Here is a 52,799-nt window from a genome sequence, read left to right on the forward strand (position 1 = left end):
CCTGGACAAGGTCGGCCTGGACGCCCAGGACACTGCCGAACTGTCGTTCACCGACGTGCACGTGCCGGTCGAGAACCTGCTGGGCCAAGAGGGCATGGGCTTCATCTACCTGATGCAGAACCTGCCGCAGGAACGGATCTCGATCGCGATCATGGCCGCCGCGGCGATGGAGGCCACCCTTGAGCAGACCATCACCTACACCCGGGAGCGCAAGGCGTTCGGCAAGCCGATCGGCAGTTTCCAGAACAGCCGGTTCCTGCTGGCGGAGCTGGCGACCGAGGCCACCGTGGTGCGGATGATGGTCGACGAGTTCGTCCGGCTGCACCTGGACAAGCAGCTGACGGTGGAGCAGGCAGCGATGGCCAAGTGGTACTCCACCGAGAAGCAGGTCCATCTGATCGACCGCTGCCTGCAGTTGCACGGCGGCTACGGTTACATGCGCGAATACCCGATCGCCCGGGCCTACCTGGATTCCCGGGTGCAGACCATCTACGGCGGCACCACGGAGATCATGAAGGAGATCATCGGTCGCAGCCTGGGCGTCTAGTTCCCGGCGACCGAGGCGCTGAGCTGCGTGTTCAGCGCCATCCGGCGCGGCGTTGCGGCACGTCGCTTCCGCATCGATTCGGCATCGGCTGGGTATCTGTTTCCGCAATATCGATGACTTCGCTTCGCAATACGGGCCGATTGCGGGAAAGTTTATGCCGGAAACGTTTGGGTCGATTGCGGTGCCTGGGAGGGCTTGGTGACTAGTCGGAAAGATCGGTTCGGCAAGACGGCGGTGCGCATGGCGCTCGGCCTCGCGGCGACGGTCACCGTGCTGTTGTCGGTACAGACCGCGGCGGCCACGCCCGACAGTGACGCCCACGACGCCATCACCGCGGCATGGCAGGCGGCCGGCGGCGACGGTTCACCCCTGGGACCGCCCAAGGGCGACGTACACCCGGCCGGAGTGGGATTCGCCCAGGATTTCGCCGGCGGGACGATGTTCTTCACCCCCGAAACCGGCGCCAAGGCGCTCTACGGCGCGATCCTCGACAAGTACGAGTCGATGGGCGGGGCAGCCACCGGCGACCTCGGGTTTCCCAACATCGACGAGGTGCCGGGGCTGGTCCCGGGTAGCCGGGTGGCGATCTTCTCCGGCCCCGACAACCCGGTGATCTTCTGGACGCCCGAACACGGCGCCCACGTGGTGCGCGGCCCGATCAACGCCGGCTGGGACAAACTGGGCAGCTCCACCGGCCCGCTGGGGGTGCCGGTCGAGGACGAGAACTACGACGGTGCGGTCGTGAGCCAGAAGTTCAGCGCCGGCGCGCTGTCGTTCGACGGTGCGACCAAGACGTTCACCACCGTGCCGCCGGAGCTGGCGGCGCAGCTGGCCGATCTGCAGGTTCAGCTCGACCCGACCGCGGCCATCGACCAGGCCTGGCGCACCGCCGGCGGCCCCTCGGGTGCACTCGGGGCCAAGCAGGGTGACCAGTATCCGATCGGCAGCGACGGCGTAGGCCAGGATTTCGCCCGCGGCAAGGTCTACTTCTCCCCGGCTACCGGCGCGAACGCGCTGGAAGGCGACGTGCTGGCCAAGTACGAGTCGCTCGGTGGGCCGGCCGGCAGCGATCTGGGCTTCCCGATCACCAGCACGGCTGACGGCTCCATCGCCGGCAGCAAGTTCAACGCTTTTGCCGCCGACGACGACCCGGTGATCTTCTTCAGCCCGGACAACGGCGCCTTCGTGGTGCGCAGCGCGATGAAGGTCGCGTGGGACAAGCTTGACGGAGCGTCGGGAAAGCTGGGTGCCCCGGTGGGCGACCAGACCGTCGACGGCGACCTGGTCTCGCAGAAGTTCACCGGCGGGACGGTCTCTTGGAACCAGGCCACCAACACCTTCAGCACCGAACCGGCCGAGCTGGCGCAGGCGCTGTCGGGCCTGCAGATTCCCGGGATGAACCTGCCCAACGCCAGCACGTCCACCGCGCCCGGTGTCAGCAAGGAGACGCACTGGAACTGGTTGTGGGTGCTCATCCCGGTGGCGGTGCTCGTGGTGCTCGGGGCGCTGGCCGGCGCGGCGATGTGGTGGCAGCGGCGCCGTCCGGCGCCGGAGCCCGGGCGCGCACCGGTCGCCGTACCCGCCCCGGTCAGCGACGACTACGACGACGATGACGAGCAGTGGGCCCACCACGAGCAGCAGGATCACGAAGGCACGGTGCGGCTGCCGAGCCGCTACGGCGGCTCGTCGTTCGGTGCGGCACCCGAGGCGGAGACGCCGGGGATGCCGGATGCACCCTGGCTGCATTACGGCGAATCCGACGCGGGGGAGGACGTCGACGACGAAGACGAGGCGGACACCGCGCCGACCCGGGTGGTCAGCGAGGAGGAGCTGGGCACCGGGCGACACGCGGTGGGCCACGCGGCTTCCGGCGCGGAATCGCGGGGGTTCGGGTCTGGGGCGCAGTCGCGCACGTTCGGCTCCGGCCAGCGCAGCTACGGCGTCGAGGAGTCGGCTCATCCGGTGATGCACCTGCCGCTGGACGACCCCTACCAGCAGCCGGAGGGCTATCCGATCAAGGCGAACATCGGTTCGGGGCTGTACTACACGCCGCAGAACGCCCTGTATGACGACACGCTCGCCGAGATCTGGTTCGCCACCGAGGATGCGGCCCGGCTGAACGGCTTCACCAAGGCCCGCTGATCAGCGCAGCGGCAACGTGTTTCGTTCGCCGGTCGGGCGCGGCCCGAAGATCCGTCGCTGATCTTCGGTGATCGCGACGTCGTCGATGCTGGACTCGCGGCGGCTCATCCGGCCGTCGTCGGCGAACTCCCACAGTTCGTTGCCGTAGCTGCGCCACCACTGACCGTCGGCGTCACGGCTCTCGTACTGGTAGCGCACCGCGATCCGGTTGCCGTGGTAGCACCACAGCTCCTTGCGCAGGGCGTAATCGCGTTCGCGTGCCCACTTGCGTCGCAGGAAGGCCACGATCTCGGCGCGCCCGGTGATGAACTCGTCACGGTTACGCCATACCGAGTCGTCGGTGTAGGCCAGCGCCACCCGGTCGGGATCCCGGGTGTTCCAGGCGTCCTCGGCGGCAGCGACCTTACGTCGCGCCGAATCCTCGTCGAAAGGCGGACAGGGGCCGAACATGGTGACCTCCTTGCTGATAGCTCACGGCGTCAACCGCGCGACAGCCTGCGCGGCCGGAATGATGTCGTGGATGCGATGGATCGTCTCTCCGGCGTAGAGCGCCGACCGTTCGACGACGGCCGGGTCCATGCCGGCCAGCGGCAGCGCCGGGGTGTACAGCGGTACCGCCACCCGCTGCAGGGCAAGCATCGCGTCCTGGGCGCCCACCGGCATCAGCCGGCTCAGCGGCGCACCGGCCCGATTGAATGCCCGCACCGCCGGCGGGCCGAGTTCGCTTCGGGCACACCAGCGTTCGGTGAGCGCGTTCGGCACCACCCGGTGCGCCAGTGGCCAGCCCATGCCGAACAACATGGTGCGGATGGTGCGTTGGGCGGCCAGCACCTTCTGCTTGTAGCCGGGGTGTGCACACGACTCCTCGGTGAGCAGAAAGCGCGTCCCGGCAACTGCGCCGGCGGCCCCGGCGGCCAGCAGCGCCCGGACATCGTCGGCGTCGGCGACCCCGCCGGCCGCTAGCACCGGTGCGCCGTCCGCGGCCTGAAGGACCTCCGGCAGCGTCACCTCCAGTGGCCGGTCGGCCACCAGGTGCCCGCCGGCCTCGACGCCCTGGGCCACCAGTCCGCTCGCGCCGGCGGCCAGCGCCCGGCGGGCCTGCGCGGCGTCACCCGCGGTGCACAGCACCGGGATTCGTGCGGTCCGCAGCGCTGCAATCCAGCGTGCGGGCGCGCCGTCGTGGAACACCACCAGGGCGGCACCGGCCGTGATGCAGGCGTCGATGTGGGCGCGGCGGGCGAACGGGACCAGCAGATTGGCCGCGACCGGCCGGCCGCCAGCCAGCGTCACGGCACGATGCAGCTCTGCGGCGAAGCGGCGCGGAGCGCTCAGCCCGACCGTGCCCAGCGCGCCGGCCGCCGAGACCGCGCCGGCCAACTCCGCTCCGGCCACACCGCCGCCCATCCCGGCCTGCATGACCGGGGCGCTCAATCCCAGCGACTCCAGCAGGTTCATCGGTGCCGGCCAACCGGAGCCCGGACGGTGACGCAGCACCGCCGCTCGCAGGGGGTCAGCGCCGCGCGCTGCGGCAGCTCGCCGGCGCCTTCCAGCATGCCCTGGATCAGCTGCAGATTGAGCCCGCACACTTCTTGGGTGTACTGGCGTGCCAGTTGCTCGAACGGGCAGTTGCGCAGCTCGATGTCCCCGTCGCCGTTGACCGCCGGCTCGTAACCGCACTCGCAGAGCGCTTCGAAGACGCCCTGGCCGGTTGCCCCGGCCCGCCCGGCGCGACGGGCCGCCGCCGAGATCTCCGCGCGTACGGTGCCGGCGTCATCCGCCACCAGGGCGGTGACCAGCAGCTCGGCCAGCAAGCGATAGTTGCGCGGCGGCACGCTTACCGACAGCTCGTCGCGGGTGCGTGCGTAGCGTTTGGCCGGGCGCCCGGCGCCGGGCCCGGATCGGCCGGCGGGCCGGGCGTAACTCACCGCCAAGATCCCCACCTCAGCCAGTTTGTCGAGGTGGTAGGCCGCCAGGGTGCGGCTGATGCCCGCCGCGGCCGCGGCGTCTTCGCGAGCCACCGGTTCATCCGACGAGGCGACGTACTGGTAGAGCCGCTGCCGCACCGGATCGTCCAGCGCGCTCAACCCGGCTAGCGGATCCAGGCCGCCGCGGGGAGGGGTGCTCATCGTCCCAATGTAACACCAAAAAATATTGACAAATAGGGTTGCGTGCCGCCACGCTAAGGCCCAACGCGGACAAATCGATGGGGGAGAGTGCGATGTCGGTAGCCGTCTACGCGGACCTGCGGCTGGTCGATCGGCCGGTGCCGGACCTCGATGCCGCCGAACAGGCCGCCGCGGCGTTTCTGCAGGCGCTGGGCGTCTCCACCACCGAGGCGGGGCTTGCGGACACCCCCCGCCGGATGGCGCGAGCCTATGCCGAGATGTTCACTCCGAAGCCGTTCGAGGCCACCACCTTTCCCAACGACGAGGATTACGACGAGCTGGTGCTGGTCCGTGACATCCCGTTCCGGTCGATCTGCGAACACCATCTGTTGCCGTTCACCGGAAGCGCCTGTGTCGGTTACCTGCCCGGTGACCGCATCCTCGGCCTGTCCAAGCTGGCCCGGGTGGTCGACTACTTCGCGTGCCGGCCGCAGGTGCAGGAACGTCTCACCAAACAGGTGGCCGACTGGCTCACCGACCACCTGCAGCCACGTGCCGTCGGGGTGGTGATCCGCGCCGAGCACACCTGCATGACGTTGCGTGGGGTACACGCCACCGGCTCGACCACGGTGACTTCGACGCTGCTGGGCACGCTGCGCACCGATGCCCGCTCCCGGCAGGAGTTCTTCTCGCTGGTCGGAATCGGCGGATAGCCGACGGGCCCGCGGTTCAGACCTTGCGGATGACGGTGACGACCTTGCCCAGCACGACCGCGTCGTTACCCGGAATGGGGTCGAAAACAGGATTGTGCGGCATCAGCCACACCTGACCGCCGGCCCGTTTGAAGGTCTTGACGGTGGCTTCCCCGTCGATCATCGCGGCGACGATGTCGCCGTTGTCGGCGACGTTCTGCTGACGCACCACCACCCAGTCGCCATCGCAGATCGCGGCGTCGACCATCGACTCGCCGACCACCTTGAGCAGGAACAGCTCTCCGTCTCCCACCAGTTCGCGGGGGAGGGGGAAGACATCTTCGACCGCTTCCTCGGCCAGGATCGGCCCGCCGGCGGCGATCCGGCCGAGCACCGGGACGAAGGTGGGTTCGGGCAGCGCGTCGGAACCGGCGAAGTCGGTCCGGGGCGCCGCGTCTGAGGGCCCGGCCGATTCCTCGGGGCCGCGGACGTCGACGGCGCGGGGCCGGTTGGGGTCGCGCCGCAGATAGCCCTTGCGCTCCAGTGTGCGTAGCTGGTGGGCGACCGAGGAAGTCGAGGTCAGCCCGACGGCGTCCCCGATCTCCCGGATGCTCGGGGGATAGCCCCGCTCGTTCACCGAGGCGCGGATGACGTCGAGGATGGTGCGCTGCCGGGCGGTCAGCGGTGAATCGGGCACAGCTGCAGGTCCCGGGGCCGCCGTCTTGCTGCTATCGCTCATGAAGGCGAATGTAGTCGCATCGCCGCAATTAATCAAACATGTGTTCGAGGTATGTCGCGCGAGCGTTCGAACGCGGCCGAGACTTGTCGGTGGGCACCGCTAGCCTATTCGACAACGAATCGATCACATGTTCGGACATCGAACATACAATCGATTATGATTCGAACAGTCGAGCGAATACCGGTCGCCGACGCCGAGTGAGGGAGAACCGCACATGATGCTCATCGACACGATCGCCCCGACGTTCGAACCGGCCCGGCCCGAGCGGGTCCGGGCGCATCGCGTTGCCGGGACGTCCGGCCGCGCCCACCCGGTCCAGACCCGTCCCGTGCGCCTCGCCCGGTCGCGCCCGGGCGGGGCGCCGCTGCGGCACCACGGCGCCGGGGTGCTGATGTCGCGCACGGCGCACCGCCCACGGCCGGTCAAGCCCATCACTCCGGTGACCACAGTGGTGCTGGCGCTGATCGCAGCGGGGATCACGGTCTGGCTGGGGCTCATCGCCCAGTTCGGTGCGGCGATGGCCGGCGGCGGCGCCCCCGCGGTGCCCGAACGGCTGGGCGTGGTGCGGGTGCAAAGCGGCGAGAGCCTGCAGCGCCTGGCGGCCCGGGTCGCGCCCGATGCGCCGACCGCGCAGGTCGTCGACCGGATCCGCGAACTCAACAGTCTGGAATCGGCGGCGGTGGACGCCGGCCAGCCGCTGATCGCGCCGATCGGCTGACCGTTGATGCCCGGCCGGCCGCGGCCTGCGGCTACTGCGGCGCGCCGCCCGGCACCCGCGCAGGTACGCTCACAGTTGTCCCAGTGGTCCGGATCGCCTCAGCGCGTGCGGGTGTCCGGCTCTCGGCACGGCGAAGGAGCGGCCATGCATTGCCCGTTTTGTCGCCATCCAGACTCCCGGGTGGTGGATTCCCGCGAAACCGACGAAGGTCAGGCCATTCGCCGCCGCCGGTCCTGCCCGGAATGCGGTCGTCGCTTCTCCACCGTGGAGACCGCGGTGCTGGCCGTGGTGAAACGCAGCGGCGTCACCGAGCCGTTCAGCCGGGAGAAGGTCATCAGCGGGGTGCGCCGGGCCTGCCAGGGCCGCCATGTCGACGATGACGCGCTCAACCTGTTGGCCCAGCAGGTCGAAGACGCGGTGCGCGCGGCGGGCTCACCGGAGATTCCCAGCCACGAGGTGGGTTTGGCGATTCTGGGCCCGCTGCGCGAACTCGACGAAGTGGCCTACCTGCGATTCGCCTCGGTCTACCGGTCCTTCTCGTCGGCGGCCGACTTCGAGCGGGAGATCGAGGCGCTGCGCGAACACCGGCAGGTGCCCAGCACCGGTTGAGGCTCGCGGCGCCATGCCGCACTACGCTGGCCCCATGGCACCCGACCTGCACCCGAATCTTGTGGAGCTGGCACCGCTGCTGGGCACTTGGTCTGGCCGGGGCTCGGGGGTGTATCCCACGATCACGTCGTTCGACTACCTCGAAGAGGTGGTGTTCTCCCACGTCGGCAAACCGTTTCTGGTCTACGGCCAGAAGACGAAGTCGGCCGCCGACGGTCTGCCACTGCACGCCGAGACCGGATACCTACGGGTGCCGCAGCCCGGCCGGATCGAATGGGTGCTGGCCCACCCCAGCGGTATCACCGAGATCGAGGTGGGCAGCTATGCGGTGACCGCCGACGGCATCGAACTCGAGATGTCGGCGCCGACGATCGGGCTGGCGCCGACCGCCAAAGAGGTGACAGCGCTGCGCCGCCACTACCGCCTCGCCGGCGACGAGCTGTCCTACACCTTGGACATGGGCGCGGTCGGCCAACCGGCGCAGAACCATCTCACCGCTGCGCTGCGACGAACGAGATAGGCCGGCCGTCACGGCGTGTCGTCGTCGCCCCGGTCCTTCTTCGCCTCCTGGGCTAAGAACCGTTCGAACTCGGCCCCGAGTTCATCGGCGCTGGGCAGATCCTCGTCGCGGGCCAGCAACGAGCGGTTCTCCTGCGCGGCGATGAACGCGTCGTACTGGCGTTCCAGTGCCGCCACCACCTGCGCCACTTCGGCGCTCGCCTCGACCTGTTCATCGATCTTGGCCCGGATATCGGCCGCGGCTGCACTGAGTTCGGCCAGCGGCAACTGCAGGGAGCCGGTCTGGGCCGCCTGCCGCAGCAGCGCCTCGGCCGCCTCGGGGTAGTCGGTTTGTGACACGTAGTGCGGCACGTGCACGGTGAACCCGACCACCTCGTGGCCGTGCTGGGCCATCCGGTACTCCAACAGGTTGGAGGCGCTGCCCGGCACCTGGACCTCGGCGATCCACGGGGTGAAATCGGTGATCAGCTCGCGGTTGTTGGAGTGCGCGGTCAGCGTCACCGGCCGGGTGTGCGGAACCGCCATCGGGATGGTGCCCAACCCGATGGTCCGCCGAACCCCGAGCCGCTCGGCCAACAGCCGCACAGCGGTGATGAAACGCTCCCACTTGAGATCCGGCTCCATGCCGGCCAACAGCAGAAACGGTGTCCCCGCGGTGTCCCGCAGGGCATAGAGGCTCAACTCCGGCTCGGCATAGTGGGTGAAGTGGTCGGTCTTGAACGTCATCACCGGTCGCCGCGACCGGTAGTCGAGCAAGTCGTCGATCGCAAACGATGCCACCAGCTCACTGTCGAGGGTGGCCTTGAGGTGGCTGGCGGCCAACCGGATCGCGTGCCCGGCGTCGGAGAAGCCCTCCAACGCGTGGATCAGGACCGGACCCGCGCCGTCGGGCGACGTCACCTGGGGCGCCGGGACCTCCAGCTCGTACATGCCGCCTTGCTCGGCCTGGTAGTGCCGGCGCCGGTCGGGACCGGTGTCCGGATGCTCGGCCATTACCTTCGCCTCCTCATTCCTGCAGATCTCGGTGCGGGTCGCACCGCCTAGTTTCCCTCACGTCGGGCCCGCACCGGAAAACGGTGCGGGCATGCGATCGAAAACACCCGGGTGCGCCGACCGCATTCCCCGGTGGGGTTCCCGTTCGCTCAGCGATGAAATCCCGGTCGCCGGGCCCGCGGGGTCGGCTCACAGTTGCCGATTCGTCCACAAAGCGGCCGCGTACCCGGCGCGGGCGCGCCCCGATGACGGTGGGTGTCGTCAACGTTGCTGCCATGACGACCAAGCAACCGGAATTCACCCTGAATCGCCCGGGAGCGCTGATTGCGGCGCTGCCGGCCATCCTCGGCTTCGTGCCGGAGAAATCTCTGATCCTGGTCTCGGTCGACGGCGGCGAGCTGGGGGCGGTGCTGCGGGTCGACCTCTGCGACGAACTCGCCGACACCGTCGGTCATCTCGCCGACGTCGCCGCGGCCGCCGCCCCGGCAGCGGCGATCGCGGTGATCGTCGACGCCGCCGGCGCGCGCTGCCCGGTCTGCAACGACCAGCATCGCCGGCTGGTCGATGCCCTGTCGCTGGAGTTGTCGCGCAACGACATTGCGCTGCTCAGCGCGCATGTGGTGGACCGGGTGGCGCGCGGGGGCCGGTGGCGCTGTGTCGACGGCTGCGGCGCGGGCGGCCCGGTCGAAGACCCGGCGGCGTCTCCGCTGGCCGCAGCCGCGGTGCTGGAGGGCAGGCGGCTGTATCCGCGCCGGGCGGACCTGCAGGCGGTGATCGCCCCCGACACCGCGTGCCTTGTCGCGGTGGCAGCCGTGATCGACGACCAAGCCGCAGACCGGGCGGCCGCGGTCGCTGCCGACGGTCAGCGCCGGGCCCGCCGCGACGTCGAAGCGATGCTGCAGGCCGTGGCCGCGTTGGCCGCCGGTCGCGAGCCAACCGAGGTGGAACTGGCGCGGCTTGGATGCTCGCTGACCGACGTTTTGGTCCGCGATACCTTGTGCGCATTGGCAATCGGCGAACACGCCAGCGACGCGGAGATGTTGTGGTCGATCTTGGCGCGCGCGCTGCCTGGTCCGTGGCGGGCCGACGCGCTGGTGCTGCTGGCGTTCAGCGCCTATGCGCGGGGGGACGGGCCGCTGGCCGGAGTGTCGCTGGAGGCCGCGTTGCGCTGCGTGCCGGATCACCGGATGGCGGGCCTGCTCGACACGGCGCTGCAGTCGGGATTGCGTCCGGACCGGATCCGCGGGCTGGCCGACACCGGATTTCGGCTGGCGGCACAGCTCGGCGTGCGGCTCCCGCAGCGGCAGGGCCTCGGCCGGCGCGCCGGCTGAGAGCAACCGGTCAGACCTTCTGAACCTTGACGGCGTGCGCCATCTCGTAGGGCAGGCTGACGTCGGTATGGCCGGGCATCACGATGGTCACGCCGTCGTCGGCGTCGGCCTCGACGGTGACCCGTGCGTTGGGCACCACACCGGCCTCCTTCAGCCGGGTGATCAAGTCGATGTCGCCTTGCACATGTTCGGTGAGCTGGCGCACCACCACCGCCACCGGCGAGCCGGCCGGCAACTCGGTCAACCGCACCAGGTCGGCCTCCCAAGGGCCGGAGTCCGCGCCGAAACCGAGATCCAGCAACCCGGGGATCGGGTTGCCGAACGGCGAGGTGGTGGGGTTGTCCAGCACCTGGACCAGCCGACGCTCGACCTCCTCGCTCATCACGTGCTCCCACCGGCAGGCCTCGGCGTGCACGTCTTCCAGCGGCAGCCCGATGATGTCGACGAGCAGTCGCTCGGCCAGCCGGTGCTTGCGCATCACCGACACGGCCAGCGCACGGCCCTTCTCGGTCAGTTCGAGGTGACGGTCACCGGCCACCCGCAGCAGCCCATCGCGCTCCATGCGGGACACCGTCTGGCTGACGGTCGGACCGCTTTGTTCCAGCCGCTCGGCTATCCGGGCACGCAGGGGGGTGACACCCTCTTCCTCAAGGTCGTAGATCGTCCTGAGGTACATCTCGGTGGTATCAACCAACTCATTCATTCCGCACCTTCCGTCGCAGCTGAGTCTACTTCGGCGGGCCTGCGCCCGGTGAGCCAGCGACGCCGATGGGACCCAGCTGACAGACGCGTCCGCCGGGCCGCCGCAACGGCGCGGCGGCCCGGCGGAGCAAGGTCAGCTGGCGTAGGAACGCAACCGGTCGGCGCGTTCGCCGTGCCGCAGCTTGGCCATCACCTCGCGCTCGATCTGGCGGACCCGCTCGCGGGACAGGCCGAACAGCTTGCCGATCTGATCCAGCGTGCGCGGCTGCCCGTCGTCGAGGCCGAACCGCAGCCGGATCACCTGGTGCTCACGTTCGTCCAGGGTTGCCAGCACGCTGCGGATGTCGGTGTGCAGCAGCTCGGAGATCACCGCGTTCTCCGCGGACATCGCCTCGGAGTCCTCGATGAAGTCGCCCAGCGGCGCCTCCTCGTCGGAGCCGACCGGCATATCCAGGCTCACCGGGTCGCGGCTGTGCTCCAGCAGGTCGTTGATCTTCTCCGCCGGGATACCGGATTCGGCGGCCAGCTCCTCATCGGTGGCCTCGCGCCCGAGCTGCTGATGCATCTCGCGCTTGATCCGTGCCAGCTTGTTGACCTGTTCGACCAGGTGCACCGGCAGCCGGATGGTGCGGCTCTGATCGGCCATGCCACGGGTGATGGCCTGGCGGATCCACCACGTCGCGTAGGTGGAGAACTTGAAACCTTTTGCGTAGTCGAACTTCTCCATCGCGCGGATCAACCCGAGGTTGCCTTCCTGGATCAGGTCCAGCAGCGGCATCCCGCGGCCGGTGTAGCGCTTGGCCAGTGAGACCACCAGGCGCAGGTTGGCTTCGAGCAGATGCCGGCGGGCGGCCTCGCCGTCACGGACCACCGCGGCCAGCTCGCGCTTGCGCTTCTCGCCGAAGCGCTTGCGGGTTTCGAGCAGGTGCTGCGCGTAAAGCCCGGCCTCGATGCGTTTGGCGAGCTCCACCTCGTCGGCGGCATTGAGCAGTGCGGTCTTGCCGATACCATTGAGGTACACCCGCACCAAATCCGCGGCTGGACTCTGCGCGTCCAGATCGCCGTCGATCCGACTGATGGTGGCATCTGCCTTTGCCATTACGGCCTCCCGTTGATCGGCTTCAGCTGTCACAAGTGACAACGTCCAACACGGGTGCAGAGTTCCCGCCCGATCGGTTTTCCACACCACTTGACGTGCGGGAATACACCGATGACTTTGAGAATGTGTTAAGAACCGGTACCGTGCGGCGGCTCGTCGGCGGCGCCGCCGCCCGGCCGGCCCGGCTCGGGACCCGGCTCGCAGGTCGCTGATCCGGGCTGGGTCTGCGGAGGCCACGGACGCTCCAGCGCGCGGCGCGAGGCGGTAGGGAACAGCGGGGTATGGGTCGGTGCGGCGTCGTAGCGGCGCGGCTCATCGGCGCTGCGCGGTGGGCGGTCATTGGCGATCAGCACCGCCATCCACGGCAGCGGTATCGACGCGAGCAGGATCAGCAGTGAGATCAAGCCGTTGTGCCAGGCTCCGTAGGCGATCGCGGCCAGGATCAACGCCGGCACCCGGAACGCCATCAGCGTCAGGTACTTGCGTACCCGTTCACGGTGCTGCTGTTCGTAGGACGGGGCGGCCGCGGTGATGAGCACCGGCCGACCGTCGTCGTCGAAACCCAGCTCGGGGCCGTGCTTCATCACTCCACTGTCCCACACCGAGCGGGGTCGCGGCAGGTGGGGTTTTAAGATCCGTTGCGTTCTGGGCACAATGGGCAGATGGGCACACAGACCGACACCCTCGAGCGCACCGATGCCGAGGAACGCGTCGATGACGGGACCGGCGGCGACACCCCGAAGTACTTCCACTACGTCAAGAAGGACAAGATCGCCGAGAGCGCGGTCATGGGCACGCACGTGGTGGCCCTGTGCGGGGAGGTGTTCCCGGTGACCAAGGCGGCGAAGCCGGGATCGCCGGTCTGCCCGGACTGCAAGCGGATCTACGCGACCCTCAAGAAGGGCTGACCGGGTCGTCGTCGCCGGCGTCGGTTCGCGCCGTCCGGGACAGCACCCAGTTGCGGAGCTGACGCAGGTGGGTCGGCTGCGCCGGCCACTCCTCCTGAACGGCGGCGTTGAGTTCCGCGCCCAGCATGATGGCGAAGCCGAGCAGAAACGCGAACAGCAGGAAGGCGATCGGCGTTGCCAGCGCTCCGTAGGTGTAGCCGGTGCTGGTGATGTAGCGCAGGTAGACCCGCAGACCCAGGGTGGCAACGACGAACACGGTGGTGGCCAGCACCGCACCGATCACCAGCCGGTGTGAGGGCAGGGGCTTGGGCAGCGATACCCGGTAGAGCACCGTCACCGCCACCAGCAGCCCCAACACCAAGGTCGGGTAGTAGCCGAACCGCAGCAGATCCGTCCACCGGTCGGGAAGGTGTTCGGCCACCGCGTGCGGGCCCAGCGCGGCGAACGGGGCCGCGGCGACGGCGATGACCAGCATCGCCACGTACAGCCCCAGCGCGAAGAACCGTTGGCGCACTGGGTGGCGCAGCGGGGTCTGATCGTGGGCCTCGACGACCGAGTCGACGAACGCCGAGATCGCCGAGGACCCGGCCCACAGCGAAATCACGAAACCCAGGGAAACCACCTCCCCGCGTGCGTTGGAGACGATGTCGCGCACGGTCGGTTCGATGATCTCCACCACCACATTCTTCGAGAAGAAGCTGCTGGCCATGCCGATCAGCCGGTTCTGGATGGTTGCCAGCGTGTCCGGGCCGAACAAAGGTGCCACATACGACAGGCTGCCCAGCATCCCGAGCAGCAGCGGTGGCAGCGACAGCACCGACCAGAAGCCCGCCTGCGCGGACTCGGCGAAGATGGAGTCGTCCCAGCTCTTGGCCAAGGTGCGGCGGGCGATGCGCAGCAGGTGATGTCGGGAAGGTTTGGGAATCTGGTCCATCATGACCAGCCCAGCATTCCTGACGAGTGGTGCTACTGCACACTTCCCGCCGGCGGGCGTGTTGCGCGCGGGTTGCGGTTACGCCTCGTCCGGAGTGCTGACCTGCAGCACGGCGGCCAGTTCGATCAGCTTGGCTTCGTGCTCATTGGCGTGATGCTGGCAGAACAGCAGCTCGGCTCCGGAGGGCAGCGTGGCGCGTACGCGGGCGGCCGCACCGCACCGGTCGCATCGATCAGCCCGAGTCAGTTCGGGACTGGTCAGAGTCGCGTTCATGGGCTCCTCCGTTTCTCGCGGGTCTGTCAAGTGTGTCAGACGCCTGGGCGTTCGGCGTTGTTCCTGGCTTCGGCTGTGTCGTGTCTCACCCTTGCCCGGCGCTAAGGCAGGATCGGAGGCGATGACGTATGCCGGTGTCCTCGTTCACCTGTGCGGCGCCGCCGAATGGGCGGGCGCGCAGGCGTCGGGTGCGTTGTGCCCGGAGTCGTTGGACACGGTGGGCTTCGTGCACCTGTCGACGCCGCAGCAGGTGCACCTGCCCGCCAACCGGCTCTATCGGGGCCGCACGGATCTGGTGTTGCTGCAGGTGGATCCGGCCAAAGTGGGCGCGCCGGTGCGTTGGGAGCCGGGCGTACCGGGCGATCCGGAGGCGATGTTGTTCCCGCACCTGTACGGCCCGTTGCCCGTTGGCGCGGTGATCGATGTCACGGAGTATCGGCCGGGCCCGGACGGGGTGTTCGCCGCGGCCGATTGAGGTTGATCGGGGTGGTCGGTTTGGCCGCGGACGCCCGGGTGAGTTCGCTACGGGCGAACGTGGTTTGCGCCTTGCTGATCAAAACGGCGGGCACTCGCGGCCACGCGGCGGCCACAGCGTTGATCGCGTCGAGCACCGCAGGATTCAGATCGGCCTCCGGCGGCACCCGGTGGCCGTGAGTCGCGGCGCGCTTCAGCAGTGTGGCGAACGTCTGGGACGACGCGTCATCCGTCGGCATGCTGGGCGATCCTACGCCGCGGCACCGCCATCGGCGCCTCAGACAGCGCGGGCTTCGACGATGGCCAGCGGGCTTGTGGTGGGGATCACGCGCTGCAGCTCGAATCCTGCCTGGGACAGCAGCTCGGCGTACTCCCGCCGGGTGCGTTCGTATCCGCCGGCGGCAACCAGCATCTCCAGGTCGAGCACCAGGCCGAGGTGGGCGGGAGCGCCTTCGGGCAACACCATCTCGAACAGCAGCACCTTGCCGCCGGGCGCGATGGCGGCCCGCACGTTGCGCAGAATCTGCAGCGACTTCTCGTCGTCCCAGTCGTGGATGACGGTCTTGAGCAGATAGGTGTCACCGCCGGCGGGCACCGACTCGAAGAATGACCCGCCCTGGACGTCGCAGCGCGCGGCCACCTCGCCGGCGACCGTGGCGCCGGCGACCACCGCCGGCAGGTCGAACAGCACGCCGCGAGCTTCGGGCGTCTGACGCAACACCGCGGCCAATAGTGCCCCGTGGCCGCCACCCACATCCACGATCAGCTTGCTGGTGCTGAAATCGTATGCGGGGACCGCGCTTTCGATCGCCACCGCGGACGCCCCGGTCATCGCGTCATTGAAGACCTGCGCCAGCTCGGGGTCGGTGTCCAGGTACTCGAAGATGGGCATTCCGCGCACCTTGTCGACGGCGGTCTGCCCGGTGCGCACGGAGTGCTCGAGGTTCGACCAGTGTTCCCGGTGGGCCGGGTGGCCGATGAGTGCGATCATCGGGGCCACACCGGCCGGATTGTTCGACACCAGGGCCCGTCCGGTGCGGGTCAGCGCGAACCGGCCGTCGTGGCGCAGCTTGAGCACCGACTGGCTGGCCAATGCGCGCAGCAGCCGGTAGGTGGCTGCCGGATCGCTGCCGACCTTTCGGGCGACCTCGTCGGCCGTGAGCGGGCCGGAGGAGAGCGCATCGGGGATGCCCACCTGCACCGCGGCATACAGTGCTTGGGCCACCCATGCACCGAAGCCGAGCTCGAGGGCCGCGACGGAGGCGGGCACAGTGGCCTGGCGCAGGCGCTGCAGACCACCACGGAATGCGTTGACGGCATTGAGGACTATCGCCGGCGGTGTTTTGGCCATCGGGGGTGCGCGCTAGTCGAGGTAGTCGCGCAGGACCTGAGAGCGGCTGGGGTGCCGCAACTTCGACATCGTCTTGGATTCGATCTGACGGATGCGTTCACGGGTGACGCCGTAGACCTGGCCGATCTCGTCGAGGGTGCGCGGCTGACCGTCGGTGAGCCCGAACCGCAGCCGCACTACGCCGGCTTCGCGCTCGGAGAGCGTCTCGAGCACCGACTGCAGCTGGTCTTGGAGCAGGGTGAACGAGACGGCATCCACGGCTACGACAGCCTCGGAGTCCTCGATGAAGTCGCCGAGCTGGGAGTCGCCTTCGTCGCCGATGGTCTGGTCCAGCGAGATCGGCTCGCGGGCGTACTGCTGGATCTCCAGCACCTTCTCCGGGGTGATGTCCATCTCCCGGGCGAGTTCCTCAGGCGTGGGCTCGCGGCCCAGGTCCTGCAGCAGCTCGCGCTGGATGCGGCCGAGCTTGTTGATCACCTCGACCATGTGCACCGGGATGCGGATGGTGCGGGCCTGATCGGCCATGGCGCGGGTGATGGCCTGGCGGATCCACCAGGTGGCGTAGGTGGAGAACTTGTAGCCCTTGGTGTAGTCGAACTTCTCGACCGCGCGGATCAGGCCCAGGTTGCCTTCCTGGATCAGGTCCAAAAACGCCATGCCGCGGCCGGTGTAACGCTTGGCCAGTGAGACCACCAGCCGCAGGTTCGCCTCCAGCAGGTGGTTCTTGGCCCGGTCGCCGTCCCGGCAGATCCACGCCATGTCGCGCCGGTAGGCGACGGCCAGCTTCTCGCCTTTCTCGGCGTGCTCGGCCATCTTCTGGGTGGCGAACAGACCGGCCTCGATCCGCTTGGCCAGCTCGACTTCCTCTTCGGCGTTGAGCAGCGCCACCTTGCCGATCTGCTTGAGGTAGGCGCGTACCGAGTCGGCCGAGGCGGTGAGCTCGGCGTCCTTGCGGGCCTGGCGCAGCGCTTCGGACTCCTCTTCGTCCCAGACGAAATCGCCTGAGGCCTTGTCCTTCTCGGAGGGTTCGGCGATTTCGTCGTCATCGTCGGCGTCGTCGGTGGCCGGCTCCGCGGTCGCCGACGCCTCGTCGCCGTCGGCATCCGCCTCGGCGTCGTCCTCCAGTTCGTCCAGGCTCAGGTCGGCGTCGTCGATGTCGTCGTCACCGGGTTCGCCGTCGAGTTCGGCGTCGGTGTCCAGATCCTCGGCCGCGAGGTCGAGGTCGGCGTTCTTGGCGCCCTTGGCGGCGGTGGCCTTCTTGGCCGGGCCCCGGGTCGACCGGGTCTTGGGCTTGGTGTCGCCGTCGTCGTTCTTGGCGGCGGAGCTCTTGGTCGCCGGGCGCGCCGTCGACTTGGCGGCCTTCTTGGCCGGGGCGGCCTTCGTCGCGGTGCGCTTGGCCGGACTCTTGGTGGCGGCCTGGGCAGTCGACTTGGCGGCGGCTTTGGCGGGTGCCTTGGCGGCACTCCGCTTCTTCGGCTCCTCAGTCGCCGGCTTTGCCTTGCTCGCTGCCACGTCCACCCCTTCGGTCGGACTGACTTTCGGTTCGCAGGGCCGTGCGCAACCGAAAGTGTCGGGTTATGTCGAATGTCGGCTCTATATCAGTTGGGTGATCAACTGGGATAGTCGCCGCTATCGGTTAGGCGGCCGCCGCCGACCATTGTAACGACAGCCGGCGGGGACAATCGCTGAGCGGGCGGAATTCACCGGGTGACGTCGGTGGCCGACGCCATCGCGGCCCCGACGATTCCCGCGGTGTTCTGCAGGGTCGCGGCGACCACCGGAGTCCGGTTGCCCAGCAGCGGCACCCACTGGTCGGCTTTGCGACTGATGCCGCCGCCGACGATGATCAGGTCCGGACAGAGCGCGTTCTCGATGGCCACCAACACCTTGGTCACCTGCTTGGACCACTTCGTCATGCTCCAGTTCTTGCGCTCCTTGACCGAGGCGGCGGCCCGGTGCTCGGCTTCCTTGCCGTCCACGTCGATATGTCCGAGTTCGGTGTTGGGCAGCAGCTTTCCGTTGTGGATCACCGCCGAGCCGATCCCGGTCCCGAATGTGAGCAACACAACCACGCCGGTGTTGTCTTTGCCTGCCCCGAAGCGCTCTTCGGCCAGGCCGGCGGCGTCGGCGTCGTTGAGGATGACCACGGGTTGGCCGTCGAGTGCGGCCGCGATCGCCGCTTGGGCGTTGACTCCGATCCAGGACTTGTCGACGTTGGCGGCGGTCTGCACCACACCGTCGATCACCACACCGGGATAGGTGACGCCCAGCGGGCCGGTCCAGCCGAAGTGCCGGACCACCGCGGCGACGGTCTCGGCGACCGCCGCGGGAGTGGCGGGGCTCGGCGTGGGCAGCTTGTAGCGTTCGCCGACCAGCGCGCCGGTCGCGAGATCGACGACACCGCCCTTGATGCCGCTGCCGCCGACGTCGACGCCGAACGCCGGCTGTAGCGGTCCGGTGCCGGCGGTTGCGGCCGCGGGCGCGCCGGTCGGGACAGCGGTCGAGTCAGTGCCGGTCATGCATCTCCTCTGCCGGGTCGGTGGTCAGCAGGTGCCGGAATGGATCTTGGTCAGCAGCGTCGGGTCCGGTAGTCCGGTGGCGTCGGGACGCAAGCCTGCCAGCGCCGCTTCGATGTCGTCGCTGTGGGCCAGGCTGACGAAGTCGCTTCCGACCGCCAGGTCGACGGAGTCATCGGGGCGGTCGTCGCGAAACAACTCGGTGCACGGGGCGACCAGCCACAGGGCCGCCGCGGCGGCCTGGCCTGCCTCGCCGAAGCGGATCTGGCCCTGGCAGTCCAGCCGGCCGTTGGCGTAGACCGGGTCGTTGGCGGCGGTCGGCTGGGCGAAGCCGTCATCGCGCAGGGCGTCGGCGACGTCGGCGGCCTGCCCGGCCCGGCCGCTGGCGTTGAGGACCCGAGCCTTGATGTCGGCCAGTTTGGCCGGGGTGGTGGTGATCATCGCGGCGCGCGGGACCTGGGTGCCGAGCCGCGGCTGGTCGGGCTCGGTGGGCGCCGGCGGGGCGTTGCACACCGCGACCTCGTGGACGTCGGCCGGCCGGGTCAGCGCGACCGTCCACGCCACCGCGGTCAACAACGCCAGCGCGGCCAGGGCATAGGCGGCGGGTCGATAGTTGCGCCGACGGAACGGCAGACCGTGCTTGTCGAATTCGCTGCCGGAAGTGATTTGCGCGACCACGTACGCACTCTAGAGGGCGCGCGCGCGAGCGATCACCGTGGTCAGGAATATAATGTGATGCAAATCACAGTTGATCTGAGCGCGTTCCGGGCACGAATCATTTGGTGGATGCGTTCGACGCTGGTACAAAGCTCGCGCAGGGTTACAGGGGACTGAGGGGAGAAGACGATGGCTACCGACTACGACGCCCCGCGGCGCACCGAGACCGACGACGTTTCCGAGGACTCACTCGAGGAGCTCAAGGCCCGGCGGAACGAAGCGCAATCCGCCGTGGTCGACGTCGACGAATCCGAGTCCGCCGAGTCCTTCGAGCTGCCCGGCGCAGACCTGTCGGGCGAGGAACTGTCGGTGCGGGTCGTTCCCAAGCAAGCCGACGAATTCACCTGTTCGAGCTGCTTTCTGGTTCAGCACCGCAGCCGTTTGGCCAGCGAGAAGAACGGCGTGATGATCTGCACCGACTGCGCGGCCTGACCCGGACCGTCCCTCAACCCTGTAGCGCTGCCAACACCCGCTGTGGCTGACGGCAGCTGATCAGCCAGTACGGCGTCGGGTCATCGGGATCGTCGAGGACGACCAGCAGCATAGGTCCCACCCAGCCGCGATGCACCACATACGCTGCCGGATCGAGCTGGCGGCCCAGCGCCGCCGACTTGGCCGACGCAGGAACCTCGGCGGCGCGGGCGATCACGCTGGCCGGCAGGTGCGCCTCGCCGACCCAGAGCTCGGTCCGGCCGCCGGTTTCGGTGACCCGCACCTGGATGCGTCCCAGCCACAGCAGGGCGGCCACGGTGATCGCGAAGAAGACGGCGAACGGCACCCAGCCCGGCAGGCTGCGCAGGCCCAGCCGGACCTCGTAGGCCATGAGCCCGTTGCCCAGGAACCCCAGCGGCCACCACCACCACGGCACCCACAGCTGCTCGCGGTACCGCACGGTTTGCGGTGCCCGGTGGTTCAGGCGCGATTCCGACATCCGGCTAAGAGTAGTCTTGCGCCTCGTGTCGCCCAGTCTCGCGGTTGTTCGCCTGGATCCTGATCTGCCCCTGCCGAGTCGTGCTCATGCCGGCGACGCCGGCGTCGACCTCTACAGCGCGGTCGATGTCGAGCTGGGCCCGGGCCAGCGCGCCCTGGTGCCCACCGGTATCGCGGTGGCGATTCCGTTCGGCATGGTCGGCTTGGTGCACCCGCGGTCGGGTTTGGCTGCACGGGTAGGGCTTTCGATCGTCAACAGTCCGGGAACGATCGACGCCGGCTACCGCGGCGAGGTTAAGGTGGCATTGATCAACCTGGACCCGGCGACACCGATCGAGATCCATCGGGGAGACCGGATCGCTCAGCTGGTGGTGCAGCGGGTGGAGCTGCCCGAACTGGTCGAGGTGACGTCGTTCGACGAGGCCGGGCTGGCGGGAACCAGCCGCGGCGGCGACGGACACGGCTCGTCGGGCGGGCATGCGAGTTTGTGACAGGCAAGTGACGAAGATGGGCGGCTGTGATGGCATTCGGTAGGGGCAAGCGCAAGACCGGCGCCGACGAGCCGACGCGCGCCGAGCCGGAACCCCAGGAGCTGGAGAACCTGCAGGACGTGGACGGGGACTCTGACGAGGAGCTCGTGGGCCCGTTCGACATCGACGATTTCGACGACCCGGCGGCCGCGGCGACGGCCCGTCTGGACCTGGGTTCGGTGCTGGTGCCGATGCCCGCGGGCGCCCAGGTTCAGGTCGAGCTGAGCGAGGCCGGCGTGCCCAGCGCGGTGTGGCTGGTGACGGCCAACGGGCGGTTCAACATCGCCGCCTATGCCGCCCCCAAGTCGGCGGGGCTGTGGCGCGAGGTGGCCACCGAGCTGGCCGACGCGCTGCGCCGGGACTCGGCGAATGTCAGCATCATCGACGGCCCGTGGGGCCGGGAGGTGGTCGGATCGGCGACCGGCGCGGTCCGGTTCATCGGCGTCGACGGCTACCGCTGGATGGTGCGCTGCGTGGTCAACGGCCCGCACGAGTCGATGGACGCGCTCACCGAGCAGGCACGGGAAGCCTTGGCGGACACCGTGGTCCGGCGCGGCGACACCCCGTTGCCGGTGCGCACCCCGTTGCCGGTGCGACTGCCCGAGCCGATGGCCGAGCAGTTGCGGGCCGCCGCGGCGCAGCAGGCCGCGATGGCCGCCCAGCAGGCCGCCGGACAGCAGCCCCCCGGCGGTGACGTGCCGCCTACGCCGGCTGCGCGCCGCAGCGTGGAAGGCTCCGCGATGCAGCAGTTGCGCACCATCACCGGCGGCTAGCGCAGCTGGGCCGCCGCATCCAGCCTGGCGGCTCGCCGCTAAATGGCGTCGCCCAGCGCCGTCAGGCACGCGGTGCCCAACGCGGCCGGGTCGGCACCGATCTGCTCCAGCGTCACCGTGCACAGCGCCGCCCGCGGGGCGGCGGCCACCCATTCGGCGGCCGTCTGCAACGGATGCACCGGGTCGTCGACGGCCGCGGTCACTCCCAGGGGCGCCGCCAGGGCGGCCAACTCGGCGCACGACGGCGCCACGTAGGCCGCGGCCTGCTCCAGGGCGTCGGGCAGCTGCGGCCACTGGGCGGTCCACGAGCGGGTCAGCTCGTCGGCGAGCCAGGCCGGGCTGGTCGCCCGCATCTGGGCCACCACCGCCGGCAGCCCCTCGCGGCGCAGCTGCTCGGCGCTGTAGCGGGCGGCGTGGGCGGCCGGGGCGGTATCGGGGGCGCCCGTCCACGCGGGCAGTGCGGCCAGCACCGCGATCACCTGGCCGGGATGTTGCAGCGCCCACGCGGTGCCCACCGCCGCGCCGATCGACACACCGCCGACGATGACCGGCCCGGACCGGGCCGCGGCGTCCAGCGCCGCAAGATAGCCCTCGATCAGGTGTGCCGGTCGCGGGCGGTGTGCGACCAATTCGGCCCCCACCTGCTGTAACGGGGCGCCAAACGCCCGGCGGACGTAGTCGTCGTCGGATCCGGTTCCCGGCAGCAATACGGCGGTGACGCCATGCAGATCGAATGCCACCCGTTGATCGTGCCCGGTGTTGCAAACCGCCTCGTAGGCCGGTCGTGTGGCATTAGGTAATCAACAGGTCTACCGTAGCGGGCGCACACAATTGAGGGAGAGGGCAATGGCAGCGCCGAAGGGGTACCTGCGCCGGCTGACTCGGCGATTGACGGAAGATCCTGAGTTGCGCGATGTCGAGGAGTTGTCCGATGAGGCGCTCAACACCGGCGCCCAGCGCGCCATCGACTGCGAGCGTGGTCAAGAGGTCACCATGGTCGGAGTGCTGCGCAGCGTGGAAGCCAACGCCAAGGGCTGCGTGGGCGGGGTCCGCGCTGAGCTGTTCGACGGCACCGACACGGTGACGCTGGTGTGGCTGGGGCAGCGCCGCATTCCCGGGATCGATTCGGGCCGCACCCTGCGGGTGCACGGCCGGGTCGGGAAACTGGAAAGCGGCTGCAAGGCCATCTACAACCCGCACTACGAAATCCAGCAGTGATCGCACCGACCTCCCAGGGGCCGCAGCGGCTGCTGGACCAGATCGGCGGGGTGGCCGGGCTGATCTACTCGTCACTGCCGATCGTGGTGTTCGTGCCCACCTCCAGCGTCTTCGGCCTGCGGATCGCCGTGGTGGCGGCGCTGGGAGTGGCCGCGGCGGTGCTGGTGTGGCGGCTGATCCGCCGGGACTCCACCCAGCCGGCGGTCTCCGGATTCTTCGGGGTGGCCGTCTGCGCACTGATCGCCTATCTGATGGGCGACTCCAAGGGGTATTTCCTGCTGGGCATCTGGACCTCGCTGGTGTGGGCGGTGGTGTTCGCGGCATCGATGCTGATCCGCCGCCCGGTGGTCGGCTACATCTGGAGTTGGGCCAGCGGACAGAGCCTGGCCTGGCGCGAGCTGCGGGCGGCGATCTACGCCTACGACATCGCCACACTGACCTGGGTGCTGGTGTTCGGTTCCCGCTTCGCGGTGCAGCGGCTGCTCTACAACGCCGACGAAACCGGCTGGCTGGGGGTGGCGCGCATCGCCATGGGCTGGCCGCTGACCGCGCTGGCCGCACTGGTGACCTACCTGGCCGTCAAATACGTGCAGCGGGCGCTGGACCGGCGACCCGAGCCCGCCGCAGACGACCGCGAAGCCCGCTCAGTGCGCCGGTAGCACCAGCTCGCGCAGTTCGGTCTCCACCCCGGCGGACGCGACGAACAGCAGCTCGTCGCCGCCCTCGAGCGGCTCGTCGTCCTGCGGCACGATCACCCGCGTCCCCCGCAGAATCGTCACCAGTGCAGCGTCGCGGGGCAGCGACAGCTTGCGCACCGGCTTGCCGCCCCACGGGGTGTCGTCGGGCAGGGTGATCTCCAGCAGGTTGGCCTGGCCCTTGCGGAACTCGATGAGCCGCACCAGATCCCCGACCGCCACGGCTTCTTCGACCAGGGAGGCCAGCATGCGTGGCGTGGACACCGCCACGTCCACCCCCCAGGCGTCGGTGAACAGCCATTCGTTGCGGGGGTCGTTCACCCGGGCCACCACCCGGGGCACCGCGAACTCCGTCTTGGCCAGCAGCGACAGCACCACATTGGCCTTGTCGTCGCCCGTGGCGGCGATGACGACGTCGAAGTCCTCCAGGTGCACCGACTCCAGCAGGCTCAGCTCGCAGGCGTCACCTAGGTGCCACTGCGCATCGGCGATGTCCTCGACATCGATATGGTCGGGATTGCGCTCGATCAGCGTCACCTGGTGGTCGCTGTCGAGCAGCTCCCGGGCGATCGACCGGCCGACGGCCCCGGCCCCGGCTACGGCGACCTTCATTGCAGGTCCTCGCTCGGCGGCAGGGCGGCGATCGCGATCGCCTCGGCGACCCGGCCGGACACCGCGACAATGTAGACCTGGTCGCTGGCCTGAATGACCGTCTTGGGCTCGGGCAGGATGCCGGTGCCGAACCGGATCAAGAACGCCACCCGGGCGTTGACGGCGGCCTCGAGGTCGGTGACGGGGCGACCGATCCAGTCCTCGTGCAGCACGACCTCGGCGACGGCGACGGTGCCGGTCGGGTCACGCCACTTGGTGGTCTCGCTTTCGCGGGTCAGGGCGTCGAGCAGGCGATCGGTGGTCCAGGGCACCGTGGCGATGGTGGGAATGCCGAGGCGCTCATAAACCGCGGCCCGCTTGGCGTCATAGATACGGGCGACCACCCGCGCCACGCCGAACGTCTCGCGGGCCAGCCGCGCGGCGATGATGTTGGAGTTGTCCCCCGAGGACACCGCGGCGAACGCCCCGGCCTCCTCGATGCCGGCGCGCAGCAGCACGTCGCGGTCGAAGCCCATGCCCAGCACCCGTTCGCCGTTGAACTCCGGGCTGAGCCGGTTGAACGCGGTGGTGTCACGGTCGATGATGGCGACCTCGTGACCGATCCGGGACAGCCCGTCGGCCACCGAGGCACCCACTCGGCCGCATCCCATCACAACTACCCGCACCTGCACGGTCCTTTCGGCTGGTTTCGGCTGGCTATCGCCTGCAGTAGTGCCCGTATTCGGTGAACGCTACCGCCAGGGCCGGCCTGGCTTACCCTTGGCTCTCGTGTCGAAGATTTCCACCGCTGCCCGCCGGCTGCTTCTGGGCCGGCCGTTCCGCAGCGATCGGCTCAGCCACACGCTGCTGCCCAAGCGCGTTGCGCTGCCGGTGTTCGCCTCCGACGCGCTGTCCTCGGTGGCCTACGGACCCGAAGAGGTCTTCCTGGTGTTGTCGGTGGCGGGCATCGCGGCCTACCGGCTAACGCCGTGGGTCGGCCTGGCAGTGGCGTTCGTGTTCATCACCGTGGTGGCCTCCTACCGCCAGAATGTGCACGCCTACCCTTCCGGCGGCGGCGACTACGAAGTGGTCACCACCAACCTGGGTGCCACCGCGGGCCTGACCGTGGCCAGCGCACTGATGGTGGATTACGTTCTGACCGTTGCTGTTTCGATCTCGTCAGGGATCGCCAACATCGGATCGGCGATTCCGTTCATCGCCGATCACAAAGTCGCGTTCGCGGTGGGCACCGTCGTGGTGGTGGCCGCGGTCAATCTGCGCGGCATCCGCGAATCCGGTACCGCATTCGCCTTCCCGACGTATGCGTTCATGATCGGCGTCTTTGCGATGCTGGGCTGGGGGCTGTTCCAGATCTTCGTGCTGGACCATCCGCTGCAGGCTGAATCGGCGGCGTTCAAGATCCACTCGGCGCACGGCGAGGTGGTCGGTGTGGCCCTGGTGTTCCTAGTGGCCAAATCGTTCTCGTCGGGATGCGCCGCACTGACCGGTGTGGAGGCGATCAGCAACGGGGTGCCGGCGTTCCGCAAACCCAAGTCACGCAATGCGGCCACCACCTTGCTGATGCTGGGGGTTATCGCGGTGACGCTGATGATGGGCATCATCGTGCTGGCCCGTCAGACCGGGGTGAAGATCGCCGCGCGCCCGCACGAACAGCTGATCGGGGCGCCGGCGGATTACGACCAGAAGACCCTGTTGGCCCAGCTGGCCGAGACGGTGTTCCGCGGTTTTCCGCCCGGTTTGTGGATCATCGCCGGTGTGACCGCGTTGATCCTGGCGCTGGCCGCCAACACCGCGTTCAACGGCTTTCCGGTGCTGGGCTCGATCCTGGCCCAGGACCGCTATCTGCCGCGTCAGCTGCACACCCGCGGTGACCGGCTGGCGTTCTCCAACGGCATCGTGTTCCTGGCGGTGGTGGCCATCGCCTTCATCGTGGCGTTCGGCGCCGAGGTCACCGCGCTGATCCAGCTCTACATCGTCGGGGTGTTCGTCTCCTTCACGTTGAGCCAGATCGGCATGGTCCGGCACTGGAACCGGTTGCTGCGCACCGAAACCGACCGTGCGGCCCGGGTCAAGATGATGCGCTCCCGGGTGGTCAACACCATCGGCTTCGTCGCCACCGGAACGGTGTTGATCGTCGTCATCGTGACGAAGTTCGTCGCCGGCGCCTGGATTGCGATCGTGGCGATGTCGGTGCTGTTCGTCGTGATGAAGATGATCCGCCGGCACTACGACACGGTCAGCCAGGAGCTGGCCGAGCAGTCCGCCGCCCTGGACGACCAGGCGGTGCTGCCCAGCCGCAACCACGCCCTGGTGCTGGTGTCCAAGCTGCACCTTCCCACCCGCCGGGCGCTGGCCTACGCCCGGGCGACCCGCCCGGACAACCTGGAGGCGATCACCGTCAACGTCGATGACACCGAGACCCGCGCCCTGGTCCGCGAGTGGGAGGACAGCGACATCACCGTGCCGCTCAAGGTGATCGCCTCGCCCTACCGCGAGGTCACCCGCCCGGTGCTGGAGTACGTCAGGCGCATCAGCAAAGAGTCGCCGCGCACCGTGGTGACCGTCTACATCCCCGAATATGTGGTGGGCCACTGGTGGGAACAGCTGCTGCACAACCAAAGTGCGTTGCGGCTCAAGACCCGGCTGCTGTTCATGCCGCAGGTGATGGTGACCTCGGTGCCCTGGCAGCTGAACTCCTCGGAACGGCGCAAGGTGCTGGCGCCGCATCACGCTCCCGGCGACACACGGCGGGGTTTTCTCGAGTGATCGGTGACGAGCTGACCCTGGTCGCCGGGGCGCCCGCCAATGGCGGCAGTTGTGTGGCCCGCCAGGACGGCCGAGTGGTGTTCGTGCGTTACGCGCTGCCCGGCGAACGGGTGCGGGCGCGGATCACCGCCGAGCGCGGTTCGTATTGGCACGCCGAGACCGTCGAGGTACTCGAACCGGCGGACGGCCGGGTCGCCCCGCTGTGCCCGATCGCCGGCGTCGACGGTGCCGGTTGCTGCGACCTGGCGTTCGCCGATCCGGCCGTGGCGCGTGCGCTCAAGGGCGCGGTGGTGTCCAACCAGCTGGCCCGGCTCGGCGGCCATGACTGGGAGGGTTCTGCCGAACCGGTCGGAGACGACGGCCCGGCCGGCTGGCGCACCCGGGTCCGGCTGGACGTCGGTGCCGACGGGCGGGCCGGATTTCACCGCTATCACAGTGATGAGCTGGTCACCGACCTGCGCTGCGGCCAGCTGCCCGCCGGGATGACCACCGGCCTGGCCGAGCAGAGCTGGCAGCCCGGTGACCACCTCCATGTGGTGGCCGACGACGACGGCGTTCGGCACGTGGTGAGCACCGGCCACAACCACCGCCCGCAGGTGCGTGAGGGCGACTACCACGCCACCCAGTGGGTCGGCCGCCGGCGTTGGCGGATCCCGGTGACCGCGTTCTGGCAGGCGCACCGGCAGGCGGCCGCGCACTACAGCGCGCTGATCACCGACTGGGCTGCACCGGAGGCGGGCATGACCGCCTGGGATCTCTACGGCGGCGCCGGAATCTTCGCCGCGGCACTGGCGCAGGCGGTGGGCGAGTCGGGCCGGGTGATCAGCGTCGACACCTCCCGGGCGGCCACCGGCGCCGCGCGGGCCGCGTTGGCCGATCTGTCGCAGGTATCGGTGCGCACCGACTCGGTGCGGCGGGTGTTGAGCGCTGCGTCCTCCGGCGCCGACGTGGCGGTGCTGGACCCGCCGCGCACCGGTGCCGGTCGGCAGGTGATCGAGGCGCTGGCCGCCGCCGGTGTACCGCGTATTGTGCACATCGGTTGCGAGGCAGCGTCTTTCGCGCGCGACATCGGCCTGTACCGCGCCCAGGGGTATACCGTGGAGCGGATCCGGGTATTCGACGCGTTCCCGCTCACCCACCACGTGGAGTGCGTGGCGCTGCTGACCCGCTGACTGCTGGCCGGCGATCGCGGTGCGCGGTGAGCGGGGCCGTCGACCACCGTCCCCGAAAGTGGAGCGCGAGGCCCCGCGGCAAAGAAGTCAGCCGAACACGAAGTAGCGCAACCACAGATACAGCGCCGCGCACGCGACCGAGACCGCGGTGACCACGATGCCTTTGCGGGTGAACTCCCAGAACGTGATCGGATTGCCTGCGCGGCGGGCGATCCCGAGCATCACCACGTTGGCGCTGGCCCCGACCGCGGTCAGGTTGCCGCCGAAGTCGGCGCCGAGCGCCAGCGCCCACCACAGGGCGTCCGGGTGCAGGTCGTTGGGGAGTGTGGTGCTCAGTTCGGCCACGATCGGCGTCATGGTGGCGACATACGGGATGTTGTCGATGATCCCGGACACCGGCGCGGAGACACCCAGGATGCCCATCGTGGTCAACACCGCGTTGCCCCCGGTGAGGTCGGCGGCCGCCTTGGCCAGAGTGGCGATCGCACCGGTGTCCACCAGCGCACCGACCATCACGAACAAGCCGGCGAAGAACAGCAGCGTCTCCCACTCGACGCCGGAAAGGTAGTCCGAGCGCTCCAGGCCGGAGATCACGATCAACACACCGGCGCCGAGCAAGGCCACCACCGACGGCTCCAGGTGCAGCGCGGAATGACCCATGAACGCGGCGAACACCGCGGTCAGCACCAGGCCGCACTTGATCAGCAGGCCGCGGTCGCGGATCGCCTCGCGCTCCTCCAGCGCCATCACGTCGGCGACCCGGTCGGGATCCACGGTGAACGAGCCGGGAAACAACCGGGGCAGCATGATGATCAACGCGGCCGTGACGATGACGACGATCGGCGCCAGGTGCACCAGGAAGGCGTTGAACGACAATCCCGCTCGGCTGGCGATGATGATGTTGGGCGGGTCACCGACCAGGGTGGCGGCACCGCCGATGTTCGAGGAGAACACCTCGGCCATCAGAAACGACGTCGGGCTGATCTCGAGCCGGTCACAGACCAGCAAGGTGACCGGGGCGATCAGCAGCACCGTGGTGACGTTGTCCAGCAGCGCCGACGCGACAGCGGTCACCAGCACCAGCAGGATCATGATCCGCAGCGGCGATCCCTTGGCGCGCTTGGCCGCCCAGATCGCGACATACTCGAACACGCCGGTCTGGCGCAGCACGCTGACGATGATCATCATGCCCAGCAGCAGGAAGATGACGTCCCAGTCGATCCCGGTCTGGCGGGAGTAGAAGATATCGTCCGATGAGATGACCGGCAGGATGACCACGGCCGCCGCACCGGTCAGCGCGACCAGCGTCTTGTTGACCCGGTCAGCGGCGATGAACGCATAGGCGGTCAGGAAGACCGCGACCGCCAGAAACGTCACCCGATCAGACTTCGAGGGCTGCGGCCAGCAACCGCGACGCGGTGATCACGCCGAGCAGTTTACCGTCCTTGACGACGGCGATCAGGGGGCTCCGCAGCCGAGCCATGGTCGAGGCGACCTCGATCAGGGTCTCCGCGGCGCCGGCGGTCGGCAATTCGTAGAGGTGTTCAGGCAGTACATCGCGCACTTTTTTGCCGCGCAGCTTCTCAGCGGCCCGGTCGGCCACGGTCTCGCTGAGCACACCGGCCAGGGACGGATCGTCCTGGATGTAGCCCGGCACGATGAAACGCACCACCTGCGAAGCCGGCAGCACCGCATACGGCCGTCCGGTCTGATCGGTCACCACGATGCCGGGCAGGCGGTGCTCGGCCAGCAGCCGGGCCGCGTCGAGCGCGTCTGAGTCGATGGCCACCACCGGGTACTCCTCGGCGATCTCCTCGGCATGCATACCCATGACCATACGGTGGGGTTTCGTTCTCGTGCGTAGACTGACCGGATGCTTGATGGGATCCGCGGCCCCGCCGATCTGCAGCACCTCTCGCAGGCACAGCTGACCGATCTGGCGGCGGAGATCCGGGAGTTCCTCATCCACAAAGTCGCCGCCACCGGGGGACACCTGGGGCCCAATCTGGGCGTGGTGGAGCTGACTCTGGCGCTGCACCGGGTATTCGACTCCCCGCATGACCCGATCATCTTCGACACCGGCCATCAGGCCTACGTGCACAAAATGCTGACCGGCCGCAACCGCGACTTCGACACCCTGCGCAAAAAGGGCGGGCTGTCCGGTTATCCGTCGCGGGCCGAGAGCGAGCATGACTGGGTGGAGTCCAGCCACGCCAGCTCGGCGCTGTCGTACGCCGACGGGCTGGCCAAAGCCTTCGAGCTGACCGGGCACCGCAACCGGCACGTGGTGGCCGTCGTCGGCGACGGCGCCCTGACCGGCGGTATGTGCTGGGAGGCACTCAACAACATCGCCGCCGGCAACCGGCCGGTGGTGATCGTCGTCAACGACAACGGCCGCAGTTACGCGCCGACCATCGGCGGTTTCGCCGATCACCTGGCCGCGCTGCGGCTACAGCCCGTCTACGAGCGGCTGCTGGAGCGGGGCCGCGCGGCGGTGCGCGGGGTGCCGGTGGTCGGCGAGATCGGCTACCAGATCATTCACAGCGTCAAGGCCGGGCTCAAGGACGCGCTGGCCCCGCAGGCGCTCTTCACCGACCTCGGCCTGAAGTACCTCGGCCCGATCGACGGCCACGACGAGGCCGCGGTGGAGTCCGCGCTGCGCCGCGCCCGCGGCTTCGGGGGGCCGGTCATCGTGCATGTGGTCACCCGCAAGGGCAAGGGCTACAGCCACGCCGAGAATGATGAGGCCGAGCAGATGCACGCCTGTGGTGTGATCGACCCGCTCACCGGGTCGGCCACCGAGACCGCCGGGCGCGGCTGGACGGCGGTGTTCTCCGACGCGCTCATCGAGTACGGCGCCAAACGCCGCGACGTCGTCGCGATCACCGCCGCGATGCCCGGTCCCACGGGCCTGGCCGCGTTCGGGCAGCGGTACCCGGACCGGATGTTCGACGTCGGGATCGCCGAGCAGCATGCGGTCACCTCGGCGGCCGGGCTGGCGATGGGCGGCCTGCACCCGGTGGTGGCGGTCTACTCGACGTTCCTCAACCGCGCGTTCGACCAGGTGCTGATGGACGCCGCGCTGCACAAGCTGCCGGTCACCCTGGTGCTGGACCGCTCCGGGATCACCGGCCCCGACGGCGCCAGCCACAACGGCATGTGGGATCTGTCGATCCTGGGCATCGTGCCGGGTATGCGGGTGGCCGCGCCCCGCGACGGCTTCCGGCTGCGCGAAGAACTCGGTGAGGCGCTGGACGTCGGTGACGGTCCCACGGCGTTGCGGTTCCCCAAAGGTGATGTGGGCGAGGACATCCCCGCGATCGAGCGGCGCTGCGGAGTGGATGTGCTCGCGGTGCCGGCGGACGGGCTGACCCCCGATGTGCTGCTGGTCGCCGTCGGCGCGTTCGCGCCGATGGCGTTGGCGGTGGCCGACCGGCTGCACAACCAGGGCATCGGCGTGACCGTGATCGACCCGCGCTGGGTGTTGCCGGTGCCGCAGGTGATCGCCGAGCTGGCGACTGCCCACAAGCTGGTGGTGACATGCGAGGACAACGGTGTCGCCGGCGGCGTCGGCTCGGCGGTGTCGGCGGCGCTGCGGCGCGCCGAGATCGACGTGCCCTGTCGTGATGTCGGTGTGCCGCAACGCTTCTACGACCACGCCTCCCGCGGCGAGCTGCTGGCCGAGGTCGGCCTGACCGCCCAGGACGTGGCCCGCCAGATCACCGGCTGGGTGGCGGCGATGGGCAGTGCCAACTGCGTCGAGGAGGTCAGCGAGCACCTGGACTAGCCGGGGGGTATCACCTTGTCGAACACCCAGGTGAACACGAACGTGTAGACGAGGAAGAACGCCAGCAGCCCGACTTCGAGTCCGAACGCCTCCAGCAGCGACACGCGCAGAATCGCGGCCACGATCGGCAACAACACCACAACCAGCCCGCCTTCGAAGCCGATGGCGTGCGCGATCCGGCGCCGCAGTGTGCGGGCGGGCGAGTCCTGGCGCCGCTCCCAGAGCTCGAAGATGGTGTTCCACAGGTAGTTCCACACCACCGCAACGGTGGATGCCGTCACCGCCATGACCCCGGAACTGCCGCCACCGAAGCCCAGAACGACCAGTCCCAGGGCGGTGAGCACGATAGCGATCAGCTCGTAGCTGATCACGTAGATGATCCGGCGAACAACTGGTGACACAAGGTTCTCCAGATCAGGTGTCGGCGGTGATGCCGAGGGCGGCAGCCAGCAAGGGCACCGTGAGCTCGCGTTGCCAGGGCCGGGCGCCGCCGGCGGTTAGGAACTGCTCGATCGCCGTCGCGGGCTGCGGTGTTGCCGGATCCCAGTCCCAGCACAATCGGCGCAGCAGATCAGGGGAGAGCAGGTTCTCGGTGGGCACCGTCACCTGCTCGGACAGCCCGCTCAGGGCGGCGCGGGCCGCCTCCAGCCGGGCGGCCGCCTCGGGTTTGCGGCGCGACCAGCGCGACGGCGGCGGCGGCCCGTTGGCGGGTTCGGCGGACTCCGGCGGCTCGGGGTTGTCGCGGGCGGCGGCCAGTGCGGCCAGCCAGGTGGGCGCACTGCGGCGCTGCTTGGGTCCGCCGAACACCGGCAGGGCGACCAGTTCTTCGACCGTGGTGGGGTTGGCGATGGCGGCGGCGACGATCGCCGAGTCGGGCAGGATCCGCCCGGGGGCGATATCGCGGCGCGCCGCGATCTTGTCGCGCACTGTCCACAGTTCCCGGACGGCGGCCAGGCCGCGACGGTCGCGCACCTTGTGGATGCCCGAGGTGCGCCGCCAGCGGTCCCGGCGGGTCGACGTGGCGAAATCCGTGACCCGCAGATGATTGAATTCCTGTGCGGCCCACTCGGTTTTACCCTGACGGGCCAGTACATCGGCGACAGCCCCGCGCAGTTCGATCAGCACCTCGACGTCGAGCGCCGCATAGTTGAGCCACTCGGCGGGCAGCGGACGCTTGGACCAGTCGGCGGCACCGTGGCCCTTGGCCAGGCCCAGCCCCAGCAGGCGCTGCACCATCGCGGCCAGGTTGACCCGCTCGAAGCCGGCCAGCCGCCCGGCCAGCTCGGTGTCGTAGAGCGCTTTGGGCCACATGCCGACCTCGGCCAGGCAGGCCAGATCCTGGTCGGCGGCATGCAGGATCCACTCGTCGTCGTCGAGCACCTCGGCGACCGGACGCAGCAGGGCCGCCGGGTCCTCACCGGCGCCGACCGGATCCAGCAGCACGGTGCCGGCACCGGCGCGCCGGATCTGGATGAGGTAGGCGCGGTTGGAGTAGCGGAAGCCCGACGCCCGCTCGGCGTCCACCGCGAACGGGCCGTGGCCGCGCGCCAACAGATCGGCGGCGGCGCCGATCTGCGTGCGCGTGACCGACACCTCCGGGACCCCGTCGGCGGGATACGGCAGGGGAGTCGGCTCGGGCTCGTCGGGGGCCGGTTCGGTACTCGGTTCAGACATCTCAGACGCGGGTTCGAGAGCTCAGGTCGGTGATCCCGACCGGCGGCAGGCCCGCAGCATGTTCGAGGACTTCGCAGAACGCCTGGACGTGGGCCCCCAATTCCGGGGTGGTCGCGGTCCAGGACGCGCGCAGCTCCAATTGGTGTCCGCGCGGCGGGCCGGAGATGTCGCCGTAGCGCACCGACGTGGTCGCGGTGACGGTCCCACCCAGCGCGGTGACGTGCTCGGTACGGGAACCCAGCGCCTCGACCAGCCAACTCCACGCGACCTCGGGCAGCAGCGGGTCGATCGCCTCCTGCGGATCCAAGTCGGCCTGAATGAACGCCACCAGCCGCATGGTGCCGTCCCAGGCGTCGGTGCCGTCCGGGTCGTAGAGCAGGATCAGCCGGCCGAACGCGTCGCCGTCGGAGTCCTCCGGGACGAAGTCGGTCTCGGGATGCTTGACCTCGGCGCCCAGCGCATAGCTGTAGGGCGCCAGCCGCTGCGGCGGCCGGATCGGGCCCAACTCGATCTCCGACCGCACCGTCGCGGCGTGCATGGTTGCCACCGCTTCGCGGAATGGGGCAGGCTCGGCTGATGTCACGGGTGCCGCTCCTTAACTCATCGCTGTGCCCCGCGTCGCCAGCGGCCGGCCCCCGGGTGCTCTTGCGCACCGCTGCGACGCGGGTCGCCGAATCTCACGCTAACCCCCGGCGCCGGTCCGCGCAGACAGGCGCGCCGAATCGGCGCCGTTCGGCCCGGGTAACCCGGTCGTGGCAGCATTGACCCCGATGAGTGCCCGTCGTGAGCTGCCCGAGTCGTCCTTTTTGGCCGCCGCTGCCGGCCGGCAACCCGCCCGGGTGCCGGTCTGGTTCATGCGGCAGGCCGGCCGGTCGCTGCCGGAATACCGAGCACTGCGCGCCCAGCACAGCATGCTGGCCGCCTGCTTCGATCCGGAGCTGGTCTGCGAGATCACCTTGCAGCCGGTGCGCCGCCACGGCGTGGACGCGGCGATCCTGTTCTCCGACATCGTGGTGCCGCTGCGGGGCGCCGGGGTGGACCTGGACATCGTGCCCGACGTCGGGCCGGTGATCGCCGACCCGGTACGCACCGCGGCCGACATCGCCGCCCTGCGCCCGCTGGACCCCGAGCGGGTGACGGCCGTCGCCGAAGCGGTGTCGCTGCTGGTGGGCGCGCTCGGCGACGTGCCGCTGATCGGTTTCGCCGGAGCGCCGTTCACGCTGGCGTCCTACCTGGTCGAGGGGGGACCAAGCCGGACCCATGCCCGCACCAAGGCGATGATGCTGGCCGAGCCGGGCAGCTGGCACGCGCTCATGACCCGGCTCACCGATCTGACCATCGCGTTTCTGACCGTGCAGCTCGACCACGGGGTGGACGCCATCCAACTGTTCGACTCGTGGGCCGGCACGCTGAGCGTGGCCGACTACCGCAGCTTCGTGCTGCCGCACAGCGCCCGGGTGTTCGCCACGCTGGCCGGCGCCGGCGTGCCGATGACCCATTTCGGGGTGCAGACCGCCGAGCTGCTGGGCGCCATGGCCGAAGCGATACGGCCGGCCCCCGCCGCTGTGGTGGGGGTGGACTGGCGGACCCGCCTGACCGATGCCGCCGCCCGGGTCGGTGCCGGCATCGCCTTGCAGGGCAACCTGGATCCGGCGGTGCTGTTGGCCGGCTGGCCGGTGACCGAACGCGCGGCCCGCGCCGTCGTCGCGGACGGCCGTGCCGCGGTGGCCGCCGGAGCGTCCGGGCATGTGTTCAACCTCGGGCACGGCGTGCTGCCGGAGTCGGACCCCGGCGTGCTCACCGAGCTGGTGTCGCTGGTCCATTCATTGTGACCACGTCGTATTGCGTTGTCGGAGGCGGTATCTCCGGTCTGGCCGCCGCCTATCGACTGCGCGCGACGCTCGGTGACGCGGTCGACATCACGGTGTTCGATCCGGCCGACCGGCTCGGCGGCGTGCTGCGCACCGAGACGATGGGCGGTATCGCCGTGGATGTGGGCGCGGAGGCGTTCATCGCGCGCCGGCCTGAGGTGCCCGCCCTGCTGGCCGAGCTGGGGCTGGCCGATCGCGAACGCACCACCACCGGGGTGCGGCCGCTGCTCTACCGCCGCCGGAAGCTGCATCCGTTGCCGCCGGGGACGCTCAGCGGAATCCCGTCCTCGCCGGGGTCGATGGCCGGGCTGGTCGACGAGGAGACCATCGCCCGCATCGCCGCCGAACCCACCCGCCCGCTGACGTTCGAACCCGGCAGCGATCCGACGCTGGGCACACTGGTGGCCGACCGGTTCGGCGAGCAGGTAGTGGCCTGCTCGGTGGACCCGCTGATCGGCGGCGTCTACGCCGGGTCGGCGGCGACGGTCGGGCTGCGCTCAGCGGTTCCGGGCCTGGCTGCCGCGCTGGACGACGGCGCCCCCAGCCTCACCGCGGCGGTGTTGCGGGCATTACCGACGACCACCGGCATACCGGTGTTCGGGGCGATCGCCGGCGGGTATCAGGTGCTGATCGACGCCCTGGTGCGCCGCAGCAGGCTGCGCTGGGTGCAGGCGGCGGTGACGCAGATCGACCCGGCCGGAGATGCGTGGCTGTTGCGGGACGCCGCCGGCGGCTACCACCGCGCCGACCGGCTGGTGATGGCGGTGCCCGCCCACGTGCTGGCCCGGCTGGCCACCGGGTTCGCCCCGCGTACTGCGGCGGCGGCCAGCCAGATCACCCATGCCTCGTCGGTGGTGGTGGCGCTGGCGGTGCCCGCCGGTGCGGGGTTCCCGGACAACTCCGGGGTACTGGTCGCGACCGGGGAACGGCTGAACGCCAAGGCGATCACCTTGACCTCACGCAAGTGGGACAGCTGGGGGTATGGCGGCAAGGTCGAAGTGCTGCGGTTGTCGTTCGGCCGGTTCGGTGACTCCCGCACCCGGGCCTCCGACCCGGAGCTGGTGGCGTGGGCGGTGGCCGACCTCGAGACCGTCTTCGGCGCAGTGGTGGACCCGCTGGACGTACGGGTCCAGCGTTGGCCTGCGGCGATGCCGCAATATCGTTCCGGGCACGCCGGCCTGATCGCCGCGCTGCGCGCCGGACTGCCCCCCACGGTGGCGGTCGCGGGCAACTACCTCGACGGCATCGGGGTGCCGGCCTGCGTCGCGGCGGCCGATCGTGCGGTGGCGGCCGTGACCAGCGCCACCCCGGCGCGCTAGAGCACTTTGCGGCGCGTCGTGGCAGCATATGGGCCATGGCGCACCTCGACTACGACAAGCTGAATTCCACCATCCGCTACGTGATGTTCTCGGTGTTCTCGGTTCGTCCCGGGGTGCTCGACGACGGCCCCGCCACCCGTGACGAGGTCGCCGACCAGGCTGCCACCTTCCTCAAGCAGCAGGAGGAGCGCGGCGTGGTGATCCGCGGCGTCTACGACGTCGCAGGCCTGCGCGCCGACGCCGACTTCATGATCTGGAGCCACGCCGAGCGGGTGGAGGACCTGCAGGCCACCTACGCCGGCTTCCGGCGCACCGCGCTGGGGCGGGCCTGCGAACCGGTGTGGAGCAGCGTCGCGTTGCACCGGCCGGCCGAGTTCAACCGCAGTCACGTCCCGGCGTTCATCGCCGGTGAACCGGCAGGCGCCTACGTCTGCGTGTACCCCTTCGTGCGGTCGCTCGAGTGGTATGTCCTACCCGAAGAGGACCGCCGCCGGATGCTGGCCGAGCACGGTATGGCGGCCCGGGAGTACAAGGATGTGCGGGCCAACACGGTGCCCGCGTTCGCGCTCGGGGATTACGAGTGGATTCTGGCGTTCGAGGCGCCCGAACTCGACCGGATCGTCGACCTGATGCGCGACCTGCGCAACACCGAGGCCCGGTTGCACGCCCGGGAGGAAACCCCGTTCTTCACCGGCCCCCGGGTCGAGGTCGAGCAGTTGGTGGCGTCGCTGCCGTAGCGGTCGTCGAGGCTGTTGTTGGTGTGGGAGAGAGCGAGTGGTGGCCACGGTAACTGTCCCCCGCAAGCGGGAGGTGTCCCCAGGCTCGGCGCTCAGGACGCGATGCGTTCGTCAGGACGACGCCGGGACCAGCCGCAGGCAGATTGAGTTGATGCAGTAGCGCTGGTCGGTCGGGGTGGGGTAGCCCTCGCCTTCGAACACGTGGCCCAGGTGGCTGTGGCAGGCCGCGCACAACACCTCGGTGCGACGCATCCCCAGCGAGTCATCCGGACGCAAGATCACCGCATCGGAATCCGCCGGGTCGAAGAACGACGGCCACCCGCAGTGCGACGGGAATTTCTCTGTGCTGCGGAACAATTCGGCGCCGCACGCCCGGCACTCGTAGACACCCTCGGTGGTGGTGTCGGTGTATTCGCCGGTGTTCGGCGGCTCGGTGCCGCCGCGGCGCAGCACCGCGAACTCCTCGGGGGTGAGTTTTTGGCGCCACTCGTCGTCGGTGAGGGTCACCTTGGGAGAGGTCATGCTTCCACGCTAGCCCGCTTCGGCTCGGCCGTCAGCCACGCCGGATCGATCCCGTCGTCGAGGCGGCCTTCCTGCCGGGCGTCGAGGTAGCGGTAGCACAGCACCGTGCAGATGACGATCAGCAGCAGCGACCAGCCGTAGGTGATCTTGAGGTAGTCCAGTGGCCGCCCGATGTTCATCCACCGGAAGATCAGCCACTTGTCCAGGGTCATGAACCCGTAGACGCCCAGCCAGGCCGGCCAGTTGCGCAGCACCGAGTTGGGCAGCACCACGGTCATCAGGAACGGGAACAGCACGATCGAGTAGTAGCCCTGGCCGAGCGACAGCACCAGGAACGACCACGTCAGCAGCACGCCGGAGGAGGTCAGCAGCCAGAACCGGGGGTCGCGGGTGCGGTAGTAGCGGTAGAGCAGCCACAGGCTCACTGCCGCGATCGCGGTGAACAACACCCGCATGAACAGGATCAAACCCGAGGGCAGGCCGAAGAAGACGCCGTTGCCCAGGATCGAGGAGTTGAAGTAGTCGCGGGTACCCATGATGTAGGGAACCGTGTGGGTGAAGTAGCTGGTCGGATCGCTGGCCAGCGGAAACGCGGCCAGGTTGAACAACACCGGGACCGTGATCGCCCCCACGAACGGGCGCCACTGCCGGCTCAGCAGCGGCAGCAACAGCAGCGGCGCCAGCACCGGCTTGACCACCAGGGTCAGCCCGATCGCGACACCGGCCCACCACTGGCGGCTCGGCCGGCCGTCCAGCACCCAGCGCAGGTAGAGCACCTCGGCCAGCAGGATGACGCCGTTGATGTTGGTGAACACCAATGTGCTGGACACGCTCTCGGTCAAAAACATCGCCGCCAGCAGCGCCGGGGCCGCCACCGAGGTCAGTCCGAATCCGAACATCCGCAGCAGGAGGTAGGCCGCGATCAGGATCGCGATCGTGTTGGTGGCGATGAAGGTGTACCGCGACAGCGTCTCGGGCAGATACCCGAACGGCGACATCAGCAGCGTGCCGCCGGGGGAGTACAGGTAGTGCGGGTCGACGTAGTCGAAGTGCTCGTTGTAGATGTCCAAGCCGTGCCGGAAGTTGAGCACCGCCCGGTAGACCGGCTTGAAGTCATCGGTGATGTTGCCGTTCAGCGGCAGGATCACCGCGCGGTGAATCAACGACATGATGGCCACCGGCCACAGCACCGAACGCAGCACGGTCGCGGTGCTCGGTGCGCTGGTGGGTGGCCGAAATGCGGCCAGCAGGGCGGTGCCTGCCCGGTTTGCAAGGGAGTCGGCTGCCGTCACCAGCGCACCGTACACCGAACGGGTGCGCCAGCCCCAGCTCAGGCCGGGCAGTAGACGTCGGTGTCGGGCAGCTTGCCGCTGTCGAGGTAACTGATCAGCGGCGGCAGGGTGCACGAGGAGTACACGGTGGCGCCGTGCCCGATGCCCTGCCACATCACCCGCTTGCTGGCTGCGCCGGCGTTGATGACGGCCGCGGCGGTGGCCGCCACGCCCTCTTCTCCGACGATCGGGTCGTTTTGTACCCCGAACAGCAGCACGTCGATGGTGAGGTCTTTCGGCGGCTCCGGGGTGGCGCTGCTGGGCCAGCTCAGGCACTGCGCCATGTCGAGGGCGCCGACGGCGCCGAACTGCGGGTACTCCTTGCCCCAGGCCACCACCAGCTCCCGGACCCGGTCGGGGGTAGGCCGGTTGAGTGCGTCGGCGCAGGAGTTGATGAAGTGGCCGTCGCCGCCGACGATGCCCTGGGCGCGGTTGATCAGGTTGTTCAACAGATTGGGGTCACCGGTATGCGCGCTCGCCAGCGCCCGGGCCAATTCGTTGGTGCTGTTGACGCGGTCGCCGAGCGGATAGCCCAGGGCCGTGACGATGGCATGGGTCACCGCCGCCACCGAGGCGCCGCCCGGGCCGTGCCCGGACCGGGCGGAGTCCAGCACCGCGTCGACGACGCCCTTCGGGTCGGGGGCCAGGGCGCAGTTGACCGCGACACACTGCGCGGCGAACGCGTCGAAGGCCGCCTCTTGGCCCTTGATCCGCTGTTCGGCGGCGGCTTCGGCGGCCACCCCGAGCGGGATGGGGGAGTCCAGCGCCAGCCGGGCCACCTTGCCGGGATGGGATCCGGCGTAGGCCAGGGCGACCTGGGCTCCATTGCCGACCCCGATGAGCGCCAGCGCCGGCACATCCCAGATGCTGCGCAACCGTTCCAGGTCAGTAGCGGCGTGGGTGTTGTCGTAAGCGGACTCCCCGGGGGAGATGGAATCGGTGCAGTCGGTGGTGGCGGTCATCGCCACGGTGCCCAAGTTAGCCACCGGGTCGTCGCCGGGGGCGAACTGCGCCAGGTTCCACATCGCGTCGCGGTCACTGCGCTCGCGACAGTCCACCGGGCTCGACATCCCGGTGCCGCGCCGGTCCACGGCGACCACCGGGTGGCCGTTGAGCACGTCGGCACCGCCGCGGGCCAGCCAGGTCGGTAACTGCAGCGACGACGGCAGGTCCCAGCCGGTGGTGAAGACCACCGGCCCGGCGTCGGCGGGGGTCTGTACCGACCGGGCCCGCACCACACCGATGCTGATCGCCGAGGAGCCGCCGCCGAGCGGGTCGACGTCGGCGTCATAGCTGGCGCAGTCCAACCGCACCCCGGGGGTGGCGGGCACCGCGGCGTCGTTGAACACCCGTGCCGTGCAGTCATGCCAGGGCAGGTCGTTCTTGGGGACCTCGACCGCCGGTGGGCCGGCCTTGTCGGAGGTGGTCTCGGGCTGCCCCTGTGGCCCGGCGCCGGAGTCGGTGGCAAAGCGTGGGTTCGCGGCCAGCCCGGGCGCGCAGCCGGACAGCGCGAGAGCCACCGGCAGGGCGGCCGCGAGCGCGAACCTGGCAAGACTCATGCCTGTCACCTTATAGGCGGGCGCTTGTGACGTAGCGGCCGTAGAGGTAGCCGGATTCGTCGGTCAGCAGATGCGCGCAGTGCATCCGGGTGGCCACCTCGCCGGGGCCGGTGGCGATGCGGCGGGCCAGCCCCCCGACCAGGAAGGGGGCGACGGTCAGGCATAGCTCGTCGAGAAGATCGCGTTCGATCAGCGCGCCCAGCAGCATCGGGCCGCCCTCGGTGAGCACCCGATACTGCCCACGGGCGGCCAACGCGGACAGGATCGTTGCCTCATCGACCCGGTCCGGGTCACCGGCCGAGCAGTCCAGCACCTCCGCGCGCCCGGCCAGCCGTCGCCGCGTGTCGTCGGCCACCGCCGCGCTGGTCAACACCAACGGCGGCAGCTCGGTGTCGGTGAAGACCCGCAGGTCGCGATCCAGCTGCCCGGACCCGGTGACGATCGCCAGCCTGGGCACCTCGGACTGTCCGCGGTCGCGCCGGCGCAGACGCTCGGCGACGTTGAGCCGGGCGCCGCCGTAGTTCTCCACCCGGACCGTGCCCGCGCCGACCAGCACGACGTCGGCCAGCGCCCGCAGCAACATGAACAGGGTCCGGTCACCGGGACTGCCCAGCCCGCCGGACTTGCCGTCCATGGTGGCGCCGCCGTCGATGCTGCCGATGAAATTGGCCCGCACCCAGATGCGCGGCTGCTCGGGTTCGGGGTAGGCGTACAGCCGGGCCAGCTCGGCATCGTCGACGGGCCGCGCCGAGTCCAGCCGGGTGAAACCCGGGTCTGCGCTGAGGTCGGACATGGCCACGATTGCACCATGTGGCTACAGTTCCTGCGTGCCTAATCCCGCCGTCGACGGAATCGACCACCTGGTGGACCGGCATCCGGCCGTCTCACCGGAGCGGTTGATCGCGCAGCTCACGCCGCCGCCGACCTTCGCCGGGGCCAGCTTCGCCAGCTACCGGCCCGACCCGGCCGAGCCCACCCAGGCCGCGGCCGTGGTGGCCTGCACCGCGTTCTGCGCCCAGGCACTGGAGCGGCGGGCCGGGCGGCGCCGACTGTTCGGTAAGCGCGAAGTGCTGCCGGGGGTCGGGCTCTACCTCGACGGCGGATTCGGTGTCGGCAAGACCCACCTGCTGGCGTCGGTCTACCGCCAGATCACCGAGACCACCGAGGGGGCGCAGCCGCATCGCACGGCGTTCGCGACGTTCATGGAACTCACCCAGCTGGCCGGGGTGTTCGGGTTCACCGAGTGCATCGAGTTGCTCGGCGACTACACGGTGGTCTGCATCGATGAGTTCGAACTCGACGACCCGGGCAACACCACCCTGGTATCGCGGCTGCTGTCCGAGCTGGTGGCGCGCGGGGTCTCGATTGCCGCCACGTCGAACACCCTGCCCGAGCAGCTCGGAGAGGGGCGCTTCGCCGTGCAGGATTTTCTGCGCGAGATCCACGCTCTGGCAAGCATTTTCACTCCGGTACGGGTCGACGGCCCGGACTATCGGCATCGGGACCTGCCCCCGGCGCCGGAACCGCCGACGGACCAGCAGGTCGTGCAGCGCGCTGCGGCGCTGCCCGGTTCCACGTTGGACGACTTCGACGCGCTGTGCGCGCATCTGGCCACCATGCACCCGTCGCGGTATCTGACCCTGATCGAAGGTGTCACCGGAGTCTTTCTCACCGGCGCGCATCCCATCGACGATCAGAACGTGGCGCTGCGCCTGGTGGCGCTGACCGACCGGCTCTACGATGCCGGCACCCCGGTGGTGGCCTCCGGGGCGAAGCTGGACGACATTTTCAGTGCCGAGATGCTGGCCGGCGGCTACCGCAAGAAATACCTGCGGGCCACCTCCCGGCTGCTGGCGTTGAGCACCGGCGGTTAGCGAGGCTCCACGGAGGAGAGCCGAAGCTGGGCCGCCGTATCTAGCCCGGCGGTTAGCTCACAAATTCCACTGCGCCAGGCGCAGCCCGGTGTTGCGGGACAACATCACCACGTGGGTGACCAGGCCCCGGTAGACATCCCAGTAGACCCCGCCGCTGACGGTCGAGCCCTGCGGGGCGTTGGTCAATACCGCGTCCAGGGCGGTCGGGTCATCGGTGTGCTTGGACACGTAGGCATCGCCGCCGGGCGTGACACCGTCGAAGGTGGTCGAGGCCGCCATGATGTAGGGGTTGGGCACCGAGACCGGGTGGATCGTGATGTTCGCCCGCCACGGACCGCCCTGGGCGCGCCAGCGCGGCGTGCCGTTCTGGCCCCAGCCCGGCGGGATCTCGCTGGGCACCACGTCATGCACGGTCACATCGGCGACGATCGGGCCGAAGGCCTCGTCGGCGTACTGGATGCGCAGCGTGTCACCGAGACGGCCGATGGGCGCCTCCGGCGTGGTCGTGGGCGTGGCGTGTCCGGGGGCCGGGGCCACCACGGCCAACGCGGTGACGACGGAGGTGACGAGGGCCAGAATCCAGCGATGCATCATGTCCTTCTTCAGTTGCTTGTGGGCATGATGGCACATCACCGTTACCGGTGCACCAGCCTTGCTCGCGACGGTCAGTTCCCGGCGGTGGACCCGCCGGCCGTCGTGTTGGCGGCGATCGACTCCAGGGCATGCGCCAGGTCGGTTTCGACCCGTTCCCGGTCCACGCCGGCGCGGTGCAGCGGCCCGGTGTCGTCTTCGGCTTCCAGCAGGGCCAGCAGCAGGTGCTCGGTGCCGATGTAGTTGTGCCCGAGGCGAAGTGCGGTGCGGAACGTCAGCTCCAGGGCCTTGCGGGCCGGGCCGCTGAACGGAATCAACGCGGGCGGTTCACCCTCGCCGGGCGGCAGCGTGACGGCGGCCGCGACGGCGCCGGGGTCGATGTGCTGTGCGGTGAGCAAAGCGGTGGCCAGCGCGTCGGGATCCTGCAGCAGGCCCAGCACCAGGTGCTCCGCGGTGATCTCGGCGTTGCGCGCCCGGTGGGCGGCGTTCTGGGCCGCCACCACCGCATTGCGGGCCCGTGGCGTGAAACGCGCGAAGCCCTGTTCGGCGTCGAGGGTGGCAGCCTCGGGGCGCGGGACGAACCGCTTCTGCGCGGCCTGCTTGCTGACACCCATGCACTTGCCGATCTCCGTCCACGACGCGCCGGAACGGCGGGCCTGGTCGACGAAGTGCCCGATCAGGTGATCGGCGACCTCGCCGAGGTGCTCGGCGGCCAGCACCGCGTCGGTCAACTGCTCCAGGGGATTGTCGTGCACGCCGGTGATGGCGTTGATCAGGTCGTCGAGGCGGACGGATGGGGTGAGCGGAGTCGGATCGGCCATGCCGTCAACTGTAGGTTGACGATGGCGCGACGTCAACCGTTGGTTGACCACCTGAACGGTTCGGCTACGACAGCGACCATTCGCCGAAGTCGTAGGCGAACCCCGACGACGGCGCGTACTTGACCTTCGTCGGGGTGACGCCGTGCGGCAGCGCAAACACCACGCAGCCGATCGCCGATTCGCCCGGGGCGAGATGGAACACACCGGATTCGAAGTTGGTGCATTCGCTGACGTTGTTCAGATCCGCGGTGTAGCGCTGGCCGTCGGAACCGAACACCGAGACGTTGATGTTGACGTCGCCGTCGATGTCTGTTGTTCCGGGATCGGCGATCTTGAGCCGTGTCGCGATGTAGGTGGCGCCCGGGTCACCGCCGGCGGGGGTGACGGTCGCGGGGTTGATGACCCCTTCCAACGTGACGGAGATGGTGCTGCCGTCGGCGCGGGTCAGCGTCAGCGTGTCGCCGATATGCCCGGTGGCTTTCGGTGCGGCCGAGCTGGTTTCGGTCGTGCTGGGGGTCTCGGTCGACGTCGGCGCCTTCGGCGATTCGGTGCGGGTCGTACACGCCGACGACGCACCGGCGGACAGCAGGGCCAATACCGACAGGACGACAACCGGTCTCATAGGGTCCACCTTTCGCTACCTTGCCAGCCTACGGGGGCGCTGCTGCCGATTGTGCTGCCCAGGCTCTGGGAATAGCAGCAGATCCGATTGCAACCGCAGGGCGTTCGAGCACCGAACCCAGCTGGTCCAGCACGGCCGTGACTGATAGGGAGAGCGGTTTTTTCTCGAACCAGAATTGTGTGCCGCACGACGACGAGTGTTTTCTGCGACGGAGCCGCCCTGCGGAGGTCAGGACTGCTCGCCAGGAGCGGCCGGCGGACGCCACGACACAACTGTGGCGAATTGCCTACTATTCGTGGACCTCCGGACCCACTATCCCCATCTGGCACGGGTCTGGAACGCGCCGGGTTGTTTGGCCATGAACTGCAGGTCAAACCTGGTGCGCGGTACTGGGATTGAACCAGCGACCTCTTCCGTGTCAGGGAAGCGCTCTCCCGCTGAGCTAACCGCGCTTAGAGCCAAGGAACGGAGGTGGAGACGGGAATCGAACCCGTGTGCACGGCTTTGCAGGCCGTTGCCTCACCACTCGGCCACTCCACCGCAAGGGGTTGATGCCACTTGACACCCTCGAGCGGATGACGGGATTCGAACCCGCGACCCTCACCTTGGCAAGGTGATGCGCTACCAACTGCGCTACATCCGCGTGCCACGAGCGAGATCGTCGCCCGTCGCGAAGCAGAACATTAGTCCAATGATGTGAGACAACACAACTTGGCCTGTCAGCTCGGCGAGTCGGGCGAAAATCGGCCTGCGCGTTGGGGCGCCGGGGACCGGGCGTGCTAGTGTTCGTCCTCGTTCATCCGGTCTCGTAGCTCAGGGGGAGAGCGTCCGCCTCACACGCGGAAGGTCGCTGGTTCGATCCCAGCCGGGACCACAAGGAAACCACCTCACGGCAGGTGGTTTTTCTGTTTCAGGCGACCCACCCCGGCCGGGATCTGACACGTCAAGGCCCGGGTCGCGAATCGAACGTCGTTTCTGGCGGTGCGGTATGCGTTCGCCGGAGCGACCGGATTGGGATCGCTCGGCCCACTGCCAACCTGGATCACCGGGCCGCCGCGACAGATCTCGCCGGCCCGGATCACTCGCACTGCGCAGGTCTCAGGCGATCATCGGGTCGATCGCCGACCGGGGCACCAGCACATGTACGGCCCCGGCCGAGGCGGGCAACAACACGCCCTGGTCGAAAAAGAAAATCACCCCGTCGTTGACCACCGCGAAATTCTGGTAGTTGGCCGGGTCGTACAGCGCGGCTTGCGCGAACGGCAACGGTGGTGGCGCCGTGGTGGACGTGGTCGTCGTCGACTGTTCCGGTTGTGCGGGCGACGGTGCCAACTGCTGCTGCAGCTCCGCCTGGACGATCGGGGCGACGGTCTTCAGCGGATCGTCCACCTGCCACAACGGCGCATGTTCTTTGTCGTCCGGGGCGGCCGCGTAGGTGATCGCCTTGCGGTAGGTCTGGTCCCAGTTGAACGCCTTGTACGTGGTCTGGGGCTGGGCCCCGCCGACGTTCTGGTTCACCGTGAACACCACCGCTTGGGTGCCGCGCGGGGGAATCGACGAGCCGTATTCCGTCGGCTTGATGCTCAACTCGTCCGGCGTGCTGCGAGGCGCGCCGGACTTGGCCGCGTTGAGGAACGCCTCGCGGGTCTGGGCGACGTACTCGGCGACCGGCTTCTGGTCGGGGTAGTTCAGCGGAATGCTGATGTCGACGCGGTAGCCGGGTTCGGAGAGCTGGATCTCACAGGTGCGGCCGGTATTGCCACCTTGGAGCTCGGCGCAGTAATCCTTCGGGGCCGCCACAGCCACGGGCACGCAACCGAACATGGCGCCAACCGTCACGACCACGGCCACGCTGAAAGACCGCATGGGTGAGACCTCCTAGCAAAGGCGGCACCGCGCCGCGACCAAAGATTAGCGTGCGGCCACCCCTACTACGGCTGACGAAGGGCTACACCATCTCCGGCACGTTCAAGTGCGCGATCGCCAGGTCGAACTCGGCGACCTCGAGCACCTCGGCGCCGGCGTCGTTGACGGCTTTGGCCCAGATCGCCTGCTCCCCGCTGCGGCTGGCCACCATCGCCGCGCGGTCGTCGAAGCTGATCGAAGACACCGCCCGCCCCGAGGGCCGGTCCACCAGCAAAGTGGTGCTGCAGAAGCCGTCGAGGTCGGCCATCTCGGGCATCAGCGCCAGCTTGTAGGTGTCGATCATCCGCTCGCACCGGGCCGGATCGGTCCGCAGCCAGGTGACCCGCACGCCGGCGTGGCGGCGGGACCGGTGATCACGGCGTGCCGCGGCGATCTCCCAACGGGTGATCTCGGCGGTGGCGTGGAAGATCTCCCTGGCGCGGTCGCACAGCTGCTGGGCGCTGTCCTCGCTGCCCCGCAGGGTGTCCTCGTCCAGCCATGAGGAGGTGATGATGCACCGGCCGGCGTCGCGGTCGACCAGCATGGACATTCCCGCGCAGCCGTCCTGGTCGGCCAGGGTCGGCATCACCACACTGCGGACATGGGTGATCCCCTCATCAAGGAAGGAAGGATGGGCGTGAATGGTGGTTGCGCGCGCGAACATGACGGCCTCCGGGTGATCGGTGGCGACGCCCCGGCGGCGCCGCCGGTCCCCCTCCACCATGCTCCGCCGACGGCGCGGCGACAACCCCTAGTCGGCGACTTCTTGAACGGCCTCGGCCTCGTGCTGATGCTGCGCTTCCAGCTCGGCGATCTGCGCACCGATGCGCCCCCGCAGCGCGATGGTGCCGATGACACCAGCGAGCACCGCGACCAGCAACGCGACCCAGGAGAACCGGGACAACCAGTGCTCAGCGGCCATCCCGGCGTAGTACACCAGGGCGGTGGTGCCGCCGGCCCAGCAGATCGCGCCGGTCACATTGGCGACAAGGAAATGTGAGTAGCGCATCTTCAACGCCCCGGCCAGCGGCCCGGCCAGGATGCGCAGCAGCGCGATGAACCGGCCGAAGAACACCGCACTGGTGCCCCAGCGGGCGAACAACCGTTCCGCGTAGGCGACGTGGCCGGGACCGAAGTGGCTGGGGAACCGCCGGCCCAGACGATCGAAGAGCGGCATGCCGAAGCGCCGCCCGATCGAATATCCGATCGAGTCGCCGATCACCGCGCCGACCACGGCCGCCACCGCGACCCCGGCCGGGTCCACCGCCAGGTCGTGGCGCGACGACAGCAGCGCGGCTCCGACCAGCATGACTTCGCCGGGCAACGGGATGCCCAGGCTCTCGATCCCGATCACCCCGCCGACGAGCAAATAGACCGCCAGGGGCGGGATCGACTGCAGTAGGACATCCACCGACATGCGGCCAAGCATGCCTGACGCTGACCGGATGCGCCTGCCCGCACCGTCGGCGGGCCAATATGCGTCACCTTGTAGCGTTATCCGGGCGCATGCGGTGGTCGGATCGAGGAGCGGCAGTGGAATTCAACCTCGCCCAGGTGTTCTCGGCGGTGGCCTCGGCCATCCCGGACCGCGATTGCGTGGTCTTCGGCGACCGGCGGTTCACCTATGCCCAGATCGACGACCGCACCCGCCGGTTGGCCCGGGCACTGCACGAGCGGGGCCTGGGCGCGCGCCGGGAGCGCTCCGAGCTGGCCCCCCACGACTCCGGTCAGAGCCATCTTGCGCTGTATCTGGCCAACGGCAACGAATACCTGGAAGGCATGCTGGGCGCCTACCAGGCCCGCGTCGCCCCGTTCAACGTCAACTACCGATACGTGGCCGACGAGCTGGTCTACCTGCTGGCCGACGCCTCCGCCGAGGCGATCATGTACCACGCGCGCTTTGCCCCCACCCTGGCCGAAGCGCTGCAGCACGCCGGCGACCGGCTGCCGGCGATGCTGCTGATCCACGTCGACGACGACTCCGGCAACGCACCGCTGCCCGGCGCGCTGCACTATGAGGAGTTGCTGGCGAGCACCTCCGGTGAACCGCTGAACCTGCCGCTGTCCCCGGACGACCTGTACCTGCTCTACACCGGCGGCACCACCGGCATGCCCAAGGGCGTGCTGTGGCGCCAGCACGACATCTTCATCAACGCGATGGGCGGCCGGGAGTTCGGCACCGGCACCGTTCCCACCAGCCTGGCGGAGATCGTCGAACGTACCCGCGCCGGCGGCCCGGGTTCGATGACCGTGGCGCCGCTGATGCACGGCGCCGCCCAGTGGGCTGCGTTCATCACGGTGCTGGGCGGGCGCCCGTTCGTGATGTCGGCGACCACCGACCGGTTCGACCCGGCGGCGACCTGGGAACTGGCGGCCAGGGAGCGCGTCGTTTCGCTGTCGATCGTCGGCGACGCCTTCGCCCGCCCGCTCGCCGGCGCCTTGAAAAGCGCCGCGGCCGGAGATTACGACCTGTCGGGCCTGTTCGTGCTGGCCAGCGGTGGTGCTCCGCTGACCGTCCCGCTCAAGCAACGGATCTTGGACCTGTTGCCGCACCTGTCGATCCTGGACGCCGGCGGCTCCTCGGAGACCGGCGCGCAGATGGGTCAGACCACCAGCCGCGGCCAGGCCTCCACCGGCCGCTTCACCCCGAACCCGGGCGCGGTCGTGGTCAGTGAGGACATGACCCGCATCCTGCGGCCCGGCGACGACGAGATCGGCTGGCTGGCCCAGCAGGGCTATGTGCCGCTGGGATACCTGGGCGACCCGGAGAAGAGCGCACGCACCTTCCCGGTCATCGAAGGCATCCGGCATTCGGTCCCCGGTGATCGGGCCCGCTGGGATGCCGACGGCGGCATCGAGTTGCTCGGGCGCGACTCGGTGACGATCAACTCCGGCGGCGAGAAGATCTTCGCCGAGGAGGTCGAGGCCGCGGTCGCCCACCATCCCGCCGTCTACGACGTCGTCGTGGTGGGCCGGCCCAGCCCGCGGTGGGGCCACGAGGTCGTCGCCGTGGTGCAACTGGCCGACGGCGCCGAGGCCGACGCCGAGGACATCGTCACCGAGGCGGCCCGCTACATCGCGCGCTACAAGCTGCCCAAGGACGTGGTGTTCTGCGAGCGGGTGCAGCGCTCGCCCTCCGGCAAGGCCGACTACCGCTGGGCCAAGGCGCAGGCGACCGCGGCGCAAACGGTCTGAGCGGCACCGTGCGCACCGCGGCGCCGCGGCCGATCGCCCGCCGTACGTCGGCGAGGTAGCCATCCAGTCATGCTGGGGCACAACGGGTTTCGTCGCCCCCAGCGGATCGCGACCAGCAGGCGGCGATGGGCGGATGCCGCCCCCCGCCATTTAGGTCCGCCCTTCTAGTTTCTACAAAATTCCTTGTGTAAACTTCACGCCCATGGCATATGTGATCGGGAAGCCGTGCGTTGACGTGATGGACCGGGCCTGCGTCGAGGAGTGCCCCGTCGACTGCATCTACGAAGGCGGGCGAGCCCTCTACATCCATCCTGATGAATGTGTGGACTGCGGAGCCTGCGAGCCGGTATGCCCGGTCGAGGCCATCTACTACGAGGATGACCTCCCGGACGAGCTGCAACCCCACCTGGCCGACAACGCGGAGTTCTTCACCGAGGCGCTGCCCGGGCGCGACGAAGCGCTCGGCTCGCCCGGCGGCGCGGCCAAGGTCGGAGCGCTCGGCGTCGACACCCCGCTGGTGGCCAGTTACCCGCCCCAGGGGGAGTGAGCGACATCGCCAAACCGGCCGGGCCACCTGGAGGACGTCGTCTTGACGTGCTTCGGCTGGTGCAGGCCGCAGACGAGCCGCTGAGCATCGCGCAGATCGCCGACGAGTTGGGAGTCCACCCCAACACCGTGCGGTTCCACCTGGACACCCTGGTCGAAGAAGGCCGCGTCGAACACACCGAACCCGACCACAAGGGCCGGGGCCGTCCGGCGCTGATGTTCCGGGCGATCCGGCAGATGGACCGGGGCGGCACCCGTCGCTTCCGGCTGCTCGCCGAGATCCTCGCCATCGGCCTGGCCGCCGACTCCGACCCCAGCGGCAAGGCGCTGGCGGCCGGCCGGGCGTGGGGGCAGCGACTGCGCCCGCTGAACCGCCCGACCGAGTCGGTCGACGCCGACGAGTCGACCGGCCACCTCGTCGACATGCTCGACGAGTTGGGATTCCAACCCGAACACCTCGAACCCGATGCCGCCGGCGACAAGCAGCTCGGCCTGCGCCACTGCCCGTTCCTCGAGCTGGCTGAGAGCTCGACGGAGGTGGTCTGCCCGATCCACCTCGGCCTGATGCAAGGTGCGCTGGAAGCCTGGGATGCACCGGTCACCGTCGACCGCCTCGACTCGTTCGCCAAGCCCGATCTGTGTGTGGCGCACTTGAAGTCGGTGAACGTGGACGAGCCCACGCCGCTGCGCCTGGAAGGATCTGCCGGGTGAGCGCCGCCTGCGGCGTCGCGACCGCCGCGACCTTTCTCTGGCTGGGCATGGTGATCGCGATCTCGTTCATGGAAGCACCGCTGAAGTTCCGGGCGCCCAACGCGACGATCCCGGTCTGCCTCGGGATCGGCCGGTTGGTGTTTCGGGCCCTCAATGCCGCCGAGTTCGTGCTCGCCGCGGCGATCGCGGTGACGTTTGCGATCGAGCGCCCCAGCACCGCGGTCGTCGTGGCGTTCGGGGTCGTGGTGGTCATGTTGTTCGCCCAGATGCTGGCGGTGCGGCCGCGTTTGAGCCGCCGCGCCGATCAGGTGCTGTCCGGACTGGATGCGCCCCGTTCCCGTGCGCACTACGCCTACGTCGGCTTGGAGCTGATCAAGGTTGCCGCTCTGGTGCCGCTGGGCATTCTGTTGCTGTCCCGCTGAGTCCGACCCCGACACCGACCCGACGAGTGAGAAGGACTACCGATGGAATCGACCTCCCTGACCACGTTGGCCGACGAGAAGCTGGCCGAGGCCCGGCAACACCACAGCGGGCGCGCGGCGCACACCGTCTACGGGGGCTCGGTACACCACCTGCGTCAGACGCTGGTCGCGCTGCAGGCCGGTCAGTCGCTGGCCGAACACGACAGCCCGGGGGAGTCGACCCTGCAGGTGCTGCGCGGCCGGGTGCGGTTGACCGCCGGCGACGACGCCTGGGAAGGCGCGGCCGGGGAGATCGTCACCCTGCCGCGTACCCGTCACGCGCTGGAGTCCCTGGAGGACGCGGTGGTGCTGCTGACGGTCACCAAGAGCGCCTCGCACTGAGCGTGCCCGCCGCCGGACTCTGCACGCCCTGGTCACTGCGGGCCGGGCTGCGGGTGCCCATCGTCAACGCCCCGATGGGCGGGGTGGCAGGTGGCCGGCTGGCCGCCGCGGTCACCGCGGCGGGCGGGCTGGGCATGATCGGGATGGGCAGCACCGCCACGGCGGCGGCGCTGGCCACCGAGCTGGCCCTGGCCGGACCGGCGAAATTCGGAATCGGCTTGGTGGACTGGGTGATCCGCGAACAGCCCGACCTGCTCGACGCCGCCCTGGCCGCCCGCCCGGTGCTGCTCTCGGTGAGCTTCGGCGACGACTTGTCCTGGGTGGCGCGCGCCCACGCGGCCGGCATCCTCGCCGTCACACAGGTCTATGACGTCGAGACCGCCCGCCGTGCGGCCGACGCCGGACTGGACCTGCTGGTGGCCCGCGGCGCCGAAGGCGGCGGACACGGAGAGACCCGGCTTGCCACCCTGCCGCTGCTCGACGCCGTGCTGGACGCCGTGACGCTGCCGGTGTTGGCCGCCGGGGGGATCGCCTCGGCGCGCAGCCTGGCCGCGGTGCTGGCGGCCGGCGCCGCCGGCGCCTGGCTGGGCACCTGCCTGTCGGCCTGTCCGGAGGCGCTGACCGGCGACGGCGCCCGGCGCGCCCTGATCGCGGCGGCCGGCACCGACACCATCACCACCCGGGTGTTCGACGTCGGCCAGCGGCTGGATTGGCCGGCGCGGTTCCCGTCGCGGGTGTTGCGCAACGAGTTCGCCGATCGCTGGGCGGGCCGGGAGGACGCCCTGGCTGGCGATCGGGACGCCGGTGCGGAACTGGCGGCCGGGATCGCCGCCGAAGATCAGCGCATCGCGCCGGTCGATGCGGGC

Annotated in this window: 61 protein-coding genes and 4 tRNA genes (2 of these 65 only partly in view); 28 read left to right on the plus strand and 37 right to left on the minus strand. The window is 69.4% G+C overall.

The window, feature by feature from the left end:
* Together AC5Y4Q_RS17240 and AC5Y4Q_RS17245 are read left to right on the plus strand one after the other, a co-directional pair.
* Nucleotides 1-547: the final stretch of an acyl-CoA dehydrogenase family protein gene (locus tag AC5Y4Q_RS17240; RefSeq protein ID WP_064921906.1), read on the plus strand. Its footprint begins 614 nt before the window's first position; only the last 547 of its 1,161 coding nucleotides appear in the window; its start codon lies beyond the left edge, outside the window; its stop codon occupies nucleotides 545-547.
* 240 nt (nucleotides 548-787) lie between these two features.
* On the plus strand, nucleotides 788-2,689 hold the full coding sequence (locus AC5Y4Q_RS17245; protein ID WP_064921907.1) for a sunset domain-containing protein: 1,902 nt from the start codon (nucleotides 788-790) through the stop codon (nucleotides 2,687-2,689).
* Here the strand turns inward: AC5Y4Q_RS17245 and AC5Y4Q_RS17250 are convergent, their stop codons facing one another.
* The 3 genes from AC5Y4Q_RS17250 to AC5Y4Q_RS17260 are packed head-to-tail and all read right to left on the minus strand — an operon-like array spanning nucleotide 2,690 to nucleotide 4,815.
* On the minus strand, nucleotides 2,690-3,139 hold the full coding sequence (locus AC5Y4Q_RS17250) for a nuclear transport factor 2 family protein (protein WP_125224602.1): 450 nt from the start codon (nucleotides 3,137-3,139) through the stop codon (nucleotides 2,690-2,692).
* Nucleotides 3,140-3,160: 21 nt separating this feature from the next.
* A complete protein-coding gene (locus AC5Y4Q_RS17255; RefSeq protein ID WP_125224603.1) occupies nucleotides 3,161-4,144 on the minus strand; it encodes an NAD(P)H-dependent flavin oxidoreductase in 984 nt (327 codons plus the stop codon).
* On the minus strand, nucleotides 4,141-4,815 hold the full coding sequence (locus tag AC5Y4Q_RS17260) for a helix-turn-helix transcriptional regulator (protein WP_125224604.1): 675 nt from the start codon (nucleotides 4,813-4,815) through the stop codon (nucleotides 4,141-4,143). Before AC5Y4Q_RS17260 ends, AC5Y4Q_RS17255 begins: the two co-directional genes overlap by 4 nt.
* Before the next feature lie 92 nt (nucleotides 4,816-4,907).
* Here AC5Y4Q_RS17260 and folE point away from each other — a divergent pair, with 92 nt between their 5' ends.
* A complete protein-coding gene (gene folE / locus AC5Y4Q_RS17265) occupies nucleotides 4,908-5,507 on the plus strand; it encodes a GTP cyclohydrolase I FolE (RefSeq protein ID WP_064921911.1) in 600 nt (199 codons plus the stop codon).
* A gap of 16 nt (nucleotides 5,508-5,523) precedes the next feature.
* Here the strand turns inward: folE and lexA are convergent, their stop codons facing one another.
* Nucleotides 5,524-6,225: a transcriptional repressor LexA gene (lexA, locus tag AC5Y4Q_RS17270; RefSeq protein ID WP_125224605.1), complete on the minus strand. Its 702-nt coding sequence runs from the start codon at nucleotides 6,223-6,225 to the stop codon at nucleotides 5,524-5,526.
* A gap of 214 nt (nucleotides 6,226-6,439) precedes the next feature.
* On the opposite strand from lexA, the gene AC5Y4Q_RS17275 reads away from it, so the two are divergent.
* The 3 genes from AC5Y4Q_RS17275 to AC5Y4Q_RS17285 all read left to right on the plus strand — a co-directional run bounded on the left by AC5Y4Q_RS17275 (nucleotide 6,440) and on the right by AC5Y4Q_RS17285 (nucleotide 8,072).
* Complete coding sequence (locus AC5Y4Q_RS17275; protein ID WP_125224606.1) at nucleotides 6,440-6,943, plus strand: LysM peptidoglycan-binding domain-containing protein; 504 nt, start codon at nucleotides 6,440-6,442, stop codon at nucleotides 6,941-6,943.
* A gap of 144 nt (nucleotides 6,944-7,087) precedes the next feature.
* On the plus strand, nucleotides 7,088-7,552 hold the full coding sequence (gene nrdR, locus AC5Y4Q_RS17280) for a transcriptional regulator NrdR (protein ID WP_064921914.1): 465 nt from the start codon (nucleotides 7,088-7,090) through the stop codon (nucleotides 7,550-7,552).
* 34 nt (nucleotides 7,553-7,586) lie between these two features.
* Entirely contained in the window at nucleotides 7,587-8,072 is a 486-nt protein-coding gene (locus AC5Y4Q_RS17285; RefSeq protein ID WP_125224607.1) for a peroxynitrite isomerase, read from the plus strand.
* Nucleotides 8,073-8,080: 8 nt separating this feature from the next.
* Here AC5Y4Q_RS17285 and AC5Y4Q_RS17290 read toward each other — a convergent pair whose 3' ends face one another.
* Nucleotides 8,081-9,064, minus strand: coding sequence for a proteasome assembly chaperone family protein (locus AC5Y4Q_RS17290; protein WP_064921915.1), 984 nt, complete (start codon nucleotides 9,062-9,064; stop codon nucleotides 8,081-8,083).
* Between the two features lie 275 nt (nucleotides 9,065-9,339).
* Here AC5Y4Q_RS17290 and AC5Y4Q_RS17295 point away from each other — a divergent pair, with 275 nt between their 5' ends.
* Nucleotides 9,340-10,395, plus strand: coding sequence for a DUF4192 domain-containing protein (locus AC5Y4Q_RS17295; protein ID WP_125224608.1), 1,056 nt, complete (start codon nucleotides 9,340-9,342; stop codon nucleotides 10,393-10,395).
* A gap of 10 nt (nucleotides 10,396-10,405) precedes the next feature.
* Here AC5Y4Q_RS17295 and AC5Y4Q_RS17300 read toward each other — a convergent pair whose 3' ends face one another.
* From AC5Y4Q_RS17300 to AC5Y4Q_RS17310, 3 genes are all read right to left on the minus strand, one after another.
* Nucleotides 10,406-11,098: an iron-dependent transcriptional repressor DtxR gene (locus tag AC5Y4Q_RS17300; protein WP_064921512.1), complete on the minus strand. Its 693-nt coding sequence runs from the start codon at nucleotides 11,096-11,098 to the stop codon at nucleotides 10,406-10,408.
* A gap of 132 nt (nucleotides 11,099-11,230) precedes the next feature.
* The gene (locus AC5Y4Q_RS17305; RefSeq protein ID WP_064921513.1) at nucleotides 11,231-12,196 is read right to left on the minus strand and encodes a sigma-70 family RNA polymerase sigma factor; all 966 of its coding nucleotides are present in this window, start codon (nucleotides 12,194-12,196) and stop codon (nucleotides 11,231-11,233) included.
* A gap of 128 nt (nucleotides 12,197-12,324) precedes the next feature.
* Nucleotides 12,325-12,798, minus strand: coding sequence for a DUF3099 domain-containing protein (locus AC5Y4Q_RS17310; protein ID WP_125224609.1), 474 nt, complete (start codon nucleotides 12,796-12,798; stop codon nucleotides 12,325-12,327).
* A gap of 60 nt (nucleotides 12,799-12,858) precedes the next feature.
* On the opposite strand from AC5Y4Q_RS17310, the gene AC5Y4Q_RS17315 reads away from it, so the two are divergent.
* On the plus strand, nucleotides 12,859-13,104 hold the full coding sequence (locus AC5Y4Q_RS17315) for a DUF3039 domain-containing protein (RefSeq protein ID WP_064921515.1): 246 nt from the start codon (nucleotides 12,859-12,861) through the stop codon (nucleotides 13,102-13,104).
* On the opposite strand, the gene AC5Y4Q_RS17320 is transcribed toward AC5Y4Q_RS17315, so the two are convergent.
* Nucleotides 13,091-14,041: a YihY/virulence factor BrkB family protein gene (locus AC5Y4Q_RS17320; RefSeq protein WP_064921516.1), complete on the minus strand. Its 951-nt coding sequence runs from the start codon at nucleotides 14,039-14,041 to the stop codon at nucleotides 13,091-13,093. The genes AC5Y4Q_RS17315 and AC5Y4Q_RS17320 overlap by 14 nt on opposite strands.
* 75 nt (nucleotides 14,042-14,116) lie before the next feature.
* Nucleotides 14,117-14,311, minus strand: coding sequence for a DUF7455 domain-containing protein (locus AC5Y4Q_RS17325; RefSeq protein WP_125224610.1), 195 nt, complete (start codon nucleotides 14,309-14,311; stop codon nucleotides 14,117-14,119).
* Between the two features lie 121 nt (nucleotides 14,312-14,432).
* Between AC5Y4Q_RS17325 and AC5Y4Q_RS17330 the strand changes: the two genes are divergently transcribed.
* The gene (locus AC5Y4Q_RS17330; RefSeq protein ID WP_125224611.1) at nucleotides 14,433-14,786 is read left to right on the plus strand and encodes a DUF952 domain-containing protein; all 354 of its coding nucleotides are present in this window, start codon (nucleotides 14,433-14,435) and stop codon (nucleotides 14,784-14,786) included.
* Here the strand turns inward: AC5Y4Q_RS17330 and AC5Y4Q_RS17335 are convergent.
* The 5 genes from AC5Y4Q_RS17335 to cei all read right to left on the minus strand — a co-directional run bounded on the left by AC5Y4Q_RS17335 (nucleotide 14,737) and on the right by cei (nucleotide 19,330).
* Complete coding sequence (locus AC5Y4Q_RS17335) at nucleotides 14,737-15,024, minus strand: hypothetical protein (protein ID WP_064921519.1); 288 nt, start codon at nucleotides 15,022-15,024, stop codon at nucleotides 14,737-14,739. The genes AC5Y4Q_RS17330 and AC5Y4Q_RS17335 overlap by 50 nt on opposite strands.
* A gap of 38 nt (nucleotides 15,025-15,062) precedes the next feature.
* On the minus strand, nucleotides 15,063-16,136 hold the full coding sequence (locus AC5Y4Q_RS17340; protein WP_125224612.1) for a methyltransferase: 1,074 nt from the start codon (nucleotides 16,134-16,136) through the stop codon (nucleotides 15,063-15,065).
* A 12-nt stretch (nucleotides 16,137-16,148) separates the two neighbouring features.
* A complete protein-coding gene (locus AC5Y4Q_RS17345) occupies nucleotides 16,149-17,648 on the minus strand; it encodes an RNA polymerase sigma factor (protein WP_064921542.1) in 1,500 nt (499 codons plus the stop codon).
* Between the two features lie 188 nt (nucleotides 17,649-17,836).
* Nucleotides 17,837-18,655 carry a polyphosphate--glucose phosphotransferase gene (gene ppgK / locus AC5Y4Q_RS17350; protein WP_125224613.1) on the minus strand — a complete coding sequence of 273 codons (819 nt, stop codon included), beginning with the start codon at nucleotides 18,653-18,655 and terminating at the stop codon, nucleotides 17,837-17,839.
* 24 nt (nucleotides 18,656-18,679) lie between these two features.
* Nucleotides 18,680-19,330, minus strand: a complete 651-nt coding sequence (gene cei, locus AC5Y4Q_RS17355) for an envelope integrity protein Cei (protein ID WP_064921522.1) — start codon at nucleotides 19,328-19,330, stop codon at nucleotides 18,680-18,682.
* A 168-nt stretch (nucleotides 19,331-19,498) separates the two neighbouring features.
* On the opposite strand from cei, the gene AC5Y4Q_RS17360 reads away from it, so the two are divergent.
* Nucleotides 19,499-19,801, plus strand: coding sequence for a DUF4193 domain-containing protein (locus tag AC5Y4Q_RS17360; RefSeq protein WP_013829371.1), 303 nt, complete (start codon nucleotides 19,499-19,501; stop codon nucleotides 19,799-19,801).
* A gap of 13 nt (nucleotides 19,802-19,814) precedes the next feature.
* On the opposite strand, the gene AC5Y4Q_RS17365 is transcribed toward AC5Y4Q_RS17360, so the two are convergent.
* Nucleotides 19,815-20,300: a DUF3093 domain-containing protein gene (locus AC5Y4Q_RS17365; RefSeq protein ID WP_064921523.1), complete on the minus strand. Its 486-nt coding sequence runs from the start codon at nucleotides 20,298-20,300 to the stop codon at nucleotides 19,815-19,817.
* A 25-nt stretch (nucleotides 20,301-20,325) separates the two neighbouring features.
* On the opposite strand from AC5Y4Q_RS17365, the gene dut reads away from it, so the two are divergent.
* Both dut and AC5Y4Q_RS17375 read left to right on the plus strand, forming a co-directional pair.
* A complete protein-coding gene (dut, locus tag AC5Y4Q_RS17370) occupies nucleotides 20,326-20,790 on the plus strand; it encodes a dUTP diphosphatase (RefSeq protein WP_019738980.1) in 465 nt (154 codons plus the stop codon).
* 26 nt (nucleotides 20,791-20,816) lie between these two features.
* Nucleotides 20,817-21,602, plus strand: coding sequence for a DUF3710 domain-containing protein (locus AC5Y4Q_RS17375; RefSeq protein ID WP_419179710.1), 786 nt, complete (start codon nucleotides 20,817-20,819; stop codon nucleotides 21,600-21,602).
* Nucleotides 21,603-21,640: 38 nt separating this feature from the next.
* Here AC5Y4Q_RS17375 and AC5Y4Q_RS17380 read toward each other — a convergent pair whose 3' ends face one another.
* Nucleotides 21,641-22,342, minus strand: coding sequence for an alpha/beta hydrolase family protein (locus AC5Y4Q_RS17380; RefSeq protein ID WP_125224614.1), 702 nt, complete (start codon nucleotides 22,340-22,342; stop codon nucleotides 21,641-21,643).
* A gap of 106 nt (nucleotides 22,343-22,448) precedes the next feature.
* Here AC5Y4Q_RS17380 and AC5Y4Q_RS17385 point away from each other — a divergent pair, with 106 nt between their 5' ends.
* Nucleotides 22,449-22,820, plus strand: coding sequence for an OB-fold nucleic acid binding domain-containing protein (locus tag AC5Y4Q_RS17385; protein ID WP_064921526.1), 372 nt, complete (start codon nucleotides 22,449-22,451; stop codon nucleotides 22,818-22,820).
* On the plus strand, nucleotides 22,820-23,479 hold the full coding sequence (locus AC5Y4Q_RS17390; RefSeq protein WP_419179711.1) for a DUF3159 domain-containing protein: 660 nt from the start codon (nucleotides 22,820-22,822) through the stop codon (nucleotides 23,477-23,479). The genes AC5Y4Q_RS17385 and AC5Y4Q_RS17390 overlap by 1 nt, the downstream gene beginning before the upstream one ends.
* On the opposite strand, the gene AC5Y4Q_RS17395 is transcribed toward AC5Y4Q_RS17390, so the two are convergent.
* On the minus strand, nucleotides 23,465-24,127 hold the full coding sequence (locus AC5Y4Q_RS17395; RefSeq protein ID WP_064921528.1) for a potassium channel family protein: 663 nt from the start codon (nucleotides 24,125-24,127) through the stop codon (nucleotides 23,465-23,467). The genes AC5Y4Q_RS17390 and AC5Y4Q_RS17395 overlap by 15 nt on opposite strands.
* Nucleotides 24,124-24,792 (minus strand): potassium channel family protein, encoded by a 669-nt coding sequence (locus tag AC5Y4Q_RS17400; RefSeq protein ID WP_082952590.1) that lies wholly within the window; start codon nucleotides 24,790-24,792, stop codon nucleotides 24,124-24,126. The genes AC5Y4Q_RS17395 and AC5Y4Q_RS17400 overlap by 4 nt, the downstream gene beginning before the upstream one ends.
* A 103-nt stretch (nucleotides 24,793-24,895) precedes the next feature.
* Between AC5Y4Q_RS17400 and AC5Y4Q_RS17405 the strand changes: the two genes are divergently transcribed.
* Together AC5Y4Q_RS17405 and AC5Y4Q_RS17410 are read left to right on the plus strand one after the other, a co-directional pair.
* Entirely contained in the window at nucleotides 24,896-26,893 is a 1,998-nt protein-coding gene (locus AC5Y4Q_RS17405) for an APC family permease (protein ID WP_064921530.1), read from the plus strand.
* Complete coding sequence (locus AC5Y4Q_RS17410) at nucleotides 26,890-28,065, plus strand: class I SAM-dependent RNA methyltransferase (protein WP_125224615.1); 1,176 nt, start codon at nucleotides 26,890-26,892, stop codon at nucleotides 28,063-28,065. The genes AC5Y4Q_RS17405 and AC5Y4Q_RS17410 overlap by 4 nt, the downstream gene beginning before the upstream one ends.
* 87 nt (nucleotides 28,066-28,152) lie before the next feature.
* Here AC5Y4Q_RS17410 and AC5Y4Q_RS17415 read toward each other — a convergent pair whose 3' ends face one another.
* Together AC5Y4Q_RS17415 and AC5Y4Q_RS17420 are read right to left on the minus strand one after the other, a co-directional pair.
* Nucleotides 28,153-29,442 (minus strand): ArsB/NhaD family transporter, encoded by a 1,290-nt coding sequence (locus AC5Y4Q_RS17415; protein WP_064921532.1) that lies wholly within the window; start codon nucleotides 29,440-29,442, stop codon nucleotides 28,153-28,155.
* Between the two features lie 4 nt (nucleotides 29,443-29,446).
* Nucleotides 29,447-29,890, minus strand: coding sequence for a CBS domain-containing protein (locus AC5Y4Q_RS17420; protein WP_064921543.1), 444 nt, complete (start codon nucleotides 29,888-29,890; stop codon nucleotides 29,447-29,449).
* 48 nt (nucleotides 29,891-29,938) lie between these two features.
* Between AC5Y4Q_RS17420 and dxs the strand changes: the two genes are divergently transcribed.
* Nucleotides 29,939-31,852: a 1-deoxy-D-xylulose-5-phosphate synthase gene (dxs, locus tag AC5Y4Q_RS17425; protein ID WP_064921533.1), complete on the plus strand. Its 1,914-nt coding sequence runs from the start codon at nucleotides 29,939-29,941 to the stop codon at nucleotides 31,850-31,852.
* On the opposite strand, the gene AC5Y4Q_RS17430 is transcribed toward dxs, so the two are convergent.
* Genes AC5Y4Q_RS17430 through AC5Y4Q_RS17440 form a run of 3 tightly spaced genes read right to left on the minus strand, consistent with a single transcriptional unit; the run spans nucleotide 31,849 to nucleotide 34,109 of the window.
* Nucleotides 31,849-32,253 (minus strand): PACE efflux transporter, encoded by a 405-nt coding sequence (locus AC5Y4Q_RS17430; RefSeq protein ID WP_064921534.1) that lies wholly within the window; start codon nucleotides 32,251-32,253, stop codon nucleotides 31,849-31,851. The two genes, dxs and AC5Y4Q_RS17430, sit on opposite strands and share 4 nt — an antisense overlap.
* Nucleotides 32,254-32,266: 13 nt before the next feature.
* Entirely contained in the window at nucleotides 32,267-33,526 is a 1,260-nt protein-coding gene (locus tag AC5Y4Q_RS17435) for an HRDC domain-containing protein (RefSeq protein WP_064921535.1), read from the minus strand.
* A gap of 1 nt (nucleotide 33,527) precedes the next feature.
* Nucleotides 33,528-34,109: a DUF3000 domain-containing protein gene (locus AC5Y4Q_RS17440; RefSeq protein WP_019739183.1), complete on the minus strand. Its 582-nt coding sequence runs from the start codon at nucleotides 34,107-34,109 to the stop codon at nucleotides 33,528-33,530.
* A gap of 187 nt (nucleotides 34,110-34,296) precedes the next feature.
* Between AC5Y4Q_RS17440 and hemE the strand changes: the two genes are divergently transcribed.
* From hemE to hemQ, 3 genes are read left to right on the plus strand one after another with little or no spacing between them, the layout of a single operon-like run.
* Entirely contained in the window at nucleotides 34,297-35,358 is a 1,062-nt protein-coding gene (gene hemE / locus AC5Y4Q_RS17445; RefSeq protein ID WP_064921536.1) for a uroporphyrinogen decarboxylase, read from the plus strand.
* Nucleotides 35,352-36,716: a protoporphyrinogen oxidase gene (locus AC5Y4Q_RS17450; protein ID WP_064921544.1), complete on the plus strand. Its 1,365-nt coding sequence runs from the start codon at nucleotides 35,352-35,354 to the stop codon at nucleotides 36,714-36,716. Before hemE ends, AC5Y4Q_RS17450 begins: the two co-directional genes overlap by 7 nt.
* A 35-nt stretch (nucleotides 36,717-36,751) precedes the next feature.
* A complete protein-coding gene (hemQ, locus tag AC5Y4Q_RS17455; protein ID WP_064921537.1) occupies nucleotides 36,752-37,453 on the plus strand; it encodes a hydrogen peroxide-dependent heme synthase in 702 nt (233 codons plus the stop codon).
* 111 nt (nucleotides 37,454-37,564) lie between these two features.
* Here the strand turns inward: hemQ and msrB are convergent, their stop codons facing one another.
* The 4 genes from msrB to AC5Y4Q_RS17475 are packed head-to-tail and all read right to left on the minus strand — an operon-like array spanning nucleotide 37,565 to nucleotide 41,658.
* A complete protein-coding gene (gene msrB, locus AC5Y4Q_RS17460) occupies nucleotides 37,565-37,975 on the minus strand; it encodes a peptide-methionine (R)-S-oxide reductase MsrB (protein WP_064921538.1) in 411 nt (136 codons plus the stop codon).
* A complete protein-coding gene (gene aftC / locus AC5Y4Q_RS17465) occupies nucleotides 37,972-39,282 on the minus strand; it encodes an arabinofuranan 3-O-arabinosyltransferase (RefSeq protein WP_064921539.1) in 1,311 nt (436 codons plus the stop codon). Before aftC ends, msrB begins: the two co-directional genes overlap by 4 nt.
* A 23-nt stretch (nucleotides 39,283-39,305) precedes the next feature.
* Entirely contained in the window at nucleotides 39,306-40,865 is a 1,560-nt protein-coding gene (locus AC5Y4Q_RS17470; RefSeq protein WP_064921540.1) for an alpha/beta fold hydrolase, read from the minus strand.
* 10 nt (nucleotides 40,866-40,875) lie between these two features.
* Complete coding sequence (locus tag AC5Y4Q_RS17475; RefSeq protein ID WP_064921545.1) at nucleotides 40,876-41,658, minus strand: pyrimidine reductase family protein; 783 nt, start codon at nucleotides 41,656-41,658, stop codon at nucleotides 40,876-40,878.
* On the opposite strand from AC5Y4Q_RS17475, the gene zapE reads away from it, so the two are divergent.
* Nucleotides 41,657-42,739: a cell division protein ZapE gene (zapE, locus tag AC5Y4Q_RS17480; protein WP_064921541.1), complete on the plus strand. Its 1,083-nt coding sequence runs from the start codon at nucleotides 41,657-41,659 to the stop codon at nucleotides 42,737-42,739. The two genes, AC5Y4Q_RS17475 and zapE, sit on opposite strands and share 2 nt — an antisense overlap.
* A 57-nt stretch (nucleotides 42,740-42,796) precedes the next feature.
* On the opposite strand, the gene AC5Y4Q_RS17485 is transcribed toward zapE, so the two are convergent.
* From AC5Y4Q_RS17485 to AC5Y4Q_RS17510, 6 genes are all read right to left on the minus strand, one after another.
* Nucleotides 42,797-43,330, minus strand: coding sequence for a hypothetical protein (locus tag AC5Y4Q_RS17485; RefSeq protein ID WP_064920442.1), 534 nt, complete (start codon nucleotides 43,328-43,330; stop codon nucleotides 42,797-42,799).
* 74 nt (nucleotides 43,331-43,404) lie between these two features.
* Nucleotides 43,405-44,151, minus strand: a complete 747-nt coding sequence (locus AC5Y4Q_RS17490; protein ID WP_064920432.1) for a Clp protease N-terminal domain-containing protein — start codon at nucleotides 44,149-44,151, stop codon at nucleotides 43,405-43,407.
* A 64-nt stretch (nucleotides 44,152-44,215) separates the two neighbouring features.
* Nucleotides 44,216-44,773: a DUF4352 domain-containing protein gene (locus AC5Y4Q_RS17495; RefSeq protein ID WP_234786560.1), complete on the minus strand. Its 558-nt coding sequence runs from the start codon at nucleotides 44,771-44,773 to the stop codon at nucleotides 44,216-44,218.
* A 377-nt stretch (nucleotides 44,774-45,150) separates the two neighbouring features.
* A tRNA-Val gene (locus tag AC5Y4Q_RS17500) sits at nucleotides 45,151-45,225 on the minus strand.
* 17 nt (nucleotides 45,226-45,242) lie between these two features.
* Nucleotides 45,243-45,313, minus strand: a tRNA-Cys gene (locus AC5Y4Q_RS17505).
* A gap of 30 nt (nucleotides 45,314-45,343) precedes the next feature.
* A tRNA-Gly gene (locus tag AC5Y4Q_RS17510) sits at nucleotides 45,344-45,416 on the minus strand.
* Between the two features lie 159 nt (nucleotides 45,417-45,575).
* Here AC5Y4Q_RS17510 and AC5Y4Q_RS17515 point away from each other — a divergent pair.
* A tRNA-Val gene (locus AC5Y4Q_RS17515) sits at nucleotides 45,576-45,647 on the plus strand.
* Between the two features lie 224 nt (nucleotides 45,648-45,871).
* Here the strand turns inward: AC5Y4Q_RS17515 and AC5Y4Q_RS17520 are convergent.
* The 3 genes from AC5Y4Q_RS17520 to AC5Y4Q_RS17530 form a co-directional block, all read right to left on the minus strand.
* Nucleotides 45,872-46,639, minus strand: coding sequence for an esterase (locus AC5Y4Q_RS17520; protein WP_125224616.1), 768 nt, complete (start codon nucleotides 46,637-46,639; stop codon nucleotides 45,872-45,874).
* An 82-nt stretch (nucleotides 46,640-46,721) separates the two neighbouring features.
* Nucleotides 46,722-47,342: an antibiotic biosynthesis monooxygenase gene (locus AC5Y4Q_RS17525; RefSeq protein WP_064920440.1), complete on the minus strand. Its 621-nt coding sequence runs from the start codon at nucleotides 47,340-47,342 to the stop codon at nucleotides 46,722-46,724.
* An 87-nt stretch (nucleotides 47,343-47,429) separates the two neighbouring features.
* Nucleotides 47,430-48,095, minus strand: coding sequence for a DedA family protein (locus AC5Y4Q_RS17530; RefSeq protein ID WP_125224617.1), 666 nt, complete (start codon nucleotides 48,093-48,095; stop codon nucleotides 47,430-47,432).
* A gap of 116 nt (nucleotides 48,096-48,211) precedes the next feature.
* On the opposite strand from AC5Y4Q_RS17530, the gene AC5Y4Q_RS17535 reads away from it, so the two are divergent.
* The 6 genes from AC5Y4Q_RS17535 to AC5Y4Q_RS17560 form a co-directional block, all read left to right on the plus strand.
* The gene (locus AC5Y4Q_RS17535; protein WP_125224618.1) at nucleotides 48,212-49,873 is read left to right on the plus strand and encodes an acyl-CoA synthetase; all 1,662 of its coding nucleotides are present in this window, start codon (nucleotides 48,212-48,214) and stop codon (nucleotides 49,871-49,873) included.
* A 202-nt stretch (nucleotides 49,874-50,075) separates the two neighbouring features.
* Nucleotides 50,076-50,420 (plus strand): ferredoxin, encoded by a 345-nt coding sequence (gene fdxA / locus AC5Y4Q_RS17540; protein WP_064920404.1) that lies wholly within the window; start codon nucleotides 50,076-50,078, stop codon nucleotides 50,418-50,420.
* Nucleotides 50,417-51,130 carry a helix-turn-helix transcriptional regulator gene (locus AC5Y4Q_RS17545; RefSeq protein ID WP_064920403.1) on the plus strand — a complete coding sequence of 238 codons (714 nt, stop codon included), beginning with the start codon at nucleotides 50,417-50,419 and terminating at the stop codon, nucleotides 51,128-51,130. The genes fdxA and AC5Y4Q_RS17545 overlap by 4 nt, the downstream gene beginning before the upstream one ends.
* Nucleotides 51,127-51,552 carry a hypothetical protein gene (locus AC5Y4Q_RS17550; RefSeq protein WP_125224619.1) on the plus strand — a complete coding sequence of 142 codons (426 nt, stop codon included), beginning with the start codon at nucleotides 51,127-51,129 and terminating at the stop codon, nucleotides 51,550-51,552. The genes AC5Y4Q_RS17545 and AC5Y4Q_RS17550 overlap by 4 nt, the downstream gene beginning before the upstream one ends.
* Before the next feature lie 42 nt (nucleotides 51,553-51,594).
* Nucleotides 51,595-51,933, plus strand: coding sequence for a cupin domain-containing protein (locus AC5Y4Q_RS17555; RefSeq protein ID WP_125224620.1), 339 nt, complete (start codon nucleotides 51,595-51,597; stop codon nucleotides 51,931-51,933).
* A 74-nt stretch (nucleotides 51,934-52,007) separates the two neighbouring features.
* Nucleotides 52,008-52,799: the 5' portion of an NAD(P)H-dependent flavin oxidoreductase gene (locus AC5Y4Q_RS17560; protein WP_499959814.1), read on the plus strand. 96 nt of this gene lie beyond the right edge of the window; 792 of the gene's 888 nt are visible here — the first part of the coding sequence; its start codon is at nucleotides 52,008-52,010; its stop codon lies off the right edge, out of view.

It is taken from the genome of Mycobacterium sp. NGS16 (genome assembly GCF_059813225.1).

Bases quoted from the DNA above. Each gene is read 5' to 3' on its own strand.
- AC5Y4Q_RS17295 (WP_125224608.1), top strand. From the start codon at position 9,340: ATGACGACCAAGCAACCGGAATTCACCCTGAATCGCCCGGGAGCGCTG.
- AC5Y4Q_RS17365 (WP_064921523.1), bottom strand. From the start codon at position 20,300: ATGTCGGAATCGCGCCTGAACCACCGGGCACCGCAAACCGTGCGGTAC.
- AC5Y4Q_RS17285 (WP_125224607.1), top strand. From the start codon at position 7,587: ATGGCACCCGACCTGCACCCGAATCTTGTGGAGCTGGCACCGCTGCTG.
- AC5Y4Q_RS17300 (WP_064921512.1), bottom strand. From the start codon at position 11,098: ATGAATGAGTTGGTTGATACCACCGAGATGTACCTCAGGACGATCTAC.
- AC5Y4Q_RS17320 (WP_064921516.1), bottom strand. From the start codon at position 14,041: ATGATGGACCAGATTCCCAAACCTTCCCGACATCACCTGCTGCGCATC.
- AC5Y4Q_RS17525 (WP_064920440.1), bottom strand. From the start codon at position 47,342: ATGTTCGCGCGCGCAACCACCATTCACGCCCATCCTTCCTTCCTTGAT.
- AC5Y4Q_RS17325 (WP_125224610.1), bottom strand. From the start codon at position 14,311: ATGAACGCGACTCTGACCAGTCCCGAACTGACTCGGGCTGATCGATGC.
- AC5Y4Q_RS17255 (WP_125224603.1), bottom strand. From the start codon at position 4,144: ATGAACCTGCTGGAGTCGCTGGGATTGAGCGCCCCGGTCATGCAGGCC.
- AC5Y4Q_RS17245 (WP_064921907.1), top strand. From the start codon at position 788: ATGGCGCTCGGCCTCGCGGCGACGGTCACCGTGCTGTTGTCGGTACAG.
- AC5Y4Q_RS17330 (WP_125224611.1), top strand. From the start codon at position 14,433: ATGACGTATGCCGGTGTCCTCGTTCACCTGTGCGGCGCCGCCGAATGG.
- AC5Y4Q_RS17395 (WP_064921528.1), bottom strand. From the start codon at position 24,127: ATGAAGGTCGCCGTAGCCGGGGCCGGGGCCGTCGGCCGGTCGATCGCC.
- folE (WP_064921911.1), top strand. From the start codon at position 4,908: ATGTCGGTAGCCGTCTACGCGGACCTGCGGCTGGTCGATCGGCCGGTG.
- AC5Y4Q_RS17555 (WP_125224620.1), top strand. From the start codon at position 51,595: ATGGAATCGACCTCCCTGACCACGTTGGCCGACGAGAAGCTGGCCGAG.
- AC5Y4Q_RS17340 (WP_125224612.1), bottom strand. From the start codon at position 16,136: ATGGCCAAAACACCGCCGGCGATAGTCCTCAATGCCGTCAACGCATTC.
- AC5Y4Q_RS17520 (WP_125224616.1), bottom strand. From the start codon at position 46,639: ATGCGGTCTTTCAGCGTGGCCGTGGTCGTGACGGTTGGCGCCATGTTC.
- AC5Y4Q_RS17420 (WP_064921543.1), bottom strand. From the start codon at position 29,890: ATGCATGCCGAGGAGATCGCCGAGGAGTACCCGGTGGTGGCCATCGAC.
- AC5Y4Q_RS17385 (WP_064921526.1), top strand. From the start codon at position 22,449: ATGGCAGCGCCGAAGGGGTACCTGCGCCGGCTGACTCGGCGATTGACG.
- hemE (WP_064921536.1), top strand. From the start codon at position 34,297: ATGAGTGCCCGTCGTGAGCTGCCCGAGTCGTCCTTTTTGGCCGCCGCT.
- dxs (WP_064921533.1), top strand. From the start codon at position 29,939: ATGCTTGATGGGATCCGCGGCCCCGCCGATCTGCAGCACCTCTCGCAG.
- AC5Y4Q_RS17290 (WP_064921915.1), bottom strand. From the start codon at position 9,064: ATGGCCGAGCATCCGGACACCGGTCCCGACCGGCGCCGGCACTACCAG.
- AC5Y4Q_RS17470 (WP_064921540.1), bottom strand. From the start codon at position 40,865: ATGAGTCTTGCCAGGTTCGCGCTCGCGGCCGCCCTGCCGGTGGCTCTC.
- fdxA (WP_064920404.1), top strand. From the start codon at position 50,076: ATGGCATATGTGATCGGGAAGCCGTGCGTTGACGTGATGGACCGGGCC.
- AC5Y4Q_RS17360 (WP_013829371.1), top strand. From the start codon at position 19,499: ATGGCTACCGACTACGACGCCCCGCGGCGCACCGAGACCGACGACGTT.
- nrdR (WP_064921914.1), top strand. From the start codon at position 7,088: ATGCATTGCCCGTTTTGTCGCCATCCAGACTCCCGGGTGGTGGATTCC.
- AC5Y4Q_RS17490 (WP_064920432.1), bottom strand. From the start codon at position 44,151: ATGGCCGATCCGACTCCGCTCACCCCATCCGTCCGCCTCGACGACCTG.
- AC5Y4Q_RS17275 (WP_125224606.1), top strand. From the start codon at position 6,440: ATGATGCTCATCGACACGATCGCCCCGACGTTCGAACCGGCCCGGCCC.
- ppgK (WP_125224613.1), bottom strand. From the start codon at position 18,655: ATGACCGGCACTGACTCGACCGCTGTCCCGACCGGCGCGCCCGCGGCC.
- AC5Y4Q_RS17435 (WP_064921535.1), bottom strand. From the start codon at position 33,526: ATGTCTGAACCGAGTACCGAACCGGCCCCCGACGAGCCCGAGCCGACT.
- lexA (WP_125224605.1), bottom strand. From the start codon at position 6,225: ATGAGCGATAGCAGCAAGACGGCGGCCCCGGGACCTGCAGCTGTGCCC.
- AC5Y4Q_RS17250 (WP_125224602.1), bottom strand. From the start codon at position 3,139: ATGTTCGGCCCCTGTCCGCCTTTCGACGAGGATTCGGCGCGACGTAAG.
- zapE (WP_064921541.1), top strand. From the start codon at position 41,657: ATGGCCACGATTGCACCATGTGGCTACAGTTCCTGCGTGCCTAATCCC.
- AC5Y4Q_RS17315 (WP_064921515.1), top strand. From the start codon at position 12,859: ATGGGCACACAGACCGACACCCTCGAGCGCACCGATGCCGAGGAACGC.
- AC5Y4Q_RS17335 (WP_064921519.1), bottom strand. From the start codon at position 15,024: ATGCCGACGGATGACGCGTCGTCCCAGACGTTCGCCACACTGCTGAAG.
- AC5Y4Q_RS17260 (WP_125224604.1), bottom strand. From the start codon at position 4,815: ATGAGCACCCCTCCCCGCGGCGGCCTGGATCCGCTAGCCGGGTTGAGC.
- AC5Y4Q_RS17530 (WP_125224617.1), bottom strand. From the start codon at position 48,095: ATGTCGGTGGATGTCCTACTGCAGTCGATCCCGCCCCTGGCGGTCTAT.
- AC5Y4Q_RS17475 (WP_064921545.1), bottom strand. From the start codon at position 41,658: ATGTCCGACCTCAGCGCAGACCCGGGTTTCACCCGGCTGGACTCGGCG.
- AC5Y4Q_RS17495 (WP_234786560.1), bottom strand. From the start codon at position 44,773: ATGAGACCGGTTGTCGTCCTGTCGGTATTGGCCCTGCTGTCCGCCGGT.
- AC5Y4Q_RS17305 (WP_064921513.1), bottom strand. From the start codon at position 12,196: ATGGCAAAGGCAGATGCCACCATCAGTCGGATCGACGGCGATCTGGAC.
- hemQ (WP_064921537.1), top strand. From the start codon at position 36,752: ATGGCGCACCTCGACTACGACAAGCTGAATTCCACCATCCGCTACGTG.
- msrB (WP_064921538.1), bottom strand. From the start codon at position 37,975: ATGACCTCTCCCAAGGTGACCCTCACCGACGACGAGTGGCGCCAAAAA.
- AC5Y4Q_RS17485 (WP_064920442.1), bottom strand. From the start codon at position 43,330: ATGCATCGCTGGATTCTGGCCCTCGTCACCTCCGTCGTCACCGCGTTG.